Annotated in this window: 42 protein-coding genes; 23 read left to right on the top strand and 19 right to left on the bottom strand. The window is 70.7% G+C overall.

Features of this window, described 5'->3' with window-relative positions; all coding sequences use genetic code 11:
* The first annotated feature begins 240 nt into the window (after positions 1-240).
* Positions 241-765, top strand: coding sequence for a DinB family protein (locus tag ACXJMZ_RS24850; RefSeq protein WP_457032270.1), 525 nt, complete (start codon positions 241-243; stop codon positions 763-765).
* A gap of 99 nt (positions 766-864) precedes the next feature.
* Positions 865-1,473, top strand: coding sequence for a YceI family protein (locus tag ACXJMZ_RS24845; RefSeq protein WP_457032269.1), 609 nt, complete (start codon positions 865-867; stop codon positions 1,471-1,473).
* Between the two features lie 7 nt (positions 1,474-1,480).
* Here the strand turns inward: ACXJMZ_RS24845 and ACXJMZ_RS24840 are convergent, their stop codons facing one another.
* Positions 1,481-2,449 carry a LysR family transcriptional regulator gene (locus ACXJMZ_RS24840; RefSeq protein WP_457032268.1) on the bottom strand — a complete coding sequence of 323 codons (969 nt, stop codon included), beginning with the start codon at positions 2,447-2,449 and terminating at the stop codon, positions 1,481-1,483.
* A 125-nt stretch (positions 2,450-2,574) separates the two neighbouring features.
* On the opposite strand from ACXJMZ_RS24840, the gene ACXJMZ_RS24835 reads away from it, so the two are divergent.
* Complete coding sequence (locus ACXJMZ_RS24835) at positions 2,575-3,798, top strand: MFS transporter (RefSeq protein ID WP_457032267.1); 1,224 nt, start codon at positions 2,575-2,577, stop codon at positions 3,796-3,798.
* Here ACXJMZ_RS24835 and ACXJMZ_RS24830 read toward each other — a convergent pair.
* Positions 3,779-4,321: a GNAT family N-acetyltransferase gene (locus tag ACXJMZ_RS24830; RefSeq protein ID WP_457032266.1), complete on the bottom strand. Its 543-nt coding sequence runs from the start codon at positions 4,319-4,321 to the stop codon at positions 3,779-3,781. The two genes, ACXJMZ_RS24835 and ACXJMZ_RS24830, sit on opposite strands and share 20 nt — an antisense overlap.
* A 46-nt stretch (positions 4,322-4,367) precedes the next feature.
* Here ACXJMZ_RS24830 and ACXJMZ_RS24825 point away from each other — a divergent pair, with 46 nt between their 5' ends.
* Complete coding sequence (locus ACXJMZ_RS24825) at positions 4,368-5,141, top strand: TetR family transcriptional regulator (protein ID WP_457032265.1); 774 nt, start codon at positions 4,368-4,370, stop codon at positions 5,139-5,141.
* An 18-nt stretch (positions 5,142-5,159) separates the two neighbouring features.
* Here the strand turns inward: ACXJMZ_RS24825 and ACXJMZ_RS24820 are convergent, their stop codons facing one another.
* Positions 5,160-6,428 (bottom strand): GNAT family N-acetyltransferase, encoded by a 1,269-nt coding sequence (locus tag ACXJMZ_RS24820; protein ID WP_457032264.1) that lies wholly within the window; start codon positions 6,426-6,428, stop codon positions 5,160-5,162.
* A 97-nt stretch (positions 6,429-6,525) separates the two neighbouring features.
* Here ACXJMZ_RS24820 and ACXJMZ_RS24815 point away from each other — a divergent pair, with 97 nt between their 5' ends.
* From ACXJMZ_RS24815 to ACXJMZ_RS24805, 3 genes are all read left to right on the top strand, one after another.
* Positions 6,526-8,055, top strand: coding sequence for a helix-turn-helix domain-containing protein (locus ACXJMZ_RS24815; protein ID WP_457032263.1), 1,530 nt, complete (start codon positions 6,526-6,528; stop codon positions 8,053-8,055).
* Positions 8,056-8,147: 92 nt separating this feature from the next.
* Positions 8,148-9,656 (top strand): sigma-70 family RNA polymerase sigma factor, encoded by a 1,509-nt coding sequence (locus ACXJMZ_RS24810; protein ID WP_457032262.1) that lies wholly within the window; start codon positions 8,148-8,150, stop codon positions 9,654-9,656.
* A gap of 226 nt (positions 9,657-9,882) precedes the next feature.
* On the top strand, positions 9,883-12,285 hold the full coding sequence (locus tag ACXJMZ_RS24805; protein ID WP_457032261.1) for a non-reducing end alpha-L-arabinofuranosidase family hydrolase: 2,403 nt from the start codon (positions 9,883-9,885) through the stop codon (positions 12,283-12,285).
* Between the two features lie 84 nt (positions 12,286-12,369).
* Here ACXJMZ_RS24805 and ACXJMZ_RS24800 read toward each other — a convergent pair whose 3' ends face one another.
* From ACXJMZ_RS24800 to ACXJMZ_RS24790, 3 genes are all read right to left on the bottom strand, one after another.
* Positions 12,370-13,131: a hypothetical protein gene (locus tag ACXJMZ_RS24800; RefSeq protein ID WP_457032260.1), complete on the bottom strand. Its 762-nt coding sequence runs from the start codon at positions 13,129-13,131 to the stop codon at positions 12,370-12,372.
* The gene (locus ACXJMZ_RS24795) at positions 13,128-13,658 is read right to left on the bottom strand and encodes a SigE family RNA polymerase sigma factor (protein ID WP_457032259.1); all 531 of its coding nucleotides are present in this window, start codon (positions 13,656-13,658) and stop codon (positions 13,128-13,130) included. The genes ACXJMZ_RS24800 and ACXJMZ_RS24795 overlap by 4 nt, the downstream gene beginning before the upstream one ends.
* 174 nt (positions 13,659-13,832) lie before the next feature.
* Entirely contained in the window at positions 13,833-16,481 is a 2,649-nt protein-coding gene (locus ACXJMZ_RS24790; protein WP_457032258.1) for an RICIN domain-containing protein, read from the bottom strand.
* A 398-nt stretch (positions 16,482-16,879) separates the two neighbouring features.
* On the opposite strand from ACXJMZ_RS24790, the gene ACXJMZ_RS24785 reads away from it, so the two are divergent.
* Both ACXJMZ_RS24785 and ACXJMZ_RS24780 read left to right on the top strand, forming a co-directional pair.
* Complete coding sequence (locus tag ACXJMZ_RS24785) at positions 16,880-18,250, top strand: jacalin-like lectin (RefSeq protein ID WP_457032257.1); 1,371 nt, start codon at positions 16,880-16,882, stop codon at positions 18,248-18,250.
* A 98-nt stretch (positions 18,251-18,348) separates the two neighbouring features.
* The gene (locus ACXJMZ_RS24780; protein ID WP_457032256.1) at positions 18,349-20,127 is read left to right on the top strand and encodes a phosphatase PAP2 family protein; all 1,779 of its coding nucleotides are present in this window, start codon (positions 18,349-18,351) and stop codon (positions 20,125-20,127) included.
* On the opposite strand, the gene ACXJMZ_RS24775 is transcribed toward ACXJMZ_RS24780, so the two are convergent.
* From ACXJMZ_RS24775 to ACXJMZ_RS24755, 5 genes are all read right to left on the bottom strand, one after another.
* The gene (locus ACXJMZ_RS24775) at positions 20,067-22,556 is read right to left on the bottom strand and encodes a glycoside hydrolase family 9 protein (RefSeq protein WP_457032255.1); all 2,490 of its coding nucleotides are present in this window, start codon (positions 22,554-22,556) and stop codon (positions 20,067-20,069) included. The genes ACXJMZ_RS24780 and ACXJMZ_RS24775 overlap by 61 nt on opposite strands.
* Before the next feature lie 180 nt (positions 22,557-22,736).
* Positions 22,737-25,100 (bottom strand): beta-xylosidase/alpha-l-arabinosidase, encoded by a 2,364-nt coding sequence (locus ACXJMZ_RS24770; protein ID WP_457032254.1) that lies wholly within the window; start codon positions 25,098-25,100, stop codon positions 22,737-22,739.
* On the bottom strand, positions 25,097-25,918 hold the full coding sequence (locus ACXJMZ_RS24765) for a carbohydrate ABC transporter permease (protein ID WP_457032253.1): 822 nt from the start codon (positions 25,916-25,918) through the stop codon (positions 25,097-25,099). Before ACXJMZ_RS24765 ends, ACXJMZ_RS24770 begins: the two co-directional genes overlap by 4 nt.
* Positions 25,918-26,889: a carbohydrate ABC transporter permease gene (locus ACXJMZ_RS24760; RefSeq protein WP_457032252.1), complete on the bottom strand. Its 972-nt coding sequence runs from the start codon at positions 26,887-26,889 to the stop codon at positions 25,918-25,920. Before ACXJMZ_RS24760 ends, ACXJMZ_RS24765 begins: the two co-directional genes overlap by 1 nt.
* The gene (locus ACXJMZ_RS24755; RefSeq protein ID WP_457032251.1) at positions 26,886-28,178 is read right to left on the bottom strand and encodes an ABC transporter substrate-binding protein; all 1,293 of its coding nucleotides are present in this window, start codon (positions 28,176-28,178) and stop codon (positions 26,886-26,888) included. Before ACXJMZ_RS24755 ends, ACXJMZ_RS24760 begins: the two co-directional genes overlap by 4 nt.
* A 183-nt stretch (positions 28,179-28,361) precedes the next feature.
* On the opposite strand from ACXJMZ_RS24755, the gene ACXJMZ_RS24750 reads away from it, so the two are divergent.
* From ACXJMZ_RS24750 to ACXJMZ_RS24740, 3 genes are all read left to right on the top strand, one after another.
* A complete protein-coding gene (locus tag ACXJMZ_RS24750) occupies positions 28,362-29,381 on the top strand; it encodes a LacI family DNA-binding transcriptional regulator (protein ID WP_457032250.1) in 1,020 nt (339 codons plus the stop codon).
* A gap of 143 nt (positions 29,382-29,524) precedes the next feature.
* Entirely contained in the window at positions 29,525-31,015 is a 1,491-nt protein-coding gene (locus ACXJMZ_RS24745; protein WP_457032249.1) for an endo-1,4-beta-xylanase, read from the top strand.
* Positions 31,016-31,063: 48 nt separating this feature from the next.
* Positions 31,064-31,246: a hypothetical protein gene (locus tag ACXJMZ_RS24740; protein ID WP_457032248.1), complete on the top strand. Its 183-nt coding sequence runs from the start codon at positions 31,064-31,066 to the stop codon at positions 31,244-31,246.
* 145 nt (positions 31,247-31,391) lie between these two features.
* Here ACXJMZ_RS24740 and ACXJMZ_RS24735 read toward each other — a convergent pair whose 3' ends face one another.
* Entirely contained in the window at positions 31,392-32,738 is a 1,347-nt protein-coding gene (locus ACXJMZ_RS24735) for an extracellular catalytic domain type 1 short-chain-length polyhydroxyalkanoate depolymerase (protein ID WP_457032247.1), read from the bottom strand.
* Positions 32,739-33,037: 299 nt separating this feature from the next.
* Here ACXJMZ_RS24735 and ACXJMZ_RS24730 point away from each other — a divergent pair, with 299 nt between their 5' ends.
* Positions 33,038-34,579, top strand: a complete 1,542-nt coding sequence (locus tag ACXJMZ_RS24730; protein ID WP_457032246.1) for an alkaline phosphatase D family protein — start codon at positions 33,038-33,040, stop codon at positions 34,577-34,579.
* The gene (locus tag ACXJMZ_RS24725; protein WP_457032245.1) at positions 34,572-35,834 is read left to right on the top strand and encodes a hypothetical protein; all 1,263 of its coding nucleotides are present in this window, start codon (positions 34,572-34,574) and stop codon (positions 35,832-35,834) included. Before ACXJMZ_RS24730 ends, ACXJMZ_RS24725 begins: the two co-directional genes overlap by 8 nt.
* Positions 35,835-35,985: 151 nt before the next feature.
* Here the strand turns inward: ACXJMZ_RS24725 and ACXJMZ_RS24720 are convergent, their stop codons facing one another.
* The 6 genes from ACXJMZ_RS24720 to ACXJMZ_RS24695 form a co-directional block, all read right to left on the bottom strand.
* The gene (locus ACXJMZ_RS24720; RefSeq protein WP_457032244.1) at positions 35,986-36,987 is read right to left on the bottom strand and encodes a 2-hydroxyacid dehydrogenase; all 1,002 of its coding nucleotides are present in this window, start codon (positions 36,985-36,987) and stop codon (positions 35,986-35,988) included.
* Between the two features lie 86 nt (positions 36,988-37,073).
* The gene (locus ACXJMZ_RS24715; protein WP_457032243.1) at positions 37,074-38,111 is read right to left on the bottom strand and encodes a sugar ABC transporter substrate-binding protein; all 1,038 of its coding nucleotides are present in this window, start codon (positions 38,109-38,111) and stop codon (positions 37,074-37,076) included.
* Positions 38,112-38,179: 68 nt separating this feature from the next.
* Complete coding sequence (locus ACXJMZ_RS24710; protein WP_457032242.1) at positions 38,180-38,887, bottom strand: FadR/GntR family transcriptional regulator; 708 nt, start codon at positions 38,885-38,887, stop codon at positions 38,180-38,182.
* A 129-nt stretch (positions 38,888-39,016) separates the two neighbouring features.
* Positions 39,017-40,048, bottom strand: a complete 1,032-nt coding sequence (locus ACXJMZ_RS24705; RefSeq protein ID WP_457032241.1) for an ABC transporter permease — start codon at positions 40,046-40,048, stop codon at positions 39,017-39,019.
* Entirely contained in the window at positions 40,032-41,588 is a 1,557-nt protein-coding gene (locus tag ACXJMZ_RS24700; protein ID WP_457032240.1) for a sugar ABC transporter ATP-binding protein, read from the bottom strand. Before ACXJMZ_RS24700 ends, ACXJMZ_RS24705 begins: the two co-directional genes overlap by 17 nt.
* A gap of 85 nt (positions 41,589-41,673) precedes the next feature.
* The gene (locus ACXJMZ_RS24695; RefSeq protein ID WP_457032239.1) at positions 41,674-42,723 is read right to left on the bottom strand and encodes a sugar ABC transporter substrate-binding protein; all 1,050 of its coding nucleotides are present in this window, start codon (positions 42,721-42,723) and stop codon (positions 41,674-41,676) included.
* Between the two features lie 495 nt (positions 42,724-43,218).
* Between ACXJMZ_RS24695 and ACXJMZ_RS24690 the strand changes: the two genes are divergently transcribed.
* The 9 genes from ACXJMZ_RS24690 to ACXJMZ_RS24650 all read left to right on the top strand — a co-directional run bounded on the left by ACXJMZ_RS24690 (position 43,219) and on the right by ACXJMZ_RS24650 (position 51,254).
* Positions 43,219-44,070: a fumarylacetoacetate hydrolase family protein gene (locus tag ACXJMZ_RS24690; protein WP_457032238.1), complete on the top strand. Its 852-nt coding sequence runs from the start codon at positions 43,219-43,221 to the stop codon at positions 44,068-44,070.
* An 11-nt stretch (positions 44,071-44,081) separates the two neighbouring features.
* On the top strand, positions 44,082-45,413 hold the full coding sequence (locus ACXJMZ_RS24685; RefSeq protein ID WP_457032237.1) for an L-fuconate dehydratase: 1,332 nt from the start codon (positions 44,082-44,084) through the stop codon (positions 45,411-45,413).
* The gene (locus ACXJMZ_RS24680; protein WP_457032236.1) at positions 45,410-46,171 is read left to right on the top strand and encodes an SDR family NAD(P)-dependent oxidoreductase; all 762 of its coding nucleotides are present in this window, start codon (positions 45,410-45,412) and stop codon (positions 46,169-46,171) included. The genes ACXJMZ_RS24685 and ACXJMZ_RS24680 overlap by 4 nt, the downstream gene beginning before the upstream one ends.
* A 2-nt stretch (positions 46,172-46,173) precedes the next feature.
* Positions 46,174-47,169 (top strand): aldo/keto reductase, encoded by a 996-nt coding sequence (locus ACXJMZ_RS24675; RefSeq protein WP_457032271.1) that lies wholly within the window; start codon positions 46,174-46,176, stop codon positions 47,167-47,169.
* Positions 47,169-47,906, top strand: coding sequence for a (Fe-S)-binding protein (locus ACXJMZ_RS24670; protein ID WP_457032235.1), 738 nt, complete (start codon positions 47,169-47,171; stop codon positions 47,904-47,906). The genes ACXJMZ_RS24675 and ACXJMZ_RS24670 overlap by 1 nt, the downstream gene beginning before the upstream one ends.
* Positions 47,906-49,348, top strand: a complete 1,443-nt coding sequence (locus ACXJMZ_RS24665; protein ID WP_457032234.1) for a LutB/LldF family L-lactate oxidation iron-sulfur protein — start codon at positions 47,906-47,908, stop codon at positions 49,346-49,348. The genes ACXJMZ_RS24670 and ACXJMZ_RS24665 overlap by 1 nt, the downstream gene beginning before the upstream one ends.
* A complete protein-coding gene (locus ACXJMZ_RS24660) occupies positions 49,345-49,980 on the top strand; it encodes a LutC/YkgG family protein (protein ID WP_457032233.1) in 636 nt (211 codons plus the stop codon). Before ACXJMZ_RS24665 ends, ACXJMZ_RS24660 begins: the two co-directional genes overlap by 4 nt.
* Entirely contained in the window at positions 49,977-50,288 is a 312-nt protein-coding gene (locus ACXJMZ_RS24655; protein WP_457032232.1) for an L-rhamnose mutarotase, read from the top strand. Before ACXJMZ_RS24660 ends, ACXJMZ_RS24655 begins: the two co-directional genes overlap by 4 nt.
* 270 nt (positions 50,289-50,558) lie before the next feature.
* Positions 50,559-51,254, top strand: coding sequence for a FadR/GntR family transcriptional regulator (locus ACXJMZ_RS24650; RefSeq protein WP_457032231.1), 696 nt, complete (start codon positions 50,559-50,561; stop codon positions 51,252-51,254).
* Between the two features lie 50 nt (positions 51,255-51,304).
* Here the strand turns inward: ACXJMZ_RS24650 and ACXJMZ_RS24645 are convergent, their stop codons facing one another.
* Complete coding sequence (locus ACXJMZ_RS24645) at positions 51,305-51,865, bottom strand: alpha/beta fold hydrolase (RefSeq protein WP_457032230.1); 561 nt, start codon at positions 51,863-51,865, stop codon at positions 51,305-51,307.
* Positions 51,866-52,008 lie beyond the last annotated feature (143 nt).

Raw genomic sequence — 52,008 nt, 5'->3', positions numbered from 1 at the left:
GCGCGGTGGCCGGGCGGTGCAGGCGGGCCGCCGTGTAGGCGCGGGCGTCCTCGGCCCAGAGCGCCAGCCGGCCGTCGGCCCGCCAGATCGCGTGCAGGGCGTACATGAACGGGCCTCCCTGGACGGCAGCAGGGTTTCACCCTAACCGGGGGCCGTAGCGGACATGTTCTGACCTAGTTGCGTCCTACCTTTGGTCGTACCGAAGCGGGGGCAGGCCCGCCTGACGAAAAGGTGATCGACATGGTGGTTCTGGTGGCGGCGGAGAGCAACGAGCGCGACAGCCTGCTGGCCTTCCTGGAGGCGCACCGGGGGGCGGTGCGCCGCTCGGTGCACGGCCTCACGGAGGAGCAGGCGCGGGCCACCCCGAGCGCGAGCAGCCTGTCGCTGGGCGGCCTGCTCAAGCACGTGACCACCTGCGAGCAGCACTGGATCGAGGGCACTCTGATGGGCCGTGAGCTGACGCAGCAGCCCTGGGCGGACCAGCACCGGCTGCTCGACGGCGAGACCGTGGCCGACTGGCTGAAGCAGTACGAGGAGGTGGCCGACGAGACCGAGCGGATCATCCGGTCACTGCCGAACCTGGAGGTGGACGCGGCCCTGCCGGAGGCGCCCTGGTTCCCGCCGAACAGCCGCCGGACGGCCCGCTGGATCCTCACCCACCTGTGCACCGAGGTGGCCCGGCACGCCGGACACGCGGACATCATCAGGGAGACCCTGGACGGCAGCACCGCCCTGGAGCTGGTCGCGGCAGCCAAGCAGGACTGAGCCCGAGCCTTGGTTGAACATTGAACGAAACGGGGTTATGGTGGTGGCACGCCAACAAGTTGAAGCCTAAACAAATGGCTTCCGACCCGAGGAGAAGTCATGGGCATCTTCAACCGCAACAGCAAGGCCACCACCACCGCCGTCGCCGAGACCCCCGCCGGCCCCGACCTGGCGCACCTGACCGGCGACTACACGGTCGACGCCTCGCACAGCGCGATCGGCTTCGCGGTCCGCCACGCGATGGTGACCAACGTGCGCGGCGTGTTCGCCGAGCACGACGGCCTGCTGCACCTGGACGGCAGCCACCCGGAGAACTCCACCGCCGTGCTGACCATCAAGGTCGCCAGCATCGACACCAGCAACACCCAGCGCGACGAGCACCTGCGCACCGGCGACTTCTTCGAGGCCGAGACCTTCCCGGAGATCACCTTCCGCTCCACCTCGGCCGAGCGGGTGCGCGACGACTCGTACCGGATGACCGGTGACCTCACCATCAAGGGCACCACCGGCCAGGTGGTCCTCGACCTGGAGTACACCGGCAGCGCGACGGACGTCTACGGCGCCCAGCGGGTCGGCTTCGAGGGCAGCACCACCGTCGACCGCACCGCCTGGGGCCTGACCTACAACGCCGCGCTGGAGACCGGCGGCGTGCTGATCGGCGAGAAGGTGAAGCTCAACTTCGACATCTCCGCCGTGAAGAGCATCTGACCACTCCTCACGAAGTCAGCAGCGCGGCATCCTCGGCGGGCAGCCAGCTCACCGGCGGACGCCGCAACCACCCCTCGCGCGAGCCGAGTTCGGCCGCCGCCTCGCGCAACGCGGTGAATCCCGGATGACGCAGCTCCGGGCGGTGCACCAGGCTCACCAGGCTGAGCGGCACCGGATCGACCAGCGGACGGGTGACGGCCCCGGGTATCCCGGGGCCGCCGGTCGTGGTCAGCATCGCCTCACCGTGCCGGGCCAGATAGTGCCCGACCTCCTCCACCCCGACCGGCGGGCTGTGCGGGGCCGCTGCGAGCAGACCGTGCGCGCCCAGCAGCTGCCGACCGAGTTCGGTCCACTCGGTGGTCGCCGGATTCCCCGCGCAGATGTCCACCGGGTGCCCCGCCAGCGCGCTCAACGGCACCTCGGACAGCGCGGCCAGCGGGTGGCGTCGCGGCAGGAAGACCGCCATCGCCTCGAACCGCACCGGCAGCTGGGCCAGTTGGGACCGCAGACCGTCCGGCAGTCCGGCGAACCGGCCGAACGAGACGTCCAGCCGATGGGCCGTCAGCTCCGCCGCCGCAGCGGCCAGCCCGCCGTGGAACCGGGCCAGCAGCTCCAGCTCGGGACGGGCCGCCCTGGCCGCCGCGAGCAGTCGGACGGCGGTCAGGTCGTCCCCGGTGACGTCGTTGTTCAGGTCCACCAGCAGCGGCCGGTGACCGGCCTGCTCGGCCAGCAGTTCGTCGTGCAGCGCCAGCAGCCGACGGACCTTCGGCAGCAGCCGCTCCCCCTCCGGGGTGAGCCGCACGCTGCGGGTGCTCCGGTCGAACAGCCGCAGCCCGAGCGCCTGCTCCAGCGTGCGGACATCCCGACTGAGTGCCTGCTGCGCCACGTGCAGCCGCTCGGCGGCCCGGCCGAAGTGCAGGGTCTCGGCGGTCGCGGCGAAGCCGCGCAGCAGACGCGGGTGCAGGTCACGGGGCATCCCCGCACCCTAGACCCTCGGCCATTGACAACAGAACTGCGTCAATCGCCCCGAACAGGTGTTGGACCGGCGCAGCCCGCCGCCGGGAGGCTGGGCGCACACCCCGTGCCCACTCCAGGAGTTCCGTGTTCGCCTCGTACCGCCGCCTGTTCGCTGCCCCGGGCGCACTCGCCTTCACGCTGACCGGGCTGTTCGCCCGGCTGTCCTTCGCGATGACCGGGGTCAGCACCGTGGTGCTGATCGCCACCCGCCGCGACTCGTACGCGCTGGCCGGGGCGGTCTCGGCCACCGGCGTGGTGGCGATCGCGGTCGGGCTGCCGCTGATGGGGCGGCTGGTGGACCGGTACGGACAGGCCAGGGTCTCGGTCGGCTCGGTGCTGCTGGCGACCGGACCGACGGCCGGGCTGCTGCTCTGCGCGCACTTCGACGCGCCCGCCTGGACGCTCTTCGTCTGCTGCGCCGCCTCCTCGGTGCTCCCCAACCTGGGCGGGATGACCCGGGCCCGCTGGGCGCACCTGCACCGGGACGACCCGGCGGCCCGGCACGCCGCCAACTCCCTCGAACAGGCACTGGACGAGCTCTGCTTCATGGGCGGTCCGGTGTTCGCCATGCTGCTCTGCACCTCGCTCTTCCCGGAGGCGGGGCTGCTGGCCGGCGCGGTGCTCGGCTCGGCCGGGCTGCTGCTGTTCGCCGCCCAGCGCCGGACCGAACCGCCGGTGCAGCCACCGGCGGCCGGCACCGAACGCGGTGCGCTGCGGGACGGCGGGCTGCGGGTGCTGGTACTGGTCTTCGCCGCGACCGGGGTGGTGTTCGGCTCGATGGAGGTCACCACCATCGCGTACGCCGACGCGCTCGGCCAGAAGCCTTTGGCCGGTGGGCTGTTGGCGCTGGTGGCGGCCGGCTCCTGCATCTCCGGGCTGGTCTTCGGGTTGGTCCGGGGCCGGGTCGGCACCACCGGGCGGCTGCTGCTCGGGGTGGCGGCGATGACCGTCCTGCTGCTGCTCCCGCTGGCCGCCGGGGTCTCCGGGGCCGGGCTGGGGCTCCTCGGGGCGGCGCTGTTCGTGGCCGGTTCGGGGACCGCGCCGACCATGGTCGCCGGGATGACGATGATTCAGGAAGTACTGCCTGAGCGGCAGTTGAACGAGGGCATGGGCGTCGCCGTGGCGGGCATCCTGGTCGGCATCTCCACCGGGGCGGCGCTCGGCGGGGTGGTCGCCCAGCAGGCCGCCCGCGGCACCGGCTTCCTGGTGCCGGCCGGGGCCGCCGGGGTGGCCCTGCTGACCGCGCTGACCGGGCGCCGCCGGCTGGGCAGCCGCCCCGCACCGCAGGTCAGCGCGCTGGCGGCGTGACCGGGATCGCAGCCGGGAAGCTGTACTCGTACTCGGGCAGCGGGTACCCGCCGGGGAACCAGCCGATCCGGTCGTCGGTGCGCACCCCGCCCGCGCGCTCGTAGAAGGCGATCGCCCGGGTGTTGGCCTGCAGCACCTCCAGGTAGAGGACGCGGTCGGGGCAGTTCGCCCGGCACTCGGCCAGCAGCCGGGCGCCGATCCCGCCGCCGGTCAGGCCGGGGCGGACGTGCAGGTTGTCCAGCAGCACCCGGCCGTCCGGCTGCGGGACCAGGTACGCGAAGCCGTCCAGCTCTCCCCCGCGCTCGTGCTCGTGCTCGGCGAGTAGCAGCAGCGGCGTGTTGGCGGGCTCCCCGTAGTCGACGCTCAGCCGCAGCTCCCAGAGCTCGCGGCGCTCCTCGGCCAGGCCGTCGCCAAGCGCCTCGGCCGGGACCATGCCGGTGTACGCGGACAGCCAGCTCGCGCTGTGCAGGGCGGCGACCGCCGGTGCGTCGGCGGCGGTGCCCGGTCGGATCTCGTGGTGCATGGCGCCGAGCCTGTCACACCGGCCCGCCAAGGTAGGCTCCACAGGCGTGGAGCAGCCCAACGATGTCACGGACCCGGTACCGAACCCGAGCGAGCCCGGCAACGCGGAGCTGCCGGGTGGTCGGGCCAGACCGAAGACCGACAAGAGCGAGCAGACCCGGGCCCTGATCCTGGACACCGCGATGCGGCTGTTCCGGGAGCGCGGGTACGACAAGACCACGATGCGGGCGATCGCCGCCGAGGCCGGGGTCTCGGTCGGCAACGCCTACTACTACTTCGAGTCGAAGGAATTCCTGATCCAGGGTTTCTACGACCTGATGACGCACGATCACGCCCGGGACGCCCGGACCCGGATGGCCGGGCACACCGAGTTCGCGGACCGGCTGGAGATCGCGCTGGTCTCCTGGCTGGACTGCGCGGCGGACTACCACTCCTTCGCCTCGCAGTTCTTCCGCACCGCCGCCGACCCGAACAGCTCGCTCAGCCCGTTCTCGAACGAGTCGCACCCGGCCCGGGCCACGGCGGTCGAACTGTTCCGCGAGGTGCTGGCCGGCTCCGACCTGAGCAGCAAGCTGGACGCCGAGCTGGTCGAGCTGCTGCCCGACCTGCTCTGGCTGCACCTGATGGTGGTCGTCCTGTACTGGGTCTTCGACCGCACCCCGGACACCGAGCGGACCAGGGAGTTCGTCCGCCGCTCGACCCCGATGGCGGCCCGGATCCTGACCCTCTCCCGCTACCGGGTGTTCCGGCCGATCGTCCGGGACGCCAAGGGCCTGATCCAGGACTTCATCCTGCCGACCATCGGGCGGACGAAGTCCTGAGGCCGGGGCCTGTCTGAGTCAGAAGCTGTCCGGGTTCCAGGCCCTGAGCGGGGTACGGAGCAGCAGGTCGGCCTCGGCCGCCGCGCCCGGGCGGAGCTCGGCGACCAGGCCGCCCGCGACCAGCCGGGGCAGGGTCTCGGCGCCCAGGTAGAGGCTGCCCAACTGGCTTGCGCCGAGCGCCAGGTCGGCCGGGTTCTCGGTGCGGGCGCAGCTGCCGGTGCCGTCCGGGCCCACCTCGAGGGCCCAGCGGCCCTCGGTCCAGCCGTCCCGGTCGGTGACCTCCAGGACCGTCCGGCCGGGTGCTCCGTAGCGGCGGGCAGCGAAGGCGGCGGGTACATCCAGCACCCGGAGCCAGGTGAAGTCGGCGTTCTCCCGGCCCGGCCTGGCCATCCGGGGGTCGTTCAGCCAGAGCGGCAGCGGGTCGTCCGGGGCGAGGTTGTTGATGTCGACGGTGCGGATCCAGTCGACCGAGAACGCCAGCCGCCAGAGCGCCACCGCGGTCGGGGCGTCCAACGCCAGGAAGTCGACCACGGTGAGCGTGCAGTTCGGGATCGGGCCGTCCCACCTGTCGTCCACCCGGTAGACGATCAAGCCGGTCACCGAACCGCTCGCATCCCGGTGCAGGGCCGCGAACGGCTCCTTCCAGTCGTGGCCCGGCATCGTCACCTCCCCGGTGGCCAGCAGCCACCAGGCCGGCTTGCGGACGATCGCACCGGGTTGGCCGCGCCGCCAGCGTTCGTGCAACTCGGGGCCGAGCTCGCGCAGTTCGGCCATGGTGGCGAAGTCGATCCGGCCGCCCGGGCTCTCCGGCAGGTCGGCGCGCAGGCCGCCGGACTCCTGGACGTCGATCCGCAGACCGCCGTTGACGGTGGCCGGGCCGAAGCCGAACCGGCCGTAGATGTTGTACTCGGCCGCGATCAGGATCGCCACGGGACAGCCGCGCCGGTGCGCGTCCGCCAGGTCGGTGGTCATCATCCGGCTGAGCAGGCCGCGTCGGCGGTGGGTGGAGTTGACCGTCACACCGGTGATCGCGTCGGCCCGGACGGTGCCGCCGCCCGGGACGGTCAGCTCGGCGTCGAAGCTGCGGAAGGTGGCCACGCAGCGGGTCGGGTCGAACGGGTCGAAGGCGCCCTGGAAGCGGTTCGGCTCGAACTGGAGCCGACGGTACTCGACCCCGTCCCCGACGTGCGACCGCAGGAACCCGCGGGCCAGTGCCCAGCCCCAGGCCGGGAGCTCGTCCTCCGTGATGTACCGGATGTCCGTGTTGCCGCTTCGCTCGTTGCCCATCCGGTCACGGTACGACGCCCCGTCAGGAGCGGCATCCGGTTTTTTCGGCACCCCTCTCAGGCTTGCCTCATCTCACATATGAGATATCGTCTGCCCGATGAGCGACGACTACCTCAAGCGCATCGGCGGTCTCATCCGCACCGCCCGCGAGCACAAGGGCAAGACCCAGGGCCAGCTCGCGGCGGCCCTCGGCACCAGCCAGAGCGCGGTCAACCGGATGGAGAAGGGCCAGCAGAACCTCACGCTGGAGATGGTCGCCCGGATCGGCGAGGCGCTGGACAGCGAGATCGTCTCGCTCGGCTACGCCGGCCCGATGCACCTGCGGGTCGACGGCGGGCGGCAGTTGAGCGGCGCGATCGACGTCCGCACCAGCAAGAACGCCGGTGTCGCGCTGCTCTGCGCCTCGCTGCTCACCACCGGCCGCACCACGCTGCGCCAGGTGGCCAGGATCGAGGAGGTCTACCGGATCCTCGAGGTGCTCGCCAGCATCGGCGTCAAGGCCCGCTGGACCAACGACGGCCGCGACCTCGAACTCACCCCGCCCGCCCGGCTCGACCTGGACTCGATGGACGAGGCCGCCGCCAAGCGGACCCGCAGCGTGCTGATGCTGCTCGGGCCGCTGATGCACCGGGCCGAGCAGTTCATGATCCCGTACGCGGGCGGCTGCGACCTCGGCACCCGGACGGTGCTGCCGCACCTGGCCGCGCTGCGGCAGTTCGGCCTGGAGGTGGCCGCCACCGACGGCAGTTACCACGCCCGGGTCGAGGCCGGGGTCTCGCCGGGTCGGCCGATCGTGCTGACCGAGCGCGGCGACACCGTGACCGAGAACGCGCTGATGGCCGCGGCCCGGCACGACGGCGTGACCGTGATCCGCAACGCCAGCCCGAACTACATGGTCCAGGACCTGTGCTTCTTCCTGGAGCAGCTCGGCGTGAAGATCGAGGGCATCGGCACCACCACGCTCACCGTGCACGGCCTGGCCGATATCACCTGTGACGTAGACTACGCCCCGGCCGAGGACCCGGTCGAGGCGATGAGCCTGCTCGCCGCCGCCGTGGTGACCTCCTCCGAGCTGACCATCCGTCGGGTGCCGATCGAGTTCCTGGAGATCGAGCTGGCGGTGCTGGAGGGCATGGGCCTGGACCACGACCGCACCCCGGAGTACCCGGCCCGCAACGGCCGCACCCGCCTGGTCGACCTGACGGTCCGTCCGTCCAAGCTGACCGCGCCGATCGACCGGATCCACCCGATGCCGTTCCCCGGCATCAACATCGACAACGTCCCGTTCTTCGCCGTGATCGCCGCCGCCGCGCACGGCACCACCCAGATCAACGACTGGGTCTACGACAACCGCGCCATCTACCTGACCGACCTCACCCGGCTCGGCGCCCAGGTCACCCTGCTCGACCCGCACCGCGTGATGGTCCAGGGCCCGACCCGCTGGCGGGCCGCCGAGACCGTCTGCCCGCCGGCCCTTCGCCCCGCCGTGGTGATGCTGCTCGGCATGCTGGCCGCCGAGGGCACCTCGGTGCTGCGCAACGTCTACGTGATCAACCGGGGCTACGAGGACCTGGCCGAACGCCTCAACTCGATCGGCGCCAACATCGAGACCTTCCGGGACATCTGACCGACCGCTGTACGTCGCCTTTGGCCGCATACCTCCGCCGACGCTAAGGTGTGGCGCCTACTCGGTGGATCACTCCCCTGAGGGAGGTGGGGATGGGGCTCATGGATGCGGACCACGCGGGGCTGGTTGTCGCGGCGCAGGCCGGTGACGATCGGGCGCGCGAGGAACTGATCGCCGCGTACCTGCCGTTGCTCTACAACATCGTCGGGCGAGCACTGAGCGGACATGCCGACGTCGACGACGTCGTCCAGGAGACCCTGCTGCGCGTGGTGCGCGACCTGCCCGCCCTGCGTGCCCCGGAGAGCTTCCGGTCCTGGCTGGTGTCGATCACGCTCCGCCAGATCAACACCCACTGGCACCGGCAACGCACCTTCGCCGACCGGACCACGGTCATCGACGAGGCACGCGAGATACCGGACGCCCGCGCCGAACCCGCGGACGTGACGGTCCTGCGTCTGCACGTGTCGGACGAGCGCCGTCAGGTCGTCGAAGCCGGCCGGTGGCTCGACCCGGACCATCAGGTGCTGATGTCGCTCTGGTTGCAGGAGTGCGCCGGCTCGTTGAGCCGTGACGACATCGCCGCCGCGACCGGGCTCACCACCGCCCACGTTGGGGTACGCCTGCAACGCATGCGCGAGCAGCTGGAACTGAGCCGGACGATCGCCGCCGCGCTGAAGGCCGACCCGCGCTGTCCGCAGTTGGACGAGACCGTCGTGGGCTGGGACGGTCTCCGGGCGTCGGTGTGGCGCAAGCGGATCGCGCGGCACACCCGCGACTGCCCGCTCTGCCTGGCGACCACGACGGAACAGGTTCCGGTCGAACGACTGCTCCTCACCCTCACACCGCTGGCGGTCCCGGCCGGACTCATCACCGCGCTGGCCGCCAAGGGCCTGCTGTCGGGTACAGCCGCGAACGCCACCGGGCTGGCCACGGCACACTTCGCCGCCGGCACGGCGACGGCGGGAGGCGGCCTGCACAGCTCGCTGATCGGCAAACTCCACGCGGTGACCGCTCATCCGCTGGTGAGCCTCGCCACCGGTGCGGTGCTCATCGCCGGGACCGCCACCTACGCGACCTGGCCCGAACCGGCGCATCGGGCGCCCGACGTCATCGCCGCTCCCACCGTCGCCGATCCCGCGCCGAGTCCGTCCGCCGTCGCGAGCACTGTTCCGCTGGGCACACAGTCACTGGAGTCCGTGGACGACCCCGCCCAGTACCTCACGTACGCCGGCGACTTCGCGACGCTCGGACCGGTCAACGCGTCCAGCAGCACACAGGCCCGGCAGCGGGTCACCTTCACGGTCGTCGGGGGGCTGGCCGACCCACGGTGCGTCACCTTCCGTGCCGCCGACGGGCGTTATCTGCGCCACCGTGACCTGCGGCTACGGCTGAGCGGCGACGACGGCAGCGAACTGTTCCGGGAGGACGCCACCTTCTGTCCCGCACCCGGGGCGGTAGCCGCGTCGGTGACGCTGCACGCGCACAACTATCCCGGCTCGGTCCTCCGCCACCGCGACGGCGGCATCTGGCTCGACGGTTCCGACGGCACGCCGGCCTTCGCCGGCCAGGCCTCCTTCGTCGTCCGCAGGGCCTGGGCCTGAGAACCGCTTCTCAGCGGCGACCAGGCCACCGGGCTCGGCGTAACGCTTTCTGCCTGCGAGATGCATCACCGGGCAATCGTCCGGGCGGCGCCACTTTTCTGTTACGCGACCGCGAGTTCGGGGGCCTCCACTTCTGGAGTGCTCTGCCCGCCACTCACCATGACGTGCGGTGTGGCGGGTGCCCCGAGTTCCCCGTTGACGTATTCCCTGGAAGAAAGCCGCTCCCATGACGCGACACACCCACGAACCCCGGGCGAAGGGCCTGCACCGGCTCGGCCGGCGTCGCCGAAACCTGACGATAGGACTCTCGGCCGTGACGCTGGTGGCCGGTGTCGTGACGCTCCTTCCCAGCGCCGCCGGAGCCGCAGCCCTGAGTGCGCAGGCTGCCCCCTCGGGCCGGTACTTCGGCACCGCGGTGGCCGCCGGCAGGCTCGGCGACCCGGCGTACGCCGCGATCGCGGACCGGGAGTTCAACATGATCACCCCGGAGAACGAGATGAAGTGGGACGCCATCGAGCCGTCCCGCGGCAACTTCAACTTCGGCCCCGCCGACCAGATCGTCGACCGTGCCCTGGCACACGGCCAGCGCATGCGCGGCCACACCACGGTCTGGCACTCGCAGCTCCCGTCCTGGGTCAGCTCCATCGGCGACGCGAACACGCTGCGCAGCGTGATGAACAGTCACATCACCACCGAGATGACCCACTACAAGGGCAAGATCTACGCCTGGGACGTGGTCAACGAGGCGTTCGCCGACGGCGGCAGTGGCCAGCACCGCAGCTCGGTGTTCCAGAACGTGCTGGGCAACGGCTTCATCGAGGAGGCGTTCCGCACCGCGCGGTCGACCGACCCCGGGGCCAAGCTCTGCTACAACGACTACAACATCGAGAACTGGTCGGACGCCAAGACGCAGGGCGTCTACAGCATGGTCAAGGACTTCAAGTCGCGCGGCGTGCCGATCGACTGCGTCGGGTTCCAGAGCCACTTCGGCGCCGGCGGCCCGCCGTCCAACTTCCAGACCACCCTGTCGAGCTTCGCCGCCCTGGGCGTCGACGTCCAGCTCACCGAGCTGGACATCGCCCAGGCGTCGTCCACCAACTACGCCAACGCGGTCAACGCCTGCCTGTCCGTGGCCCGGTGCACCGGCATCACGGTCTGGGGCATCCGCGACAAGGACTCCTGGCGCAGCGGCGAGAGCCCCCTGCTGTTCGACAACAACGGCAACCCCAAGGCTGCCTACACCGCCGTCATGAACGCCCTCAAGGCCGCCTCCGGTCCCACCCCCGGCGGGCCGACCGGCGGGACCGGGACCGGGGAGATCAAGGGCGCCGCCTCCGGTCGTTGTGTCGACATCAACGGCTTCACGACCGCCAACGGCACCCAGGCTCAGCTGTGGGACTGCAACGGACAGACCAACCAGCGCTGGACCTACACCCCCGGCAAGCAGCTGAAGATCTACGGCAAGAAGTGCCTGGAGGCCAAGGGCACCGGCAACAGCACCGCGGTGGTCATCGGGGACTGCACCAGCGGCGCCGGCCAGCAGTGGAACCTCAACGCCGACGGCACGATCGCCGGCGTCCAGTCCGGGCTGTGCCTCGACGCCGTCGGCGCGGCCACCGGCAACGGCACCAAGATCCAGCTGTACTCCTGCTGGACCGGCAGCAACCAGAAGTGGACCGGCCTGACCGGGACGCCGACCCCGACCCCCACGCCGACGGGCGCCACCTGTGTCCTTCCTTCCACCTACCGCTGGTCGTCGACCGGCGCGCTGGCGCAGCCGGCGAACGGGTGGGCGTCGGTGAAGGACTTCACCAACGTGGTCTACAACGGCAAGCACCTGGTCTACGCGTCCGACGTGTCCGGGTCGTCGTACGGCTCGATGGCGTTCAGCCCCTTCACCAACTGGTCCGACATGGCGTCGGCCGGCCAGATCGGGATGAACCAGTCCACCGTGGCGCCCACGCTGTTCTACTTCGCGCCCAAGAACATCTGGGTACTGGCCTACCAGTGGGGCGCGTGGCCCTTCATCTACCGCACCTCCAGCGACCCGACCAACCCCAACGGCTGGTCCGCGCCGCAGCCGCTGTTCACCGGCAGCCTCCCGGGCGGCGCCGCCCCGATCGACCAGACCCTGATCGCCGACGGCCAGAACATGTACCTGTTCTTCGCCGGYGACAACGGCAGCATCTACCGGGCGAGCATGCCGATCGGGAACTTCCCCGGCAACTTCGGCTCCTCSTACACCACCGTCATGAGCGACACGGTGAAGAACCTGTTCGAGGCACCGCAGGTCTACAAGGTCAAGGACCAGAACCAGTACCTCATGATCGTCGAGGCCCGGGGCGCGAGTGAGCAGCGCTACTTCCGCTCGTTCACGGCCACCAGCCTGAACGGCAACTGGACCCCGCAGGCCGCCACCGAGAACAACCCCTTCGCCGGCAAGGCCAACAGCGGCGCCACCTGGACCAACGACATCAGCCACGGCGACCTGGTCCGCAACAACCCCGACCAGACCATGACCATCGACCCCTGCAACCTCCAACTCCTCTACCAGGGCAAATCCCCCACCGCAGGCGGCCCCTACGACCAGCTCCCGTGGCGGCCGGGCGTCCTCACCCTGCAGCGCTGAGCTGCCTGATCGCGTCGAGGAACCCCCAGCCGGGGCATCGGCTGGGGGTTCCTCTCATCTGTCGCCACCGCAGGCGAACAACACTCACCGGCTCGCGCCGAAGCCTCCCCAGACCGCGGCGGAACCGCCGGAGCTCTGCGTCTCGACGCGGTAGCCGTCCCTGGTGGTGTTGCGGACACCGGTGGCGTGGTTGTACTGGGCCGCGAACACGTGCAGACCGGCCGGCACGGTGCGGCCCGGCTTGAGCACCCAGCGGTAGACCAGCGCACCGCCGGCCTCCTGAACGGTGACGGTGAAGTCGTCGATCGGGAGGGTTCGCCAGCTGCCGGTGGACCGGACGTCGCCGGTCTGCGCGATGCGCAGTTCCACCGAGAGCGAGGTGAGCGGCTGGGCGGTCTTGAGGGTGAGGTCGCTCTGGGCCCAGAAGACGTTGCTGTGCGGGTCCATCGAACCCTCCGACCACAGCGGGCCGTTCTGGACCCGACTGGCGGCCGACGGAGTCGGACGCGGGCTGCTCGGGGTGGCCGCCGGGGCCGAACCGGCGGTGCTGGTACGGGCCGACGGTGTCGGAGTCGGCGTGACGGTCGGCGACGGGAGGACGGGAGCCGTGGCAGGCGGCGACGGGGCTCCGACGATACCGGCGACGGCGAGACCTCCGGTCGCCAGGATGCCGACGGTGACCAGGCCGGCCAGCGCTGCCCTGGGCAGTGACCTCCTGACCGACGGCGTGCGGTGCTTGATGGTGGCGCCTGCGGCGCCGCGCTCCATCCGCGCCAAAATCTGTGCGCGGTCGGGCTGGTGGGCCTCGGCGGCCTCGCGCAGTCGACGGCTGATCTCCTCGTTCACCGAGCCCCCCTTCCCGTGGCAAGTTCTCCGACCGCTCGTGCGCCAAGTATTCGTTCCAACTCGGCCATACCCTTCGAGGTCTGGCTCTTCACCGTACCTACCGATATGCCCAGGGCCATCGCGACGTCCTTCTCCGACAGGTCGAAGGCGTGGCGCAGCACGACGCACGCCCGCTTGCGGAACGGCAGGCGGGCCAGCGCCGCACGGACGTCGAGCACGCCCGCCACGTCGGGCCCGACCATCTCCTCCGGGCTGCGGGACCAGAACAGCGCGACCCGGCGGCGCTCGCGGACCGCGCTCCGGATCCGCTCCCGAGCCAGGTTGGCCACCACGCCGCGGGCGTAGGCCAGCGGGTGACGAGCCTCCCGGAAGCGGTCCCAGCGTTGCCACAGCGCGAGCAGGGCATCCGCGGCGAGGTCGTCGGCCGCGTCCTTCTCACCGGTCAGGAGGTGGGCGAGACGGGCCAGTTCGGCGTAGTGGCGTTCGAAGAACTCGTGGAACTCCGTGGAGGTGTCATCGAGGAGCATGTCCCCCGGTCGCCCTCTCGTTGCAATGTGAGCGCTAACAGTGAGCTCGAGCGTAACAGCGCCTGTCGCCGTGTCCGGACGAGGGTCGCCCCCGGCGATGGAGTGATGGCCGCTGGTGTCGACATTTCTGGATGGGAGGACGGCGGGGAGCGCCGTCCTCCCACCCCAGGTCGGTCAGGACAGGTTGCCGTACACCACGCCGCGGCCGTAGCCGCCGAGGTAGACCCGGCCGTACACGTCGGGGTCGCCGGCGATGACGCTGATGACGCTGCCGCCGAACTGGTGCCGGTCGTCGTTGATCCGGACCCAGGTCTGCCCGCCGTCGATGGAGCGGAACACCCCGGTGACCCCCTGCACCGTCCCGCTGAGGTAGAGGGTCTGCTGGGCGGCGCCCTGGGCCGCCTTCCCGAAGCCGATGCCGTGTGCCTGCTGCACGCTGCCGACCTTGGTGAAGCTCGCCCCACCGTTGGTGGAGTGCAGGAGCCCGTCGCCCCCGCCGGTGATCCACAGGTCACCGGCGACGCCGGGGGTCGCCTTGAGGCTTCCGCCGCCCAGGCCGGTGGCTCGGGCGGCGAAGCTCCGGCCGCCGTCGGTGCTGGCGGACAGGGTGCCGCCGCTCAGGGCGTAGAAGGTGTTCGCCGCCGAACGGTCGGCCAGCACGGCAGTGTTGACGGGCAGGCCGGCGACTGCTGTCCAGGTCGAACCACGATTGGTGGAGAGGTACGGCCGCTGGCCGTCCGGAGTCCACACCACTGTGCCGCCATCCGCCGAGACCGCCGTCGTCCCGCCGCCCGCGCCGCCGACCGGCACCCCGGTGAAGGCTGTCCAGACGGCCCCGCCGTCGGTCGACCAGGCGCCGTGCTGGGCGCCGCCGAGGCCGACCCGGACCATGAACCCGGGCTTCGCCTGGGCGAAGTCGATACCGGTGGTGTTGGTGAACTGTGGTCCGGAGAGCGCCGCCGAGGGCACCTTGGTCAGGTCCTCGTGCCGGAACCCGCTGACGTCGCCGAGTGCGCTGATCAGCGGGAGGCCGGGGGGCTTGGCCAGCCCGAGCACCGCGGTCTCCTCCAGGCCCTTGGCCGGGACGGTCCAGTGCGTCGGGCGCCCGCTGTCCGCCTCGGTCACGTCGCGGCTGCCCCACATCCCCGATCCGGTGCCGTACAGCACCCGCCCGGAGTCGAACGGGTCGATGGCCATGGCACCCATCCAGTGCCCGATGCCGGTCCCCACATATGGTGCCGCCGAGTTGTCCCGTACCGAGGTCGCGCCGAGCGCCTTCCAGGAGGCGCCGCCGTCGGTCGAGCGGTACAGCTCGTCCGAGGGCCACCAGCGGTCCAGGGTGGTGACCATCACCGTGGAAGAGTGCTGCGGGTCGACCGCCAGTCCGGCGAAGCCGTAACTCCCGCTGGACGGTGAGACGTTCTTCCACGCCCCGGTGGACGGCGTGTACTTCCAGACCGAACCGGCCGTCACCCCGTTCGGACCCGGCGCGTTGGTGTACGTCAGGTACAGCGAGCCGTCGCCGGACAGCACTCCGTGCTGCGGCAGCTGCCCCTTCGGCTGGGAAGGCACGGCCTGCCAGGTGCTGCCACCGTCGGTGGAGCGGTACAGCGAGGTGGCCTTGTCGGCGACCCCGACGTAGATCGTCCTGCTGCCGGCCGGGCCGAAGGTCACGAAGGACAGACCGACCCCGCTGCTCGCACCGTCCTTGACCGGGAAGCTCCCGACCTGACTCCACGTCACACCGTAGTCGGTGCTCCGCCACAGTCCGTTCTTGCGGGTGCCCAGGTAGAGCGTGCGATGGTCGGACGGATCCACCATCAGCCGCTCGCCCATGGACCGGCCGTCCTCGTTGCCGCCCAGTTTGAACGGCAGGTCGGTGCGTTGGAACGTCCGACCCTGGTCGGTGGAGCGCAGGATCGCGCCGTTGCCCGCCCAGTCGTTGGTGTAGGTGCCGCTGGCGAGGTACAGCCGGTCCGGGTCGACCGGGTCGGTCGCCAGGCTCTCGATACCCAGCAGGTTCCAGTCGGCCCCGCCGATCCAGTCGGTCAGGGAGGTCCACTGCCCGGCGGCCGGGTCCCAGCGGTACGCGCCGCCGATGTCGGTGCGCGCGTACAGCAGGTCCTTGCGGGCGGGGTTGAAGACCAGACCGGTGACGAAGCCGCCACCGACGATCTGTGCGTTGTGCCAGGTGTAGCCGCCCGGGCCTGCCGCCTTCACGAGCTTCCACTGCTGGTTGGTGCTGCCCCGGTCGGCGTACTGGATGAGGGGCACGCCGTCGCCGCTCGAGCCACCCCACACGTCCAGGACCAGGCCGCTGCTCCGGGAGACGAACTTGACGGCCGCACCACCGACGTTCTCCATCCTCCACTGCTGCGCGGCGGCCCCGCGGTCGGCCTGCTGCTCGACGGCGGCGGCCGAGGCGGTGGAAGCCCCCCGCACACCAAGGACCTTGCTGCTGTTGCGGTTCACCAGCTCGTAGTAGCCGCCCTCCACGAGCTTCAGCCGCCACTGCTGGCTTGCGGCACCGGCCACCCGACTCTGCTGCCGGGCCCAGGCACCGTCCGCGGTGTCCGCTCCGGGCACGTCCAACACCTTGTCGCTGCGGACGGACACCAACTCGTAGTAGGCGCCGGGGTCCACCGCCGCCGCCTCCGAGTCGGCCTGCACGAACAGCAGGTAGGGGCCGAGGACACCGGGCACGCCCAGTGCCAGAGCCACCACCGTCCGGCGCCGGCGGTGGCGTCCACGCGTCGGTCGCTCGCCATCGGCCACGCGATTGCGCCGGCCGCGACCGTGCGCGGCGGGGCTCGTCTCGTTCATGCGGGGCTACTCCTTGCCTCAGGCATGCCCCGCGCACCGGCTCAGCGGTACGCGGGCATACGGCGTGGGGTCGGACGATCCGTCGTGTGATCGTCTTCGGTCGTCCCTGAGTTGCCACAGCTTCGGAAAAGGTTGCCGCTCGCCGACATCTCGTCGGTGAACCGGGTCCCGCACTGCCTTACCTGACTGTGTGTCGGGAACGAGGGCCGGCGAGGTGTTGGCCTCAGTCAGTTGCGAACATTCTGTTAACGCTCACATAAATGTCCGCGACCACCAGGCTTTCTGTGAAGAACATGCAGGTCACAGGAGTGGTGAAGACTCCAAGGCGATGTTGACGCTGACAATGGTCACTCATACGCTCCGGGCGCCGGATCCATCCGCCTCCTGATCGGAGCTCGATGAACAAGCATCGCTACCGCCGTTCCCTCGGTACCCGCGTCGCCGGAGCCCTCACCTCGGTCGCCGCGGCCTGCGTCCTCGGTGTCGTGCCCGCACACGCCGCCCCGGCCGCGCCGACGGCTGCCGGCGGGTCGCTCTCCGTCCTGACGTACAACGTGGCCGGTCTGCCCCAGGTGCTGTCCAGTGCCTCCACCGACCGGCAGACCAGTACGACCGCGATCGGTCAGCGGCTCACGCCGTACGACCTGGTGCACGTCCAGGAGGATTTCAACTACCACGCCGCCCTCTACGCCGCCGACTCGCACCCCTTCCGCACCGCCACCAGCGGCGGCGCGGGCATCGGCAGCGGCCTCAACACCCTCTCCGGATCGGCCTACGACAGCGACGACTTCGAGCGGGTGCGGTGGAACGACTGCCAGCTCGACTCCGGTGACTGCCTGACCCCGAAGGGCTTCACCTTCATGCGGGTGCGCCTCGCCGAGGGTGTGTACCTGGACGCGTACAACCTGCACGCCAACGCCGGCACCGAGGACGGCGACGAGAAGGCCCGCGCTGCGAACCTCGCCCAGCTCACCGCGTACATCAAGACCCACTCGGCGGGCAACGCCGTCCTGGTGATGGGCGACACCAACACCCGCTACACCCGTGCCGCCGACACCATCGCCGCCTTCGCCGCCGACAACCGGCTCACCGACGCCTGGGTGGCGCTGGAGCGCGGCGGGGTGGCGCCGAGCCCCGGTGCCGACCCCCTGCTGTGCGACCCGAACGCGGTGACGGACACCTGCGAGATCGTCGACAAGGTCCTCTACCGCAGCAGCAGGCTGCTCTCGCTCACCGCCACCTCGTACACCAACAAGCACGCCGACTTCCTGGACCCGGCCGGCCTGATGCTCTCCGACCACGACCCGGTCGCCGTCGGTCTCACCTGGAGCCGGAACCCGGCCTACCTGGCGAGCGATCAGTTCGGCGGCCCGCACGGCGACTTCCACAACGACATCGACCGGGTCGCGCCGGGGGCCGGGGTGAAGGTGGTCACCCTGCGCGCCGGCTCCCGCGTCGACCAGGTGGGGCTCACTCTCGCGGACGGCACCGTGCTGACCCACGGCGGTAACGGGGGGACCGCCTCCTCGCTCACGCTGGCGAGCGGCGAGTACCTCGACTCGGTCTCCCTCTGCCAGGGCCAGTACAGCGGCCGCACCCGCATCTTCTCCGCGAAGTTCACCACCAACCTGGGCCGGTCGCTGGCAGGCGGCACGACGACGTCCGACTGCGTCACCAGGACCGCGCCGGTGGGGTGGCAGATCGCCGGGTTCACCGGTCGCTCGGGTGACAACGTCGACAAGCTCGGGCTGATCTACACGCAGCGCTGACCCGCCGCCCCCGCTCTCCCCGGTCCGGGCCGCCACCCGGACCGGGGGTCAGGTACGTCCCCACGAGGCGCCCCCACGGCCGCCACAGGAAGAAGAACATGAACGAGCAGAACGCCACGGACCGCCGCCGATTCCTCCGGACCTCCGCCGGTACGGCAGCCGGCCTGTTCGCGGCCCCCACGGCGCTGGGCCTGCTGACGGCCCCTCAGCGGGCGGCGGCGGCCGAGCAGGGCTCCGCCCCGGCGGCCTTCGTCGACGCCTACACGACCAACACCATGGCGGACCTGACCCCGGAGGGGAACGCGGCGGTCCGCATCCTCACCGGGATGAACCGGTTGTGGAAGACGGGGCCCAGCTGGGACACCGGCTCACCGCTGATGGCCGAGATCCTCCGCGCCAACATGGACTACTGCGCGAGGGTCACCACACGGCGGACCGCCGCGCAGGCCCGGGAGGCGTTCATCTACGACCGCCAGCACCAGAGTTACGCCGTCATCGCCGGGCTCGGCCCGCTCGCGGAGTTGTACCGGACCGGCGCCAGGGCCGTCACCTCCATCACCACGGCACCGGACAGCACCCCGCCCGCGAAGGTGGACGACGCCGTCCCCGCGGGCGCACCCGCGGGCTCCGCCGTCGGCCCCGGTGCCGCGGACTCCGAACTGGGGGCGGTGGTCCGGCTGGTGGACACTTTGCGCGGCCCCTACGCCTCCGGCAACCCGTCCAAGTACGCCTACCGGTACCCGCGGCCCTGGCGGTCGGACCGGGACAGCGCGGTGGTCGCGACCGGTGCGACGGACAGTCTCGGCTACCCCGTCTACCGGTCCGAGGTCGTCGTCGCGCCCCAACTGCTGCGCCAGCGCAGCACCTCCCCGGCCGACGACGGCGGCTTCGTGAGCGGCCACACCAACGCCTTCCACCTGGCGGCGATCGCCCTCGCGTACGCGGTGCCCGAGCGCTTCCAGGAGCTGATGGCGCGGGCCACCGAGCTCAGCCACACCCGCATCGTGGCGGGCATGCACTCACCCGTGGACGTCATCGGGGGCCGTACCCTCGCCACCGCCCTCGCCGCCGCGACCCTCGCCGATCCGAGGAACGCCGAACTCAAGGCGGCCGCCCGGGCCCAGGCGGCCGCGTACTTCCGGTCGCACACCGGAGCCACGGCCGACACGCTCCAGACCTTCGCCCACTCGGCCGGCCCCGGCAGCGACCCGTACGGCGACCGGGACACCAACTCCAGGAACGTCACCCCCCGGCTGACCTACATCCTGCAGCGGCGCGGCCGGGAGATCCCGATGGCCGTACCGAAGGGCGCCGAGGTGCTCCTGGAGACCCGCCTGCCCTACCTCGACGCCGCGCAGCGCCGCGAGGTGCTCCGCACCACCGCGCTCGCGTCGGGCTACGTCCTGCTGGACGGCCCGGAGATGTGGGGGCGGCTCAACCTCTTCGCCGCGGCGGACGGTTACGGCGCGTTCGACGAGGACGTGTGCGTCACCATGAATGCCGCGGACGGCGGCTTCGCGGCGGCCGACGCCTGGCGCCACGACATCGGCGGTCGCGGCGGCCTCACCAAGCGGGGCACCGGGACGCTGACCCTCAGCGGCACCAACCGCTACACCGGCGGCACCGTGCTGGAGGCGGGTGTCCTCACCGCCGCCTCGCGCGACGCCCTGGGGCACGGCGACGTCGAGGTCCGGGGCGGTACGTTGCGCGTGGACGCCGCCCGGGGCGGGGCCCGGGTCTGCGGCGACCACCTGCAGTCGGGCGGGTCCCTCGAAGGTACGAGGGACCCGCCGCCTCGAGACCGGGTTCAGGCTGCTCAGGCGCAGGCGGAGCCGTTCAGGGTGAACGGGGCCGGGGTGGCGTTGGTGCCCGAGTAGGTCGCCTGGAAGCCGAAGCTCGCCGTGGCGCCGGGTGCCAGGGTGCCGTTCCAGCCCGAGTCGCGGGCGGTCACCGCGCTGCCCGACTGGGTCACGGTGGCGTTCCATGCGTTGGAGATCTTCTGGTCACCCGCGAAGCTCCAGCCGAGCGTCCAGCCGGAGACGGTCGAGGTGCCGGTGTTCTTGACGGTGACCGTCGCCGTGAAGCCGTTGCCCCAGGCGTTGTCGACCTTGTACGCCACGGAGCACGAGGCCGCCGGGGGCGCGCTGTCGTCGTCCGCCTCGGTGGCGGTGAAGGCCGCGGCTGTCACGCCGGAGCCGCCTGCCGAGAAGACCGCGCTGCCCGCCAAGGTGTCCGCGTCCTGTGCGGCCGACAGCGAAACCTGCTGTGCGGTAGCCCAGTTGGCCGGGGTGAAGACCAGGGCGGAGCCGGACGACACCGCCAGGTCCTGGTCGCCGGAGGAGCGGGCGACTGCCACCGTGACGTTCTGCGCGGGCGCCGAGGAGAGCCGCACGCTGACCGCGGCCGAGCCGCCCTCCGGCACCGTCACGGCTGCCGGGGTCACCTGGACCGTCGGCGTCGCCGGGGTGGCGCGGCGCTCGGCCGCGAAGGCGGCGAGCCAGGTCAGTGAGGCGTTCCAGTTGATCGCGACCTCGTTGGTGGAGTACGAGCCGATGTCGTCGACGTAGCAGGCCGCCGGTGCGCAGCCGGTCAGCTTCTCCTTGGCGACCGGGTCCTCCAGGCCCGCGTTCGGCCCGCCCGCGAAGGAGCCGGCCGGCGGGTGGGGCAGTGCGGCGTCGTTCTGGTGGGCCCAGAAGCGGTGGTGCTGGTTCTCGGAGTAGCGTTCGCCGTAGCCGGTGACGTAGGAGAGGTCGAGCGCGTTGCGGCCGAGCAGGTAGTCCAGGGACTCCAACGCACCGGCTCGGTAGCGCTGTTGGCCGGTGAGCTCGTACGCGACACCCAGCACCATCGCGTTGTTGGCCACCGAGCTGTTGGAGCCCCAGACGTAGGCGTCGGCGGCGATCGGCACCGCGTAGCCCTGGGTGGCCATGGTGGACAGGTGGGTGTCGGCGGCCGAGGTGAGCAGGCCGCGCACCCGGGCGAGGTCGTCGGCGGGCAGGGCGACACCGGGGACGGTGGCGAGGGTGATCCGGCCGAGCGTCGCGGTGCCGCCCCACCAGAAACCGTCGACGGGCTTGGTGTGGTGCGCGGAGGAGGTCACGGCGTCGCGGTACTGCGACTCGCCGGTGGTGGCGAGGAGTTCGGCCGCCGCCCAGTAGAACTCGTCGGAGACGTCGGCGTCCTCGTACGCGCCGCCGCCGGTGTTGTCGGTGGACAGGGCGAGCACGTTGGGGTTGGCCTTGGCGGCCGTCCAGGCCCGCTTGGCGGCAGTGAGCGCCTTTGCGGCGAAGGCCGCGTCGTACGGGGCGTACACCCGAGCGGCCTGGGCCGCGGTGGCGGCCAGGTTGAGGGTTGCGGCAGTCGACGGCTTGTGCAACTCGCGCTGTTCGCCGTCGAGTTCGGGTCGGGTCGGTAGGGCGGTCCACTTGGCGTCGTGCATCTTGTGGAAGGCCATGCCCGCCTGCGGGCGGCCGTCCGGGACCTGCATCCGGAGCAGGAAGTCCAGCTCCCAGCGGGCTTCGTCGAGGACGTCCGGTACGCCGTTGCCGCGTTCGGGCACCCGCAGGGTGGAGTCGCCGAGTGCCGCTTCGGCTCCCGAACGGCGGGCGTGCTCGAAGGAGTTGACGATCTCCCAGGTGGCGATGCCGCCGTTCACCACGTACTTTCCCTGGTCGCCCGCGTCGTACCAGCCGCCACGCACGTCCAGCTGGTAGTCGCAGACACCGGCCTGGCAGGGCACGCTGGTGTCGCCCTTGTTCGGCGCCACGCCCAGGTGACCGGCCGGGCGGGCATAGGCGGAGCCGGCCAGGGCCGCGTCGATCGCGATGCCGCTGCGCTGCTGGTAGAAGAACGACAGGCTGTCGGAGCGCAGGCCGTCGTAGAGCGAGGCCGAGATGTCGAACGGGTGGCTCGCCCGGCCGTCGACCACCAGCGTGTAGCCGTTGCCGGTCCCGGTGTACGTGCCGAAGTCCACCAGGTGCGTGGACTGGCCGGAAGCCCGGTCGGCGCCGCGCACCGTGGTGCTGCCGGAGGCGGCCAACGCGCCTGATCCGTCCCGGAGTTGCCAGGTCAGCGGGGCGGTGGCGGTGCTGATGACGGTGGCCCGCTTGGGGCCGTCGGGCAGATAGCCGAGCTGGTTGACCCGGACCGGGACGTCGGCCGGGGCCGCGACGGCGGCGGTGGTGGCCGCGCCCGCCGGGACGGTGGTGAACACGGCGGCGGTCAGGCCGCCGGCGGCCACGGCCAGACCGGTGACCAGGGCGGCCGCGCGGCGTGACAGGCCGCGGGAGGAGAGGACAGGAGGCACGGGTGGAGCCTTCCTAGGTGGGGTGGGGGATTGTGGGAGCGCTCCCATAGGAAGCCAGAGCCGGACGGCTCGCGTCAAGAGGCCGGATCCAGAAGGCCGTTGACGAACTCCCGGAGGACCTCCCAGGCGCCGGGTCGTGAGGATGCCCTGGGCAGCACGACGTGCTGCCCAGGGCATCGGTCAGTCCGGTGGGGCCTGGACGGCGATCGCGGGGTGCAGTCTGCGGGTGTGGTCGACCCGGCGGACCGGGCCGGTGAGGCGTAGTGGAACGGCGAAGCGGATGTCGGTACTGGAGGCGGAGATCCGCAGTTCCAGGGCACCCGGTTCGACGATCCGGTGGTGGTCGCGGCCGGTGAAGGAGGCCAGTTCGGCGGGCAGTCGGAGGTCGACGCGGCAGGCGTCCCCGGCGTCCAGCGCGATCCGCCGGTAGCCGACCAGCCGTTGCACCGGCTGGACCACGGAGGCCACCGGGTCGTGCAGGTAGAACTGGACGACTTCGGTGCCGGCCCGTTCGCCGGTGTTCAGCAGGTCGAAGGCAATGTGGAACTCGCCGTCGGTGCCGGTCTCGGCGGCCTCCACCACGAGGCCGGACCAGGCGAACTCGCTGTAGCTGAGGCCGTGTCCGAAGCCGTAGGCGGGTGTCGGGTCGGTGCTGGAGACCTCGCCGGCCTGGGCGAGGCGGGCGGCCAGGTAGGTGGAGGGCTGGACGCCGGGATGGGCGGGGACGGAGACCGGGAGCCGGCCGGAGGGGTTGACCCGCCCGCCGAGCACGCCCGCGAGCGCCCGGGTGCCGGCCTCCCCGGGGAAGAAGCACTGCACAACGGCCGCTGCCTCGGTGACGGCGCGCCCGAGTGCGTACGGCCGCCCGGCCAGCAGGGTGAGCACCACCGGCGTGCCGGTGTCCAGCAGTTCGTCGAGCAACTGCTGCTGTCGGCCCGGCAGTTCGAGGGTTGGGGCGTCGCAGCCCTCGCCGCTGGTGCCGCGGCCGAACAGCCCGGCCCGGTCGCCGAGGGCGAGGACCACCACGTCGGCCTCCCGGGCGGCCCGTACCGCCTCGGCGATGCCCTCGGTCTCCGCGCCGTCGACCGTCACCCCGCGCACCGTGCGCAGTTCGCTGCCGGGGAACTCCTCCAGCAACGCCTCGCGCAGGGTGGGCAGTTCGATGCCGAGCGGGGTGTCCGGGTGTTGGCCGCCGACGTGCACGGGGAAGGCGTAGCAGCCCAGTACGGCGGTGGGCTCGTCCGCGTTCGGTCCGATCAGGGCGATCCGCCGGGGCCGGTCCAGCGGCAGCGAGCCGTCGTTGCGCAGCAGTACCACGGCCTGTTCGGCGAGCTCGGCGGCGAGCGCCCGGTTACCGGGCGGGTCGAGGTCGACCAGGCCGCGCAACTTCGCCGGTGTGCTGAGATCGGTGTCGGCGAGGACCTCCGGCACCGGGCTCCAGTCGGCGTCCAGCAGGCCGAGCTGGGCCTTCTGGACGAGGACGCGGCGCAGCGCCCGGTCGATCAGCTCCTCCGGTACGGCGCCGGCCTCGACGGCGTCGAGCAGCGGTCTTCCGAAGGTCTTCACGGTGGGCAGTTCGACGTCGACGCCGCTGGCCAGGGCGAGCCCGGCGGCGTCGGACCAGTCCTCGGCGACGCCGTGCAGCGTCCTGAGGAAGGCGATGCCGAAGTAGTCGGCCACCAGCGTGCCGGTGAAGCCCCAGGTGTCCCGGAGCAGTCCGGTGAGCAGGGCCTCGTCGGCGGCGGAGGGCAGGCCGTCGGTGTCGGTGTAGGCGTGCATGACCGAGCGGGGGAGGCCCTCGCGGACCGCCATCTCGAACGGCGGCAGGATGACGTCCGCCCGCTCGCGCGGCCCCATGCTCACCGGTGCGAGGTTGCGCCCGGCACGTGAGGCGGAGTACCCGGCGAAGTGTTTGAGGGTGGCCACGATCCCGGCGGACTCCAGGCCCTGGACGTAGGCGGTGGCGACGGTGCCGACCAGGTAGGGGTCCTCGCCGATGGTCTCCTCGACCCGGCCCCAGCGGGCGTCGCGGACCACGTCGAGCACCGGGGCGAGGCCCTGGTGCACGCCGACGGCCCGCAGGTCGCGGCCGATCGTGGCGGCCGTCTCCCGGACCAGCGCCGGGTTGAAGGTGGCGCCCCAGGACAGCGGCACGGGGTACGCGGTGGCGCCCCAGGCGGCGAAGCCGGCCAGGCACTCCTCGTGGGCGAGGGCCGGGATGCCGAAGCGGTTCGCGGCGGCGATCCGCTGCTGGCTGCGCAGCAGGGAGAGCGCGCCGAGCGCCGGGTCGACCGGGGCGGTGCCGAACGGCCGGGTCAACTGGCCGAGCCCGTGCGGCAGCAGCTCGTCCAGGTCGGGTGGCTCGTCCATCTCGTGCTGATGCGGGGCGACTTCGCCGCCCTCGTCGCTGGCGCCCACCCAGACGCCGACCAGTTGGGCGGTCTTCTCGCGCAGGGTCATCGCCGCGATCAGGGCATCGGCCCGGGCCTCCGCCGGGAGTGAGGTGTCGTGCCAGGCGGGCCGGGGATTCTGACGGTGGTTCACTTTCCTCCCACACCCATCAGGCCCTGGACCAGGGCGCGACGGGCGAACAGGTAGACGACGAAGATGGGGAGCACGGACAGCACGACGGCGCTGAGCAGGCCGGGGACGTCCACGCCGTGTTCGGTCTGGAACTCGTACAGACCGAGCGTCATGACCTTGGTGGAGTCGGACTGGGTGAGGATCAGCGGGAACAGGAAGCCGTTCCACGCCTGGAGGGCGGAGAAGACCACGATGGAGGACAGCCCACCCTTGGACAGCGGCAGCACCAGCTGCCGGTACACCCGCGCCGGGGTGGCGCCGTCGATGGCCATCGCCTCGTACAGCTCGGGGCTGATGTCGCGCATGGCACCGGTCAGCACCAGGGTGCACACCGGCAGGCAGAACGCGGCGGTCGGCAGGATGACGCCGATCAGGTGGTCGTACAGGCCGGTCTTGCTGATCACGTAGAACATCGGCACGATCACCGCCTGGGCGGGGATGGCGAGGCCGAGCAGGAACAGCCGGAACACCCAGCCGGTCGCCCGGCCGCGGGCGCGGACGATCGCGTAGGCGAGCGGCGGGACCAGCAGCAGCACGATGGCGACCACGCTCACGGTGACGGCCAGGGTGTTGAGGAAGTCCTGCCCGAAGCCGTTGGACAGGTCGGTGAGGTAGTTCTGCACCGTCCACTCGCGGGGCAGGCTGAGCGGGCCCTCGGTGGAGTAGTCGGAGCGGGTCCGCAGGGTGGCGATCAGTAGCACGTAGAGCGGCAGGCCGACCAGCAGCAGCCACACCAGGGAGCCCGACCCGGCCAGGTAGTTGGGTCGTCGACGGAGCATCAGAGGCCTTCTGTCGTGGAGCGCATCCGGTCGTAGCCGGTGAACCGGACCACCGCGAGCGAGATCAGGGTGGCGACCACCACCAGCACCAGGGCTATGGCCGAGCCTGCGCCGAAGTCGAAGCCCTTGAAGGCCTTCTGGTACATGTAGTACGCGCTGACCGTGGTGTCGGTGCCGGGGCCGCCCTGGGTGAGGATCAGTACCGTGTCGAAGGTGGTCAGGCCGCCGACCACCATCAGGACCGTCGAGGTGATCACGGTGTTGCGCAGCTGAGGCAGGGTGATGTGGACGAACTGCCGCACCCGGCCCGCGCCGTCGACCGAGGCAGCCTGGTAGAGCACCTGGGGGATGGCCCGGGCGCCGCCCTGGTAGATCAGCGCGTGCAGTGGGGTGAACTGCCAGACGCCGACGAAGGCCAGCACCCCGATCGCACCGCTGCGGCTGCCGAGCAGGTTGCCGTCGCCGAACAGCCAGGTGAGCTGGGACGGCACACCGAAGTTGGGGTCGAGGACGGCGCGCCACACCACCGAGACGGCGGTCGCCGACAGCAGCAGCGGGACGAAGTAGATCGCAGAGAGCACGGCCCGGTTGCGCTGCCGGCCGGCGGCCCAGACCCCGAGCAGGATGCTGACCGGGGTCTGGACCGCCACGCCGAGAGCGGTGAGCAGCAGGGTGGTCCCGATCGACTCGATCATCACCGGGTCGTGCAGCAGGCCGGTCCAGTTGTCCAGACCGTTGAACGTCGGCTCGTTGATGCCGTTCCAGCTGGTGAAGGAGAGCACGGCGACCAGCAGCAGCGGCACGATCGCGAACAGCAGGAAGAACACGGCAGCGGGCGCCGCCCAGCCGAAGCCCGGGCGGGTCACCCCCGCCCCGGCTGGCTTGGACCCTCCGGCAACTGGGGGGCGGCGTCGCGGCGTCGGGGCACGCACCTCGCCGGCTTCTCGTCGGTCGCCGATGCTGGCCGTCATGAGGTCGGCAAGGCCTGCATGGCCTTGATGAAGCCGTCCGCGTCGGTCTTGCCGTTGAAGAACTGCTGGACGGCGGTGTGGATCGGGGTCATGGCGCTCGGCGGGTAGGCCTGGTCCCAGGAGAGCTGGAACGAGGGCGCGGCCTTGACCAGCTCGTACTGGTACTTGGAGTACGCCGGACTGGCCGCCGTGTCGAGGAAGTTGACGGTGTTGGTGGTGGTCGGCAGGTTGCCGACGGCGAGCTGCGCCTGGACGAACTCGTCGGAGTACATGAGCTTCAGGAAGGCTGCGGCGGCCTCGGGGTGCTTGGTCTTCTTCAGCACCGAGTAGAAGTTGTTGGTGTTGCCGACCACGGCGGCCGGGTCACCCTTGCCGCCGCTGACGGAGGGGAAGTTGGTGTAGCCGAGACCGGACTTGGCGAAGTCGGGGTTGGCGTCCTGCTGGGTGGAGTAGTACCAGGAGCCCATCAGCTCGAAGGCGGCCTTGCCCTTGGCGACCAGGGCGGGAGCGCCGCCGTCGGTGAACTTCACCGAGTCGAAGTTGGTGCCGAAGGCGCCCGCGTCGACCAGCTCCTTCAGGGTGGCCAGTGCCCGGCGGCTGTCCTCGCTCGCCCAGGCGGCCTTGTCGCCGTTGAGTGCCTGCTGGAACAGGCCGGGCCCGGCGATCCGGTCGTACAGGTACTCGAACCACATCAGGGTGGGCCACTTGTCGCCGCCGCCGAGCGCGATCGGGGTGATGCCCTTGGCCTTCAGCGCCTTGGCGTCGGTGACCAGTTCGTCCCAGGTCTTCGGCGCGGCGAGGCCGGCGTCGGCGAGCACCTTCTTGTTGTGGAACAGCAGCACCGGCTGGGTGCCGCGCATCGGTATGCCGTACGGCTTGCCGTCCACCACCGCCGAGTTGAAGACCGACGGCAGGAAGTTGTCCTTCAGGCCGGGCTCCTTGGCGATGAACCCGTCCAGCGGGAGCAGCAGGTCCGCCTTGACGAACGGCTGGATGGAGCCGCCGCCCCAGTTGAAGAAGACGTCGGGGGCCTGCGGGGTGTTGATGACGGTCTGCAGCTTCTGCTGGTAGTCCGCGCCGGGGACCGTGTCGAGGACGACCTTGACCGGGGAGGTCTTGTTGAAGGTGTCGGCGATCTGCTTCTCGACCTTGTTGGTGGCGTCGCCGTAGACCATCACGTGGATCGTCCCGGAGCCTGCGTCGGAGGCGCCGCCGCCGGACCCGCAGGCGGCGGTCATGCCCAGGAGAAGCGCGGTGGCCGCTGCGGTCGCGGCAAATCTCGAACCCATGCCCTGCCCTCGGTTTCGAATGTTGCGGTCATATTGCCGAATGTTGTGGGAAACTTAGGGCCGCGCCCGCCGCCCGTCAAGGGGTTCGACGGGATCGGATCCGGCCCGCCGAGGGGCTAGCATTCGGGCCGTACGCAGGCCAACAACGGTGTTCGCCCAGCAGGGGCAGTGCAGGAGGAACTCGTGACCAGAGCGGCTACGCTCGCCGAGATCGCGCAAGAGGCCGGGGTCTCTGCGCCGACTGTTTCGAAGGTTCTGAACGGGCGGGCCGATGTCGCCCCGGCCACCAGGGAACGGGTGGAGGACCTGCTGCGCCGGCACGGCTACCGGCGCCGGCGCGGCACCGCCCAGGCCGCTCCGCTGCTCGAACTGGTCTTCCACGAGCTGGAGAGCGTCTGGGCGATGGAGGTCATCCGTGGGGTCGAGAACGTGGTGCGTGCGGAGGGCCTGAGCATCGTGCTCTCCGAGTCCTCGGGCCGGCTCAGCCCCGGTCAGTCCTGGGTGGACGGGGTGCTCGCCCGTCGTCCCACCGGCGTCGTGCTGGTGCTCTCCGGCCTGGACCGTTCCCAGCAGCAGCAACTGGCGGGCCGGAACATCCCGTTCGTGGTGCTGGACCCGGCCGGCGACCCCGGCCACGGGGTGCCGGCGGTCGGCACCACCAACTGGGACGGCGGCCTGGCCGCCACCCGCCACCTGCTCGACCTCGGCCACCGCCGGATCGGTCTGATCGGCGGCCCCGGCCGGATGATGTGCAGCCGGGCCCGCGCCGACGGGTACCGGGCGGCGCTCGACATCGCGGGGATCGCCTACGACCCGGAGCTGGTCCGCGAGGGCGACTTCCACCACGAGTCCGGGCGACGGGTCGGCCTGGAACTGCTGAGCCGGCCCGACCGGCCGACCGCCGTGTTCGCGGCCAACGACCTGCAGGCGCTCGGGCTGTACGAGGCCGCCCGTGAGCTGGGCCTGCGTATCCCGGAGGACCTCAGCGTGGTCGGGTTCGACGACCTGCCGCTGGCCCGCTGGGTCGGGCCGCCGCTGACCACCGTGCGCCAGCCGCTGACCGAGATGGCCGAGGTCGCAACCCGCCTGGTCATCGACCTGGCCAGGGGTGTGCAGCCCGGCACGCTGCGGGTGGACCTGGCCACCAGCCTCGTCGAGCGCAGCAGCACCGCCCCGCCCCGGTCGGTCCGCGCGGACGGTTGACGGACGGCCGGACCGGCCCTAGGGTCACCGATCGGAATCGGCAGGGACAGCGAAAGTTTCGAAGACCTCGCCTCCTGCCGGTCTTCCATGCCCCACCGCACGTCCAGCTCTTTCCCCACCCGAGAAGAGAAGGGACCACGCCGGTGCCCGTCCGCATGCTCCGCACCACCCACCCGAGGAACGCCCGTCGCGCCCTCGGCACCGTCGCCGCCACCGTCACCGCTGCCGCCCTGGCGGCGGCCGCCCTGCTGCCGGCCGGCCAGGCCGGCGCGGCGGGGCCCAGTCTGCGCACCCTCGCCGAGTCGAAGGGGATCTACTTCGGTACCGCGATCTCCCAGTTCGACCTGGGCAACGCCACCATCACCGGCCTGGCGAGCAGCCAGTTCGGCGTGCTGACCCCCACCAACGAGATGAAGTGGGACACCGTCGAGTCCTCGCCGGGCAACTTCAACTTCGGCCCCGGTGACCGGCTCGTCTCCTTCGCCCAGGCCAACTCCATGAAGACGCGCGGCCACACGCTGGTCTGGCACAGCCAGCTCCCGTCCTGGGTGAGCAACCTGCCGGACAGTCAGGTGCAGGGCGCGATGCGCAACCACATCACCACCACGGCGACCCACTACAAGGGCAAGCTCTACGCCTGGGACGTGGTGAACGAGATGTTCAACGAGGACGGCAGCTTCCGTAACGACGCCTTCTACCGGGCGATGGGCAGCGGCTTCGTCGCCGACGCGCTGCGCACCGCCCGGGCCGCCGACCCGGGCGCCAAGCTCTACCTCAACGACTACAACACCGAGGGTCTGAACGCGAAGAGCGATGCCATGTACAACCTGGCGAAGTCGCTCAAGAGCCAGGGTGTCCCGCTGGACGGCATCGGTTTCCAGGGCCACTTCATCCTCGGCCAGATCCCGTCCAGCCTGAAGGCCAACCTGGAGCGGTTCACCGCACTCGGCCTCGAGGTCGCCATCACCGAGCTCGACGTCCGCATGCAACTGCCCCCGGACGGCGCAAAGCTGGCCCAGCAGGGACGTGACTACGCGAGCGTGGTCAACACCTGCCTGGCCGTCAAGGGCTGCGTCGGCATCAGCCAGTGGGCCGTCGGCGACCCCGACTCCTGGGTCCCCGGCACCTTCCCCGGCGAGGGCGCCGCCACGCTGTACGACAGCAACTACCAGCCGAAGCCCGCCTACACCGCCACGGTCAACGCCCTCGGCGGCTCCACCTCCAGTCCTTCGCCGTCCACCTCCCCGTCCAACTCGCCGAGCCCGAGCCCGAGCTCCAGCCCGAGCCCGACTTCGAGCCCGAGTCCGACCGGTGGGGCCGCCTGCAAGGTGACCGGCGAGATCAACGCCTGGAACACCGGCCTGACCGAGAACCTCACCGTCACCAACACCGGATCCACCACCGTCAACGGCTGGGCACTGTCCTTCGCCCTGCCCGGCGGTCAGAGCGTCACCAACAGCTGGAACGCGACGGTCAGCCCGGCCACCGGCCAGGTCACCGCCCACAACCTCAGCTACAACGGCACCATCACCCCTGGAGGCTCGGTCTCCTTCGGCTTCCAGGCCACCCACTCCGGCAACGCGGGTCCGGCCGGACAGTTCAGCCTCAACGGCCTTGCCTGCAGCACCGCCTGAGGGTCTGACAGCAGTACTTCGCCCCGTCGCTCCGTGCGGCGGGGCTAAGTGCTGCTGTCAGACCGCTGGGAAGAGGTCGTGCTCGTCGCCCGTGAGCGCGCCCGCGCCCGGCAGGCCGTGATGGTCGAACGCTTCGGACTGTCGGGGGGCGTGCGGTACCACCGGTCGATGGATGACGTGCAACTCCACTTCCTGGTCCGCGACTTGGCACCTACCGCCGAACGGCGCTGACGGGCACCAAAGCCCCAGGGTTACCGGTACTGACCGTCGGATGTCTAACGACAAGCTCAGCGCCCCCGGCAGGGCTGGGGTGTGCAGGTGCACACCCTCAACCACCGCCGGGGGCGCCGCAGTTACGACCGGCGTGCACGCGGTGTCAGGCGAGCGTCCACTGCTGGTTGCTGCCGCCGCTGCAGGTCCACAGCTGGACCGGTGTGCCGTCGGTGGTGGCCAGGCCGGCCACGTCCAGGCAGAGACCCGACTGCACTCCGGTGACGGTGCCGTTGGAGTTCAGCTGCCACTGTTGGTTGGCCTGGCCGTTGCAGGACCAGACGATCGCCTTGGTGCCGGGGGTGGTGGCGTGCGCATTGGCGTCCAGGCACAGCGTGGTGCCGCCCACGGTCACGGTCAGCTGGTTCGACGAGGTACGCGTCCAGGTCTGGTTCGCGCCGCCGTTGCACCCGTAGATCTGCTGCTGCGTGCCCAGCGCGGTGTTCGCATCGGTCAGGCACTTGCCCGCAGCCACCGCACGCAGCGCGCCGGTCGTACCGCCGGAGGACCCCGCGTCCAGGCCCATGAAGCGGATGGCCTGCGCGGCCATCTGGGAGCCCTTGACCGGCAGTTCGTGCCCGAGCCCGGCGAGACTGTACGCCTCGACCTGGGTGGTGCCGGTGCTGTTGTTGTACCGGGTACGGGTCCAGTTGGCCGCGGGGCTGTCCGTGGCCGACGGCGTCTGACTCACGCCGAGGACATCGGTCCACTGCTTGATCTCTTCACCGAGGTTGTTGTGGCTCAGGATGGTGTCGGTGGTCCCGTGCCACAGCTGCACGCGCGGACGTGGACCGGTGTAGCCGGGATACCCCGTGTTGCGCACCAGTCCGCCCCACTGCTGCGGGGTCATGGAGACCTGGCCCTGGGCGCAGGCCGAGTTCCAGCCGCGCACCGAGCCGGTGTAGAAGCAGTGGTAGGGCACTCCCATGAACGCCGCGCCCGCCTTGAACACGTCGGGGTAGTCGGCGAGCATCACGTTCGTCATCATGCCGCCGGACGACTGCCCGGTCACGTACACGGCGTTGGCGTTGCCGCCGTAGTGCTGCTCCGTGTAGGTGATCATCGACATCAGTCCGACCGGGTCGCTGCCGCCGTTGCGGGTCAACGCCTGGTCGGAGGAGACGTCCCAGCAACTTCCGTTGGGGTTCGTCGAGGGATAGATGACGAGGAACCCGTACCGGTCGGCCAGCGACGAGAAGTCCTGGCTCGAGTGCAGGTAGGGACCCGACCCCTGACACCCGTGCAGGGCCAGCAGGATCGGGGGGTTGGCCCTGACGTTGCTCGGCACGTACAGGTGCATGAGCAGACCGGTCGGGTTGGTGCCGAAGTTCGTGATCTGGGTCAGCGAGGCGGCGGTGGCCTGGGGGGCGGCCTGCAGGGTCAGGCCGATGGCAAGGCCGACCGCAGCGGCTATGCCCAGCAGGCGGGACTTGAGAGAGCGGGATCGGAACATGGACCTCTCCGTCGGGGGTGGGGGGTGAGCTGAAGTGTGTTCCGGCGCCGCGCACTCATACTCGTGTCGGTCCCCACCGCGGTCAACGACCCCGGCACGGCCGGTATCGGTCAACCACAGCCCTCAACTCCCCACCACAGCCCCGCCGCAGAGGTCCCGGTAAATCGCCACGTGCTCCTCGACGGCGGCCCGGGTGCCTTCGGTGTGTGAGTATTTACCAACTTACTTTGCTGCCACGCCATTTGACTGCCTCCCTCGCAAGGGTGGAAGTTCACCTGCGTCTGCGAGCATGGACGGCCATGAGCAACCTCAGTCGCCGCATCTTCCTCCTAGGCGGGCTCACCACCGCGGGCGCCGCCGCGCTCCAACTCGGCGCGATGGCCCAGCCGTCGGCCGCCGCCTCCACTCCCTTCCCCTTCACGCTCGGCGTCGCCTCCGGGGAGCCGGACGACAGCAGCGTGGTGCTCTGGACGCGTCTGGCTCCCGCGCCGACCAACGCGGACGGTCAGGGCGGCATGCCCAACGCCGACGTCGCAGTCGACTGGCAGGTATCGACCGACCCGAACTTCACCACCCTCGTCAACTCCGGTACGGTCACCGCCCGCTACGCCCAGGCCCACTCGGTGCACGTACTGGCCGGTGGGCTCGCCCCGGATGCCGAGTACTACTACCGGTTCCGGGCCCAGGGATTCATCTCCCCGGCGGGCCGGACCCGCACCGCGCCGGCGCCGAACACGGTCGGGCGTGACTTCACGATGGCCTTCGCCTCGTGCGCCCACTACGAGTCGGGCTACTACACCGCCTACCGCCGCATGGCCGACGACCGCCCCGACCTGATCCTGCACCTGGGCGACTACATCTACGAGGGCGGCGCCGGCTCCGGTGGCGTGCGCCAGCACCTCGGCAGCGAGATCGTGTCGCTGGCCGACTACCGTCGCCGCTACGCGCTCTATCGCAGCGACCCGGACCTGCAGGCCGCGCACGCGATCGCGCCGTGGTTGGTGGTGCCGGACGACCACGAGGTGGAGAACAACTACGCCAACATGGTCCGCGCCGACAGCAGCCCTTCGTTGACGGCGGCCCAGTGGACCGCGCGACGCACCGCCGCGTACCAGGCCTACTTCGAGAACATGCCGCTGCGGGCCGCCGCGACGCCCTCCGGCAACAGCATCCAGCTCTACCGCCGGGTCCGCTGGGGCACCCTCGCCACGTTCCACATGCTCGACACCCGCCAGTTCCGCGACGACCAGGCCTGCGGCGACGGGACGAAGGTCTGCGCGGACGCCGATCTGGCGGGCCGTTCGATCACCGGCGCGGCCCAGGAGACATGGCTGCTCGACGGACTCGGCCAGCACCTGAGCACCTGGGACCTGATCGGCCAGCAGGTCTTCTTCGCCCGCAACGTGAACTCGTCCGGCGCGATGAACATGGATGCCTGGGACGGGTACCGGGCCGGCCGGGCGCGGATCCAGCAGGGCATCATCGACCGGGCCGTACGCAACCCGGTCGTCCTCACCGGTGACGTGCATGCGTCGTGGGGCAACGACCTCAAGGCCGACTACGCGAATCCGTCGTCGGCGACGATCGGCTCCGAGCTCGTCTGCACCTCGATCACCAGCGGCGGCAACGGAAGCACCACCACGACGATCCCCAACGGATCGCTCAACCCGCATCTGCGCTTCTACTCCAATCAGCGCGGCTACGTCCGTACGCACATCACGCCGTCGCAGCTCACAGCCGACTTCCGGTCGGTGGCGACGGTGACCGAGCACGGCGCGGCGGCGACCACCGCCCGGACCTTTGTCATCCACGACGGACAGCCGGGGTTGGCCGATGCGTAAGCTCTCCGTACTCGGCGCAGCCGTCGCCGGTTTCACCGCGGTCCTCGTCATGGCCGCCCCGGCCTCGGCGGCGGGCCCTTCGTCCTGGGCGACCGCGAACAGCGACTCCACCGGTGACCAGGACTCCGCCTCGATCGCGGCCAATCGCCTCGGCGACGTCGCGGTGGTCTGGGAGGACGACCGCGACTCGACCAACCCGGGCGACAACGCGCACAGCGACGTGTGGGTGCGGATGTTCCGCAACGGCGTCTCGGCCTACGAGGCGAAGCTCTCGGCCGGCGGGACCGCGGGCGTGGCCTGGCGGCATCTCCAGCCCGACGTGGGACTCGACGACCGGGGCAATGCCGTCGTCGTGTGGGCGGAGGACCCGGACGGCAACGGGCTCTACAACATCACCTACCGGGTGCTCTCGCCGACCGGTGCGGTCCTCGGCTCCGGCCAGGCCAACGCGAGCGCCGGCGGCCAGCAGATCCATCCGCGCGTCGCGGTCGATCCGGACGGCGCGCCGGGAAGCACCACCGCAGTCGCGTTCTCCGTGGTGTGGGAGGACATCCAGGGCACCGCGGCGGCGACGGTGAAGGCAGCCGGGTTCACCGGGACCACGACGAAGGCCTACGAGGTGACGGTCAACGCCGCCGGCGGCGCGCACCACAACCCCGACGTCGCGACCTCCGGCTCGGGCGAGGCCGTCGTCGTCTGGGACGAGGACACCGACAACAACGGCTACTACCAGATCGGTCTGGTGAAGCTGGCCAAGGCGAACGGGGCCGTGGCACTCACCCGCCGCAGCGCCAACAGCCTCGGCGGCGGGCAGCAGCAGCGTCCGGCCGTGGCCGCCGACTTCAACGGCGACTTCGCGGTGGCATGGGAGTCCGATCACACCGGCACCCGTGGCGTCTGGGCCCGATCGTTCACCGCGACCGGCACCGCCGGCTCGGCCGAGGTCGAGATCTCCGGCGGAGCCGGAGCCGGCAACCCCACCGTCGGCATCGACGACCAACGCGGCGCCGTGGTCGGCTGGAGCGTCGCCGGCACCGATCCAGCGGTCTGGGCCCGGGGCCTCAACCCCGACGGCACCTTCGCCGGCCGGCTGCCGGCCCAGTCCGTCAGCCAGGTCACGAGCGGTCGGCAGGAGCAGGTCGCGGTGGCTTCCTCCCCGTACGGCACACTCGCGATGTCGTACACCGATGACAACGACGGGAACACCTTCGACCAGGTCCTGCTGAGCCTGGGGGCGACCAACTCGGACTGGTGACGTCCTTTCGATCCGTGGACGTCCGCCGGGCTGCCCCGGGTTGGGTGATCCGACAGGCGGTGCCGGAGTCACGTGAGAACGCGGTTCTCCGGCACCTCTGTTGGGTCACCTCCGCAGGGAGACCCGGTGGCTCACGGAAGCTGTCAGGGGTTCAGTCGGCAGTGCTCGGGACCAGGGTGTTCTCGTTGCGGCGGCCGGCCTCGTAGTCCTCGACGTTCTGCACGGTGGCGTCGATGATCTGGCCGACGGCGGTGCGGGTGAAGTAGGCCTGATGGGACGTCACCAGGACCTGGGGGAAGCTGATCAGCCGAGCCAGTACGTCGTCGGCGATGCCCTCCACCGAGCGGTCGTAGAAGAAGACCCCGGTCTCCTCCTCGTAGACATCCAGGCCGACTCCCGCCAGCCGGCCGTCGCGGAGGGTCTCGACCAGGGCGGCGGTGTCGACCAGGCCGCCCCGGCTGGAGTTGACCAGGATGGCGTCGGGCTTCATCCGGGCCAGCGCGGCGGCGTCGATCAGGTGATGGGTGTCGGGCAGCAGCGGGACGTGCAGGCTGATCAGGTCGGAGCGTTCCAGCAGTTCGGTGCGGTTGACGTAGGTCATGCCGAGTTCGCGGCAGGCGGGGTTCTGGGTGATGTCCCAGCCGAGCAGTTCGGTGCCGAAGCCGTTGGCGATCCGGGCGAAGCACTCGCCGATCTTGCCGGTGCCGATCACCCCGACCGTCATGCCGTGGATGTCACGCCCCATCAGACCGTCCAGCCGGAAGTCGAACTCGCGTGAGCGGTTGGCGGCCCGGGCGAGCCTTCGGTTGACCGCGAGGGCCAGGGTCCAGGCGTGCTCGGCGACGGCGTAGGGGGAGTAGTAGGAGACCCGGGCCACGGTGAGGCCGAGCTCCGCGGCGGTGTCCAGGTCGATGTTGTTGAAGCCGGTGGAGCGCTGGGCGATCAGCCGGGCGCCGCCTGCGGCGAGCAGGCCGAGCACCTCGGCGTCCAGGTCGCAGTTGACGCTGCTGCTCACCACGGGGTACCCGGCGGCGAGCGGGGCGGTGTCGGCGTTGAGGAAGACGGCGAGGGTGCGCAGTTGGTGCCCGTCCTTGAAGGCGGCGCGCAGCAGCGGTTGTTCGTCGGCCTGGACGCCGTAGGCGAGGATCTCCATCGGTCCGTCCCTCCTGATCGCGGCATTGATCATCTCGTACGCTAGCCGCCGGGTGGTGCACGGTCCGTCACCGACGCGCGCCCTGATCAGGTGCCGACGTTGTTGCCCCAGAGGGTCTTGTCGTCGACGTTGTCCTTGGTGACCAGCGGGGCGGGGAGCTGGTCCTCCAGGCCGTTGGGCAGGGAGATGATGGTGGAGCCGTGGTCGGTGGGGCCGGGCTGGAAGGTCTTGCCCTCGGTGGCGGCCTTGGCGTAGTACAGGGCGTATTTGGCGTAGAGGTCGGCCGGCTGGGAGACGGTGGCGTCGATCTGGCCACGTCGGATGGCATCGAGCTCGGCCGGGATGCCGTCGTTGGAGATGATGGTGATGTGCCCGCGCTGGCCGGCGGGCTTGAGCAGGCCCTTCTGCTGGAGCAGGGTGAGGGTGGGCTGCAGGAAGACGCCGCCGGCCTGCAGGTAGACGCCGTTGAGGTCCGGGTGGGTGGCCAGGGTGGACTGGAGCTTGGTGGACGCGACGTCGCCCTTCCAGTCGGTGGCCAGCTCGATCACCTGGATGCCGGGGAACTGCCGCTTCATGCAGAGGGCGAAGGCCTCGGACCGCTCGTAGCCGTTGATGGAGCTCAGTGCGCCCTGGAGTTCGGCGACCTTGCCCCTGCCGCCGAGCTGCTTGCCGAGGAACTCGCAGGCCTTGGTGCCGTAGGCCCTGTTGTCGGTGCGCACCACCATGTAGACGATGCCGTACTCGGGTCTGGTGTCCACGCTGATGGCGTCGATGTTGGCGTTGAACAGGTGGGTCAACGTCGTGTCGGTGGTCATGGTGTTCTGGGGGGCCATGACGACGGCCTTGGGACGCTTGGCGGCCAGTGAGTGGATGTTGGCGGTGAACGTCTGCTCGTCGCCGTTGGACTGCGTCGGCGGCAGGGCGTTGAGCCCTTGGTCGGCGATCTCCGCCGGGACGTACTTCGCGTAAGCCCTCCAGAAGTCGGAGTCGGTCCGGGGCAGGTCGATGCCGATCAGCGGACCGGAGCTGTCCGACGCGGCGTTGCTCCCGCAGGCGGTGAGGCAGGCCGTGATCAGCACTGAAGCGCTGGTCAGGCCGGTGGTTCTGGCAGTTCGTCTCTTCATCTGAAGGACCGTCCTGGGTGGGGGACTCGCGCGCGGGGGCGGAGATGGTCGGAGGTCGAGAGGCGTCGCTAGGAGGACTGCGGGCGATGTTCGGGGGAGTCGGGTCCGGCCCCGGCGGCCAGCCACTCCTCGACGGCGGCGACGTGGACCGCACTCGCGTTCGCTGCGAGCAGGGCGTCCCCGGCGGCCAGGGCCCGCCAGATGGCCTCGTGTTCGCGGTGGGCCTGGTCGCGGGCCGGGGCGTGGCGGGTGCCGCGGACGATGCGCAGCCGTTGGGTGTGGGTGGAGAGGATGGCGAGCAGGGTGGACAGAACGGGGTTGCCGACGGAGTCGGCGATGGTGCGGTGGAACTCGATGTCCAGCTCGATGAACTCCTCGATGCCGATGTCCGTTGCGGCCTCGTCGAGGATGTCCCGGAGCGAGCCGAGTTCCTGCGGGGTGAGCCGGCCGGCTGCGAGGGCGGTGGCCGGTGGCTCCAACAGTCGGCGTACCTGTAGGAGTTGGCCGGCGGAGTGGCCGTGCGAGACGTCGGCGGCGAAGGCCATGGCCTCGAGCAGCAGGTGCGGTTCCAGCCCGGAGACGTAGGTTCCGTCGCCCTGACGGGCGATCAGGATGCGCATCGCGATGAGAGCCCGGACGGCCTCGCGGAGCGAGTTGCGGGACAGGCCGAGCTGGTCGGCGAGGTCGGCCTCGTTGGGGAGCCGGGAGCCGGGCTGGAGCGCGCCGGAGAGGATCATTTCCTTGATCTTCTCGATGGCCTGATCGGTCACCGCCATGGTGCGGTTCACCTCCTGTGTGGGGTGTGGAGCGGTGGGCGATCGGGAACGGCCGGAGCGGCGCGATCGACTGATCCGGCCGTTGTGATCGCGCCGCTCCGGCGGCTCAGGAGGTGATTCGGCGCTCTGTCACTCCTGCTTCTCGCCGGAGACGAAGCGGGAGATGATCAGCGCGAGGATGATGATCGCGCCGTTGAGGAACTGGTTCCACAGCGAAGGCACGCCGCCCAACGTCATGACGTTGAGCACGAGTTGGAGGGTGAGCACGCCGGTGAGGGCGCCGAAGAGGGTGCCGCGGCCGCCGTTGAGGCTGACGCCGCCGATGACGGTGGCGGCGAAGACCTGGAAGATCCAGCCGTTGCCCTGGTCGGCGGAGATGGAGCCGTAGTGGCCGGTGAAGAGGATGCCGGCGAAGGCGGCGAGCAGGCTGCCGAGGATGAGTACGACCCAGGTGATGCGGTCGACCCGGATGCCGGCGGCGCGGGCGGCCTCGGCGTTGCCGCCGATCGCGTACAGGGCGCGGCCGTGGCGCAGCCAGGCGAGCGCGCTGCCGCCGATCAGGAACAGCAGGCCGCAGATCCAGATCGCGGCGGGGACGCCGAGCCAGCTGGTGCGGCCGAGGTAGGTGAAGGAGCCGGGCAGGTCGATGATCGACTGCCCCTTGGAGACGGCGATCTGGAGGCCGCGCAGCATCGTGAGCGCACCGAGGGTGACGATGAAGCCGTTGAGACGCAGCTTGAGGATCAGGAAGCCGTTGAACGCTCCGATGGCCGCGCCGACCAGCAGGCACAGCGGGATGGCCATCCACTCGGGGAACAGCCCCAGGCCGGTGAAGCGCGAGCCGTGGTCGGCCGCGACCAGCCAGATGGCGATGACCGGGGCCACGCCGATGGTGGACTCCAGTGAGAGGTCCATCCGGCCGGCGATCAGGATCAGTGCCTCGGCCAGCACCAGCAGGCTCAGCTCGGTGGACTGCTGGCCGACGCCGAGGAGGTTGGCCGAGGTCAGGAAGGCAGGCGAGACCGCGAACCCGATGATCCCCAGGACGAGCAGGACCGGGACGAGGGACAGGTCGCGGTAGCGGGCCAGCTGGAAGCGGGGTTCGGCGGGTGCGGGGACGGCGGTGGCCGACAGCGCGCGGGCCTCAGTGGTGGGAGACATGGATTTCCTTCGTGTCGGTCGGGCCGGCCATGCCCTCCATGGCTGAGACCAGTTGTTCGTCGCTCCAGCCCGGTGCGTACTCGGCGACGACGCGGCCGTGGAACATGACCAGTACGCGGTCGCAGACCCGTAGGTCGTCGAGTTCGTCGGACACGATGAGAGCGGTCCGGCCGGCGTCGGCGACCTCGCGGACGGTGCCGAGCAGGGATTCCTTGGACTTGACGTCGACGCCGTTGGTCGGGCGGACGGCGACCAGCACGTGCGGCTCGGTCGCCAGTGCCCGGGCGATGACGACCTTCTGCTGGTTGCCGCCGGACAGCGCGGACACCGGAGCGGCGGCACTGGGCGTCTTGATGTCCAGGCCGGTGATCATCCGCTCGGCGAAGGCCCGGGTCCGCGAGGGCAGCATTGTGCCGAACGGGCCGAGCTGGTCGGTGACGGTCAGGGTGGCGTTCTCGGCGACGCTGCGCTGCGGGATCAGGCCCTGGAGGTGTCGGTCCTCGGGTACGAAGCCGATCCCGGCCGCGAGGGCGGCGGGGACCTGGCCGGTGCGCACCTGGCGGCCCGCGACGGTGACCGTGCCGGCCTGCGGGCGGTGCAGTCCGGCGATGGTCTCGCCGAGCCGGACGTTGCCGCTGGCAGCGGCCCCGGCCAGGCCCACGACCTCACCGGGGTGCGCGGTCAGCGAGAAGTCCTGGTAGGCACCGGCCAGGCTGAGCCCGGAGACCTCCAGCAGCGGGGCGCCGTCCTGGCGCTGACGGCCCGTCACCGACCAGGCGGGCTCGGTGGCCCGGGAGCTCTCGCCGGTCATCGCCTCCACCAGGGCCCGCTGGTCCAGCTCGGCGACCGGCGCGGTGACGATATGCCGGGCGTCGCGGTAGACCGTGACGGTGGCGCAGAGGTCGTAGACCTCCTGCAGGTGGTGGGAGATGAACAGGAAGGCGACGCCCTGCTGCTGGAGTGCGCGCAGCTTGTCGAAGAGCTTCTCGATGCCGCGGGCGTCGAGCTTGGCGGTGGGTTCGTCGAGGATGATGAACCGGGCGCCGAACGAGAGCGCGCGGGCGATCTCGACGAACTGGCGCTGCTCGACGGTCAGGTCCCCGGCGCGCGCGGTCGGGTCGACGTCCACGCCGTACTCGGTGAGCAACTCGGTTGCGCGATGGCGCAGTTGCTTCCAGCTGATCGGGCGCAGTGCGCGGGTGCTCTGCCGGTCCAAGAAGAGGTTCTCGGCGACGGTCAGGGCCGGGATGATGGTGGAGCGCTGGTAGACGCAGGCGACCCTGGAGCGCCAGGCGTCGGTGTCGCCGAGCGCGGGTGCGGGCTCGCCGTTGAAGCGCAGCGTGCCGGTGTCGGGGCTCTGCAGTCCGGTGAGGATCGAGACGAGGGTGGACTTGCCCGCACCGTTGCGGCCCACCAGGGCGTGCGACTCGCCCGGCACGACCGAGATACGGGCGTCGCTGAGCGCGACGGTGGCGCCGAAGCGCTTGCTGATTCCGTCGGCCTCGACGACGGGGCCCCGTCCGGGGCTGGGGTCCGCCATGGCGGGGATGTCCTTTCCACTGGTGGATCCCGTGGGCGGCGGTCCGCCAGGGGGAGCGAGCCGCCGCCCACGAGGTTCTTGGTGGTTACTTGCCGACGTTGTTGCCCCAGAGGGTCTTGTCGTCGACGTTGTCCTTGGTGACCAGCGGGGCGGGGAGCTGGTCCTCCAGGCCGTTGGGCAGCTGGATGATGGTGGAGTTGTGGTCGGTCGCGCCGGGCTGGAACGTCTTGCCCTCGGCTGCGGCGTTCGCGTAGAACAGGGCGTACTTGGCGTAGAGGTCTGCGGGCTGCGAGACGGTCGCGTCGATGTCGCCCTTGCGGATCGCGTCGAACTCCTGCGGGATGCCGTCGTTGGAGATGATCGCGATGTGGCCGCTCTGGCCGACGGGCTTGAGCAGGCCCTTCTGCTCAAGCAGGGCGAGGGTGGGCTGCAGGAAGACGCCGCCGGCCTGCATGTAGATGCCGTTCAGGTCCGGGTGGGCGGCCAGGGTGGACTGGAGCTTGGCGGAGGCGACGTCGCCCTTCCAGTCGGTGGCCAGCTCGATCACCTGGATACCGGGGAACTTCTCCTTCATGCAGGCGGCGAACGCCTCGGAGCGGTCGCGGCCGTTGATGGAGCTCAGTGCGCCCTGGAACTCGGCGACCTTGCCCTTGCCACCGAGCTGCTTGCCGAGGAACTCGCAGGCCTTGGTGCCGTACGCCTTGTTGTCGGCGCGCACGACCATGTAGACGTTGCCCTTGTCGGGGCGGGTGTCGACGCTGACCACCGGGATCTTCTTGGTGGCGAGGCTCTCCAGGGTGGAGGCGATCGCGCCGGTGTCCTGAGGAGCCATCACGACGGCCTTGGCGCYGGTGTTCTGGAAGACCTGGACGTTGGCGACCAGCTTGGTCACGTCGTTCTGCGAGTTGCTCACCGGCAGGGTGTTGAGGCCCTGGGCGGTCGCGTCCTGCTTGATGTACTGGGCGTAGGAGTTCCAGAAGTCGGAGTCCGCACGGGGCAGGTCGATGCCGATCGCCGGCTTGCCGCCCGACGCGGACGAGCCCGTGTCGCTGCCGCGGTTGCAGGCGGTGGCGAACCCCGCCAGGACGACCACGGTGGCGGCGATGGCCGCGACTCTGGGGGACCGAAGCTTCATCGTGCTGATCTCCTTGACTGGGATGACCGGCTCCCCTGCGGGGGTGAGGAGAGTCGGTACGGCGGGGGCCGGGGAGAGCCAGCCCTGGCGAGGCGAATCGGGGGAGGGGACCTGCCTCCCTGCCGACCCTCAATCCGGAGGGAGACCGGTCCCCGTGGTGCTGGCGGTCCGGGCAGACGGTTCGGACCGCGGTCCCGCAGTCATCGGATGGCTTGCGGTAATGAGGACCATACGAGTCGGACACGTGACTGACAAGAGGAAACCTCGGATGATTCCCAACCGTGACGCCCGGGTTTCCGCGCCGTGTCTCGAGGGGTCGTCATTCATGCCCTGAGCGGCAGACTTGCGGGCGGATGACCTGAAGTGGCCAGCAGACATCGGAGGACTTCTTGTCATGTGTGGCTGTCGCCCGTATGGTCGAGGTGCGGATCATTCATCCGATGTATCGGCCGGATGGGAACTCACGGCCTGACGAGCGATGACGGGAGACAGGGCATGAAGCTACTGCGTATCGGGGCACCGGGAGAAGAGGTCCCGGCCGTTCTCGACGAGGACGGGCGGACGTTCGCGCTCTCCGGTCTGACCGGTGACATCGACGGGGCGTTTCTCGCCTCCGGCGGGACCGACCGCGTCCGGGCGGCGCTGGCCGCCGGTGAACTGCCCTCGATCGACCCGGCGGGGCTGCGGGTCGGCGCACCGGTCGCCCGCCCAGGCAAGGTGGTGTGCGTCGGCCTGAACTACCGGGACCACGCCGAGGAGACGGGCGCCGCCGTCCCGACCCGCCCGGTGGTCTTCATGAAGGACCCCGCCACCGTGGTCGGCCCCTTCGACCAGGTGCTGATCCCGCGTGGTTCGGCGAAGACGGACTGGGAGGTGGAGCTCGCCGTCGTCATCGGCCGCCGGGCCCGCTACCTGACGAGCGTGGCCGAGGCGGTCGGGCACATCGCGGGCTTCGCGATCAGCAACGACGTGTCCGAGCGCGAGTTCCAGCTCGAGTTCTCCACCCAGTGGGACATCGGCAAGTCGTGCGAGACGTTCAACCCGCTCGGGCCGTGGCTGGTCACCCCGGACGAGGTGACGGACCCTCAGGCGCTGGGCCTGCGGCTGGCCGTCAACGGCGAGAGCCGGCAGAACGGCGACACCAAGAACATGATCTTCGACGTGCCGTACTTGGTCTGGTATCTCAGCCAGTACATGGTGCTCAACCCCGGAGACGTCATCAACACCGGCACCCCGGCCGGTGTGGCCCTCGGCCTGCCCGGCACCCCCTACCTGCGCGCGGGCGACACCGTCGAGCTGACCATCGACGGTCTCGGCACCCAGCGCCAGACCTTCAGCAACGCGTGAAAGGCACCAAGTTGTCCGCAACCATCGCGCGGATCACCGCCGTCGACACCTACGACGTCCGCTTCCCCACCTCGCGGGAGCTGGACGGGTCCGACGCGATGAATCCCGACCCCGACTACTCCGCCGCCTACGTCGTCCTGCGCACCTCCGCGGGCGGCCACGAGGGTCACGGCTTCACCTTCACCATCGGTCGGGGCAACGACGTCCAGGTCGCCGCCATCGAGGCGCTGCGCGAGCACATCGTCGGACGTTCCGTCAGCGACCTCTGCGCCGACCCCGGCGTGCTGTTCCGCGACCTGATCGGCGACAGCCAGCTGCGCTGGCTCGGCCCCGAGAAGGGCGTGATGCACATGGCCATCGGCGCCGTCGTCAACGCCGTCTGGGACCTCGCCGCCAAGCGCGAGGGCAAGCCGCTGTGGCAGTTGCTGGCCGACGCCGACCCGGCGTGGCTGGTCTCGCAGGTCGACTTCCGCTACATCGCCGACGCACTCACTCCCGACGAGGCCCTGGACCTTCTCACCAAGGGCAAGCAGGGCGCCGCCGAGCGCGCCGACGACCTACTTCGGCGCGGGTACCCCGCCTACACCACCTCGCCCGGCTGGCTCGGCTACTCCGACGAGAAGCTCACCCGCCTCGCCAAGCAGGCCGTCGCCGACGGCTTCACCCAGATCAAGCTCAAGGTCGGCGCCGACCTCGCCGACGACATCCGCCGTTGCCGGACCGCCCGCGACGCTGTCGGCCCCGACATCCGGATGGCCATCGACGCCAACCAGCGCTGGAACGTCGCCGAAGCCATCGAATGGACGAACGCCCTCGCCGAGTTCGATCCGTACTGGATCGAGGAGCCCACCAGCCCCGACGACATCCTCGGCCACGCCGCCATCCGGCGCGGCGTCCACCCCATCAAGGTCGCCACCGGCGAGCACGTGCAGAACCGGATCGTCTTCAAGCAGCTCCTCCAGGCCGGTGCGATCGACATCCTCCAACTGGACTCGGCCCGGGTGGCCGGCGTCAACGAGAACCTCGCGATCCTGTTGCTCGCCGCGAAGTTCGGTGTCCCGGTGTGCCCGCACGCGGGGGGCGTGGGTCTGTGCGAGCTGGTCCAGCACCTGTCGATGTTCGACTACGTCGCCCTGTCCGGCACCACCGATGACCGGGTCGTCGAGTTCGTCGACCACCTGCACCAGCACTTCCTCGACCCCGTGCGAATCAGCGGCGGACACTACCTGGCACCCACCATGCCCGGCTTCTCCGCCACCATGCACCAGGCATCCATCGACACCTTCACCTACCCCGACGGTGCGTTCTGGGCCGCCGACCTCGCCGGGGAGGACGGCTCGTGACCACTGACCTCGACGGGCTCACCGCCCTGGTCACCGGCGGCGCCTCCGGCATCGGCCTGGCCACCGCCCGACTGCTCAGAGAGCGCGGCGCGGACGTCGCCGTGCTGGACCTCGACCCGTCGGGCGCCCGGGCCCCGCTGCGCGGTTTCACCGCCGACGTCGGCGACGACCGGTCCGTACGCGCGGCCGTCCAGGAGGCGGCCGAGGCACTCGGCGGCATCGACATCCTGGTCAACAACGCCGGTATCGGCGCCGCCGGGACGGTGGAGGACAACGACGACGAGCTGTGGCACCGGGTGCTGGACATCAACGTTCTCGGCATCGTCCGCACCACCCGCGCAGCCCTGCCCCACCTTCGCCACTCCGCCTTCGCCTCGGTGGTCAACACCTGCTCGATCGCCGCCACCGCCGGGCTGCCGCAGCGTGCGTTGTACTCGGCGAGCAAGGGTGCGGTGTTGTCGCTGACGTTGGCGATGGCCGCTGATCATGTTCGTGAGGGGATTCGGGTCAACTGTGTGAACCCCGGGACGGTGGACACCCCGTGGGTCTCCCGGCTGCTGGACGCCGCCGCCGACCCGGCCGCCGAGCGCGCCGCACTGAACTCCCGTCAGCCCACCGGCCGCCTGGTCACCGCCGAGGAGGTCGCCGCCGCGATCGCCTACCTCGCTTCCCCGGCCGCCGCCTCCGTCACCGGCACCGCGCTCGCCGTCGACGGCGGAATGGCGGGCCTGCGGCTGCGGCCGGAGGCGAAGCCGTGACACTGCGTCAGAACATCCTCGGAAACGGTCAGGTGAAGGTCAGCGAACTCGCCTTCGGTGCGGCGGTCATCGGCAACCTGTTCACGCCGGTGACCGACGCTGAGGCCGAGGCGGCCGTGGTGGCGGCCTGGGAGTGTGGTGTGCGGTACTTCGACACCGCTCCGCACTACGGTCTGGGCCTGTCCGAGCGCAGGCTCGGTGCGGTGCTGCGCGGCGTGCCGCGCGAGGATTACACGATTTCCACGAAGGTCGGGCGGCTGCTGGAGCCCGTTTCGGGCGCGGTGGGTGACGACCTGGCCGCCGGTGGGTTCGCGGTGCCCGCGACCCATCGTCGGCGTTGGGACTTCAGCGCGGAGGGTGTGCGCCGCTCCCTGGAGGGCAGCCTGGAGCGGCTGGGCCTGGACCGGATCGACATCGCCTATCTGCACGACCCGGACGACCATGCCGAATGGGCCCTCACCGAGGCCTACCCCGAGCTGGAACGCCTGCGCGCCGAAGGCGTGCTCGGCGCGATCGGCGTCGGCATGAACCAGGCCGAACTACCCACTCGGTTCGTCCGCGAGACCGATATCGACGCCGTCCTGCTGGCCGGCCGCTACAGCCTCCTCGACCAGCGAGGCCTGGCCGAACTCCTGCCGCTGGCCGCGCGGCGCGGGGTCGGTGTCGTCATCGGCGGCGTCTTCAACTCCGGCCTGCTTGCCGACCCGCGCCCCGGCGCCACCTTCGACTACGCCGCAGCCCCCGCGGACCTGGTGCAGCGGGCGCTCGACCTCAAGTCGGTCTGCGAGCAGCACGGTGTGCCGCTGCGGGCCGCCGCACTTCGGTTCCCGTTCGGGCACCCGGCTGTGGCGAGCGTCCTGGTCGGCACCCGCAGCGCCGACGAGGTTCGGGACGCCGCCGCTATGCTCCGGCACCACATCCCGGCGGCGCTCTGGGCGGACCTCAAGACCCGCGGTCTGCTGCCGCCTGACGTCCCGACACCGGAGGAGGTGAGCTGATGCGCATCGCCCTGTTCATCACCTGCTTCAACGACACCCTGTACCCCGACACCGGCCGGGCGGTGGTGACCGTGCTCGAACGGCTCGGCCACCGCGTCGAGTTCCCGCAGGAGCAGACCTGTTGCGGGCAGATGCACTTCAACACCGGCTACCGCCCCGACGCCGTCCCGCTGGTCGCCCGCTTCGCGCGGACCTTCGCCGACTACGACGCGGTGGTCACCCCGTCCGCGTCCTGCGCCGGGATGGTCCGCGAGAACCATCCGCTGCTCGCCGAGGAGTACAGCCCGCCCGCGCTCCAGCGGCAGGTCGCCGAACTGGTGCCCCGGGTGCACGAGTTCACCGAGTTCCTGACCGACGTGCTCGGCGTCACCGACGTCGGAGCCCGCTTCCCGCACCGGGTCGCCTACCACCCCACCTGTCACTCGCTGCGCGGCCTGCGCCTGGGGGACCGGCCGGAGCGGCTGCTGCGGGCGGTCAAGGACCTCGACCTGGTCGACTTGCCCTCGTCCGACTCGTGCTGTGGGTTCGGCGGGACCTTCGCGGTCAAGAACGCCGACACCTCCGCCGCGATGCTCGCCGACAAGAACGCCGCCGTCCTGGACAGCGGCGCCGAAGTCCTGTGCGCGGCCGACAACTCCTGCCTGATGCACATCGGCGGTGGCCTGTCCCGGCAGGGCTCCGCGGTGCGGACCGTGCACCTCGCCGAGATCCTCGCCGCCACGGAAGGAGCAGCGTGATGGCCAACGATCGAGGCGTGGTCTGGCTCGGCTCCCCCTCCTTCCCCGACGCCGCCCGCGAGGCACTCAAGGACACCCAGCTGCGCGCCAACCTGAAGCGGGCGACCGGCACGATCCGGGACAAGCGGCTCGCGGTGGCCTCGGAGTTGGACGACTGGGAGGCTCTGCGGGAGGCGGGGGCGGCGATCAAGCAGCGGATGGCCCGTCATCTCGACCACTACCTGGTGCAGTTGGAGGAATCGGTCACCGCTGCGGGCGGCACCGTGCACTGGGCTGCCGACGCCACCGAGGCCAACCGGATCGTCTCCGAGCTCGTACAGGCCACCGGGGAGAGCGAGGTGGTGAAGATCAAGTCGATGGCGACGCAGGAGATCGGCCTCAACGAGTACTTGGCCGAGGCCGGGATCACCGCGTACGAGACGGACCTGGCCGAACTCATCGTCCAGCTCGGCGACGACCGGCCCTCGCACATCCTGGTCCCGGCGATCCACAAGAACCGCACCGAGATCCGTGACCTGTTCGCCGCCGAGATGGGCCGCTGGGGGCAGCCCGCCCCCGACGGTCTCACTGACGAACCTCGCGACCTCGCCGAGGCGGCCCGCCGCCACCTGCGGGAGAAGTTCTTGACCGCCAAGGTCGCGGTCTCGGGTGCGAACTTTGCTGTCGCGGACACCGGCACTGTCATGGTGGTGGAGTCGGAGGGCAACGGCCGGATGTGCCTGACCCTGCCCGAAACCCTGATCACCGTCATGGGCATCGAGAAGGTCATCCCCACTTTCACCGACCTGGAGGTGTTCCTCCAGCTGCTGCCCCGCTCATCCACGGGGGAGCGGATGAACCCCTACACGTCCACCTGGACCGGCACCACCGAAGGTGACGGGCCGTCAGCGTTTCATCTGGTGCTGCTCGACAACGGGCGTACCGACACCCTGGCCGACACCGTCGGCCGCCAGGTGCTCGGCTGCATCCGCTGTTCGGCGTGCCTGAACGTCTGCCCCGTCTTCGAGCGCACCGGCGGCCACGCGTACGGCTCCGTCTACCCCGGGCCGATCGGCGCGGTGCTCACCCCGCAGCTGGTCGGCGTCGAGAACGCCGCCACCCTGCCGTTCGCCTCCACGCTGTGCGGGGCCTGCTACGACGCCTGCCCCGTGAAGATCAACATTCCGGAGGTGCTGGCCCACCTGCGGGCCAAGGTAGTTGAGGCCAAGGGCCGCACTCCTGAGGCCCTGGCGATGAAGGCTGCCGCCACCGTCCTGGACTCCCCGCGCCTGCTCGCTGCCGCCCAGAAGGCGGCCTCGGTCGGCGGCCGGGCCCTCGCCCGCAACGGACACATCGGCCGGCTGCCCGGCCCGCTCGCCGGCTGGTCCGACAGCCGCGACACCCCCGCGCCCCCGGCCGAGTCCTTCCGCACCTGGTGGCGCAAGAACAAGGAGAGCCAGTGAGCAGCCGCGAGACCGTCCTCGCCCGCATCCGGGCAGCCCTCGCTGATGTCCCGTCGGACGAGACACCGGGCGACGTCGCCGTACCCCGCACCTACCGCCGCAGCCACACCGAACCGGGCCAGGACACTGTCGCCCTGTTCGCCGAACGGGTCGCCGACTACCGAGCCACCGTCACCCGCACCGACGAAGCCGGCCTGCCGGAGGCGATCGCCGCCGCCCTCACCAACCGCGGTGCCACCCACTTGGCACTTCCCGGCGGCTTCCCGACCGAACTGCTGCCGCCCGGCGGCTGGCAGTGGCACCCCGAACCACTCGGCATCGAGGCCCTCGACACCCTCGACGGCACCGTCACCCTCGCCGCCGCAGGCATCGCCGTCACCGGAACCATCGTCCTGGACACCGGCCCCGGCCAAGGCCGACGCGCCCTCACCCTGGTCCCCGACTACCACCTCTGCGTCATCCACGCCGGGCAGATCGCCGACGACGTCCCCGACGCCCTCGCCAGACTGGACCCCACGCTGCCGCTGACCTTCATCTCCGGCCCCTCCGCCACCAGCGACATCGAACTCGACCGCGTCGAAGGCGTGCACGGCCCCCGCACCCTCGACGTCGTCATCGTGGAGAGAACATGAGGATCGCCCTGCACACCCGCGTCCGCGCCGACAAGGTCGCCGAGTACGAGGCCGCCCACCGGGAGGTGCCGACCGAACTCACCGCCGCCATCCGTGCCGCCGGGGTCTCCGAGTGGACCATCTGGCGCAGCGGCTGCGAGCTGTTCCACCTGCTGGAGTGCGAGGACTACGCTCGCCTGCTCGCCGAGTTGGAGCACCTGCCGGTCAACATCGCCTGGCAGGCACGGATGGGCGAGCTACTTGAGGTCGTCCACGACTACTCCGCAGCCGGTGGTGCGGCCGGACTCCCGGCGGTGTGGGAACTGTGAGCGACCGTGCGCCTCATGGACTCACTGAGCCCCGGCGAGCAGCCGGCAGTCTTCCACCGCAACGCGATCCGGCGGGAGATCCGATGTCATGCCGCGCTGTACGTGGCTGCACGGCCGGTGCGCTACCCATGCCCCACCGGCCGCATCCGGTCGTCGGCCCGGTGTGGGTAGGTGACTTGGACGGTCGGTCGAAGGCGGCCAGGTGACAGCGGAGCGTACCGGGCGCGCGGGTCTATGCTCTACTGATCGGACCATTGGAGGGACAGCACCGTGCCAGTCACCGACGAGGCGATCGAGAAGATCAAAGCGATGATCGTCAGCGGTGAGCTGCGCCCCGGCGCGCGCCTGCCGAAGGAAGCCGACCTCGCCGAGCGGCTCGGCCTCTCCCGCAACTCCCTGCGCGAGGCGGTCAAGGCCCTCTCCCTCATCCGGGTCCTGGATGTGCGTCAGGGCGACGGGACGTATGTGACGAGCCTGGAGCCCCACCTGCTGCTCGACGCGCTGGGTTTCGTCGTCGACTTCCACCAGGACGACACGGTCCTGGAGTTTCTCGAGGTGCGGCGCATCATGGAGCCCGCCGCCGCCGCGATGGCTGCCCGGGTGATGCCCGACGAGGACGTCGCTGCCCTGGCCGAGCTGCTGGACAGCCTGGGCGACGACGCCTCCCTTGAGGAACTGATCGACAACGACTTGGAGTTCCACCGCGCGATCGCGGCCGGCTCGGGCAACACCGTGCTCTGCTCGCTGGTCGACGGCCTGTCCGGCCCGACCGCGCGAGCGCGGGTATGGCGTGGGCTTACCGAGGAGGATGCGGTCGCCCGTACACGTCAGCAGCACCGCGCCATCTACGACGCGATTGCCCACCGCCGCCCAGACCTCGCTCATGCCTGGGCCACCGTGCACGTGGCCGGTGTCGAGCAGTGGCTGCGCGACACCCTCGGCGCGGCCGGATCCGCGCTCGGCTGACCAGGGGCCCCCTCCGTTGCAGGGACAGTGTTGGGAGCGTGGTTGAGGGTTCAGGGTCTGTCGGGGCTGATCGCCTTGGCCACTTCGGTCAGATCGTTGTTCAGCTGGTGATCGCGCCCGGGCAGCCGATGTACCTGAGCCTGTGGAATCACGCGGGCGTAGCGGTCGGCATGTGACGGTGGTGCGGTCTCGTCCTCGAGTCCGTGGAAGACATGCACGCGCGCGCCGTGCGGGAGCCTCGCGCCGAGGTCGCCGGGCAGCTCGAACTCGTCGCCCGGCCAGCCGCCCTGGCCGACGAACGGGGCGGCGATCAGCACGACGGCCGCAAGCCTGCGCTCCGGCGACTGTTCGGCGAGTGCATGGATGAGGATCGTCCCGCCCACCGAATGGCCGGCCACGACCGCGCCGTCCTCCAGGTCCGCCAGCTCGCGCCGGATCACCGGGCCCCACTGCGCGTAACTCGGGTCGCCCTCGTCGGGCATCCGCGGGTAGCGGACCTCGTACTCGTCCCCGAGAGTTCGCCTCAGGCTGTCGACCAGCTTGTCATCCCATGCGTCGTGCGCGCCCGCGCCGCCGCCCTGGATGAACAGGATCTGCCGAGTCCCTGCCATGGCGATCGTCCTTCGCACCCTCGTAACGGCCGGTCTGATACCCGCTGCCGACCGGTGTCAACCCTGGCGGCCCGGCGGCCCGGGGGCACGGCTGGTCGAGCGCCACAACGGCGCCAACGTGATCAGCCCGGTCGGACTCGGCG

This window comes from Kitasatospora sp. P5_F3 (genome assembly GCF_054049135.1).
Note: the sequence above shows the minus strand (reverse complement) of the source record. Positions and strands in the feature narration are given on the sequence as shown.

Excerpts from the sequence above, each read along its gene's own strand:
- ACXJMZ_RS24760 (WP_457032252.1), bottom strand. The coding sequence starts at position 26,889 with ATGACGGCCAGCATCGGCGACCGACGAGAAGCCGGCGAGGTGCGTGCC.
- ACXJMZ_RS24670 (WP_457032235.1), top strand. The coding sequence starts at position 47,169 with ATGCGCATCGCCCTGTTCATCACCTGCTTCAACGACACCCTGTACCCC.
- ACXJMZ_RS24790 (WP_457032258.1), bottom strand. The coding sequence starts at position 16,481 with ATGAACGAGACGAGCCCCGCCGCGCACGGTCGCGGCCGGCGCAATCGC.
- ACXJMZ_RS24715 (WP_457032243.1), bottom strand. The coding sequence starts at position 38,111 with ATGAAGAGACGAACTGCCAGAACCACCGGCCTGACCAGCGCTTCAGTG.
- ACXJMZ_RS24785 (WP_457032257.1), top strand. The coding sequence starts at position 16,880 with ATGAACAAGCATCGCTACCGCCGTTCCCTCGGTACCCGCGTCGCCGGA.
- ACXJMZ_RS24655 (WP_457032232.1), top strand. The coding sequence starts at position 49,977 with ATGAGGATCGCCCTGCACACCCGCGTCCGCGCCGACAAGGTCGCCGAG.
- ACXJMZ_RS24840 (WP_457032268.1), bottom strand. The coding sequence starts at position 2,449 with ATGCCCCGTGACCTGCACCCGCGTCTGCTGCGCGGCTTCGCCGCGACC.
- ACXJMZ_RS24665 (WP_457032234.1), top strand. The coding sequence starts at position 47,906 with ATGGCCAACGATCGAGGCGTGGTCTGGCTCGGCTCCCCCTCCTTCCCC.
- ACXJMZ_RS24645 (WP_457032230.1), bottom strand. The coding sequence starts at position 51,865 with ATGGCAGGGACTCGGCAGATCCTGTTCATCCAGGGCGGCGGCGCGGGC.
- ACXJMZ_RS24705 (WP_457032241.1), bottom strand. The coding sequence starts at position 40,048 with ATGTCTCCCACCACTGAGGCCCGCGCGCTGTCGGCCACCGCCGTCCCC.
- ACXJMZ_RS24795 (WP_457032259.1), bottom strand. The coding sequence starts at position 13,658 with ATGCTCCTCGATGACACCTCCACGGAGTTCCACGAGTTCTTCGAACGC.
- ACXJMZ_RS24755 (WP_457032251.1), bottom strand. The coding sequence starts at position 28,178 with ATGGGTTCGAGATTTGCCGCGACCGCAGCGGCCACCGCGCTTCTCCTG.
- ACXJMZ_RS24700 (WP_457032240.1), bottom strand. The coding sequence starts at position 41,588 with ATGGCGGACCCCAGCCCCGGACGGGGCCCCGTCGTCGAGGCCGACGGA.
- ACXJMZ_RS24815 (WP_457032263.1), top strand. The coding sequence starts at position 6,526 with ATGAGCGACGACTACCTCAAGCGCATCGGCGGTCTCATCCGCACCGCC.
- ACXJMZ_RS24830 (WP_457032266.1), bottom strand. The coding sequence starts at position 4,321 with ATGCACCACGAGATCCGACCGGGCACCGCCGCCGACGCACCGGCGGTC.
- ACXJMZ_RS24845 (WP_457032269.1), top strand. The coding sequence starts at position 865 with ATGGGCATCTTCAACCGCAACAGCAAGGCCACCACCACCGCCGTCGCC.
- ACXJMZ_RS24810 (WP_457032262.1), top strand. The coding sequence starts at position 8,148 with ATGGGGCTCATGGATGCGGACCACGCGGGGCTGGTTGTCGCGGCGCAG.
- ACXJMZ_RS24765 (WP_457032253.1), bottom strand. The coding sequence starts at position 25,918 with ATGCTCCGTCGACGACCCAACTACCTGGCCGGGTCGGGCTCCCTGGTG.
- ACXJMZ_RS24730 (WP_457032246.1), top strand. The coding sequence starts at position 33,038 with ATGAGCAACCTCAGTCGCCGCATCTTCCTCCTAGGCGGGCTCACCACC.
- ACXJMZ_RS24690 (WP_457032238.1), top strand. The coding sequence starts at position 43,219 with ATGAAGCTACTGCGTATCGGGGCACCGGGAGAAGAGGTCCCGGCCGTT.
- ACXJMZ_RS24735 (WP_457032247.1), bottom strand. The coding sequence starts at position 32,738 with ATGTTCCGATCCCGCTCTCTCAAGTCCCGCCTGCTGGGCATAGCCGCT.
- ACXJMZ_RS24725 (WP_457032245.1), top strand. The coding sequence starts at position 34,572 with ATGCGTAAGCTCTCCGTACTCGGCGCAGCCGTCGCCGGTTTCACCGCG.
- ACXJMZ_RS24720 (WP_457032244.1), bottom strand. The coding sequence starts at position 36,987 with ATGGAGATCCTCGCCTACGGCGTCCAGGCCGACGAACAACCGCTGCTG.
- ACXJMZ_RS24710 (WP_457032242.1), bottom strand. The coding sequence starts at position 38,887 with ATGGCGGTGACCGATCAGGCCATCGAGAAGATCAAGGAAATGATCCTC.
- ACXJMZ_RS24780 (WP_457032256.1), top strand. The coding sequence starts at position 18,349 with ATGAACGAGCAGAACGCCACGGACCGCCGCCGATTCCTCCGGACCTCC.
- ACXJMZ_RS24850 (WP_457032270.1), top strand. The coding sequence starts at position 241 with ATGGTGGTTCTGGTGGCGGCGGAGAGCAACGAGCGCGACAGCCTGCTG.
- ACXJMZ_RS24820 (WP_457032264.1), bottom strand. The coding sequence starts at position 6,428 with ATGGGCAACGAGCGAAGCGGCAACACGGACATCCGGTACATCACGGAG.